Below are 57,671 nucleotides of genomic sequence, written 5' to 3' on the forward strand. Positions count from 1 at the left end.
GGAAGAAGACAGCGGCCTCTCTAAGAATCGGATAAGCATGCTGAGTTAAAAATCCTTGATCCAACGAAAATTCATAGTGTTCACGTAAATGGCTTGCGATCCACAGTCCTCCAGTTACGTGAAGCCCCCAGAACGTATTCCAACCCGGTGCTGTGAAGCCCCACGCATTCGTAAATACATGAGCGACCCAACCTTTACATCCATAAAAATTCTCTGCAGTTACTTTACCTGCAATAGATAAGCTTTCAATCAGGCGCATCAAGGGCAGGTGACATTCGGCCAGGTTGCAAACCTCAGTCGGATAATAATTCATCTGTGTATTAATATCCAGATGATAGTCGCAGCTCCATTCCATTCGACTTGCTTCATTATCATTCCAAATCCCTTGGAGATGAATGGGCAGTGGAGAATTGGCACGCGATCCAGCGATCATTAAATATCGGCCATATTGGAAAAACAGAGCAAATAATTGCGGATCATCCATACCATTCCTTAAACTGCGAATACGTTCATCCGTACTTTGTTCACCCGTGCTGCACTCGTCCTCCATCCCGCTCCCCAACTTAATATCCGTTCGATTAAACAACCCCTGGTAGTCTGTGATGTGGTTTTTCTTGAGCTGCTCATACCCGAGGTCAACTGCATGATCCAGTCGCTTATGGCATTCATGGATCCAAGATTGAACAGCTCCTACGGCTTCAGCTTCATAGTCAGTCGAAGCTGCAAAATAAACACACACATCATCTGCTTCCTCGACTACAATCTCTGAGCCTGCGCTATATATCCTGCCTCCTTGGGCAACAATGGTAGTCAAGCCATAAAAGAATACACCGCACCTGCCATCACTATGATTACTCTCAAGTGCTTGGCCTTTAAAACCAAGCGTGTCCTCTCCCACTGGATATGAGACAAACTCGCTTGACATCCCCTTCATTTGCAAGCGAAATGAAACGGCTCCTCTAGTCTCACAAGAAAAACGTGCGGCAAGCACCCCATCCGAATTGGAGGCAAATGTCTCGCGCGTATATATGATGTCTTTGACTTGATAGGTCACTCGTGCAATAGCTTCATTTAAATTCAGTTCACGGCAATATGCACCTGCATCCTGCTGATGATTAAAGTGAAACAGCAAATCACACACAGGCAAATTAGTACCATAATTCCCTTTGGGAGGCTGCAGATGTTGCTTGGCAGCTTCCTCCCCTTCCGCATAATCCCCTGCGAAGAAATGTTTTCTTATTTCTTTTAAATTTTCTTTCCCTCTCCCATTACCTTCTAGAACTTCCTTTTTACCTGACCATGCCGTTAACTCTGTAATATTCCATGTTTCGCTTTCAACACCACCGTATAGCATTGCACCTAATCTACCGTTACCCAAGGGCAACGCTTCATTCCAGGCTGCAGCCGGCTGTAAGTATTTAAGCTTCCATACATTCATGCTGCTCATCTCACCTCTAAAATATAAATTAACATACAATGAATTTACTTGAACCCATCCATAAAGTAAATGCACACTTTCTCACTATGTTCGCAATAACTCACCTTTAATATTAAATCTACCGGACGTATTCCTTCAGAGATAGATCTGATCTATTCGCAACCTAACCTTTTATAGCGCCTGCGACCATGCCTGTAACAATATATTTTTGAGCTAACAAAAATATAATAATTACTGGCAATAGCAAAAAGATCATGTCCGCAAAAACAAGACTATAATCATTAGTGTGTAATCCTTGAAAATCATAAATAGTCATAGGCATCGTCCATTTCTTAGAGTCCGGTAGAAAGTACAATACATTCTGAAAATCATTCCAAATGGATGTAAAGAGTAAGATGAAATTTGTGGCAATTGCTGGTTTGAGAAGGGGGAATATAATTTGGAAAAAGAGCCTTATCGGTTTCGCACCGTCAATAATGCCAGCTTCATCTAAATCTTTGGGAATCCCTTTAATAAAACCTGCAAATAATAGGGTGTTGAATGGTAATGCACAGGCTACATCTATGAGGATGAGACCTGTATATGTCCCCATCAAATGCATAACTTGCAAAAGCTTGATAGCAGGTATGATAGAAAAAGGGGCAATTAGCCCCGCTAATAAGTATTTATACATAAAGGTGCTGAACCCAGACTTTCTCCTCTGGATAACGAACGCTGTCACTGAACTTAATAACATAGTAATCCCTACTACAGTCAAAGAAATAAACGCTCCGTTAGCCAAAGGTCTAAGCAGGTTGCCTTCGACAAATACCTTTCGATAATTATCGAAAATCCACTCTTTGGGCAGACTCAAGGATAGCACCGATGCTTCGCTTGTCGATTTAAGAGAGGTTATCACAATAAAATAAATAGGCAATAAATAGATAACCAACAATAGAGCAATTGCCACATAAATAAATATCTTCCCTATCGATTTTAAAGTCATAACTCTATCTCCTTTTTACTTGTAACCCAGTTAACCGAAAAAGCAATAATGCTGATCACAAAAAATTGAACGAGGCCAATTGCGGACGCATAACCTAGCGAGCTAGACGATAATGCTTTTAGGATAAGTGTGCTGATAACCTCTGTCGCGTGTCCCGGTCCTCCCCCTGTCATCGCAATGATCGTATCAAAAGCTTTGAGACCGCCAATCAAATTAATTAAAAATGCAATATTCAGAGCATGAAATATAAAAGGAAGCTTTATACTAATAAATCTCCTCCATTGATTCGCTCCATCTATTTCAGAGCATTCCAATATTTCCCTTGGTATGGATTGAAGCCCTGCCAATATGATAACAGCATTAAAACCGATCCACATCCAAGTCTCCACACCTGCTACACTAAATAAAGCAAGATTGAAATCACCCAACCAATCCTTAGCTAATACATCAAGATGGATACTCCTCAGAAATGTGTTTAACAGACCATCATAGCGTAATATATAATTGAAAATATATCCTACAATAAGAGCACTATACATGGATGACATATACACGATCGTTCTTAACGTATTTCTGCCTCTGAATGTCATATTTAGCAGTAAAGCAACTAGCAGACCCAAGAATGTCTTTGAGGACGAGGTAACAATGGCAAACACAAATTGGTTTTTTAAGCTGGTCAATAATGAAGCATCGTTAAGCAACCACCTAAAATTCTCTAACCCTACAAAATGAGCTTCCCCGGTTCGTGAACTCCAATCTGTAAAGGCCAATACGAAGCCCAGAACCGAGGCAAATACATAAAACAAAGTAAATATAAAAAAAGCTGGCAACATAAAGGATATGGGATAGTATTTATTATGCATTTTACTCTTCATTTCAGTAGCTCCTTTAAGGCAATTCAGCAAATTTCCGGCCTTCTAAGTTTAGAAGCCAGGAAGCTTGGCTTGCTTAGCGCTTTTCATATAAGCATTATCGACCTGCTTTATAAAATCCGCTGCCCCAACTCTTTTAAGCAGTAATTCTGAATATGCTGCTACCAAATCTGCAAAAGGTTCAGGAATGATAAGCCTAAGACCAGGTGATGTCTGGCCCGCCTCGTACAGGGCATTAGCTTCAGCCATCGCAGGTGGAAGTTGATCTTTAACAGAAACATCTTTGAAGGGACTAATGCCTGGTGATTTCGAAAGATAATACAAAGCTTGTTCGGGCTCATCAAGAAATTTCAAAAAATCCAGTGCTGCCTCAACATGCTTACTATTCTTAGAGATAAATATACCCTGCACATCGGAAACTGCTTGAAAGCTCTTTCCATCTTCTGTTGGAGGAAGAAAATATCCAATATTGGCGCTTGGCGATTGTTTCATAACTTCAGGTAGAAACCAGCTTCCTTGGAATACCATAGCAGCTTGCCCCTTAGCCAAAGCCTTCTGAGACATTTCATAGGTGGCAGATGCTAGATCTTTATTGACGTAACCTTTTTCAATCCATTGCTCCAGTTGAAGAACTTGCCCGGTGAATTCTGGTATATCCACCCATTTAAGTTGATTTTTGTTAATCTCATCGGCAACGCCCGTATCTACTCCAGCCATAACTCCAGCTATGGTGTTTAAGTGTTGAAGCATAGTCCAGGAGTCCTTGCCTGCAAAGTAAACAGGTGTAATGCCCTGCGCTTTAATGGCTGAAGCCACTTTATCAAATTCATCGAATGTTTTGGGAATTGTTAAATTTAAGTCTGCGAAAACCTGTTTGTTATACCAGATACCAAAAACGGATAACCCCTCGGGTGATGGATACGAATAATACTTGTCATCACCCTTTGCAAACTTTTTAGCCGCATATATCAGATTTCCATTGTACTTCGGATCAATTCGCGTAAAGTCAAAAGATTCAGCAGGGATTTCAAGCAAATATTTCTGAGGATCAATGCCCACATAAGTCCCCTTGAATATATCCATGTCTATTTTTCCGGCTAATCGGGTTTTGACAATGTTATCATACTGATCATCCTGTATGGCTTGGAGATCAATCTTATTGCCAGTTTTTAGTTCCCACTTCGCAATAATGTCTTTAATCCCACCATAATTCACCTGACTATTAGGCAATAAAAAGGACACAGTCACAGGACCAGTTTGCGACTGTGGATTTGCAGTTGCATCTGACTCCGTTGAACCGGGTGCAATCGTCGAACTTGATGTTGTGCTGTTTGTACCACAAGCAACTGTTGTAATAAGCAATGACGCAATGAACACAGCATATACAATTTTCATAAAAAGACTTTTCATTCTTTCCCCGCCCTTTTTTTTAGGATAATTTATAAATTACAAGCACTTCTATATCAGCGCTGTATGTTCATCATAAAGCATTGGGACTGGTAATCGAATATACAAATCTGACAACTTCGTTTATACTTTTTTATTTGAAATGATACTATTATTATAATAAATACCTATGCTATACTGATTTGCATATTCGACTTTCGAAGATCAAAATGGAGAGCAGGGATATAAATGAGACGGGGAATGAGTTTCTCCAAGAAGATGTTCGTCAGCTTTGCTGTCATTTTGCTTGTTCTAATCACTACCTCTTCTATTTATTTGTATATGTATATGTCTAAAGTATTGATCGATACTGAAACTCATAATCTTCGTCCTGTCGCCCAAAAAATATCCGATCAAGTCGATATGTTATATAAACGTATGGATTTCGCCTCACTCAGTTATACGGGAAATAAGGAAGCGTTTGATGTTATAGCAGATCTGAACTACTCTTTAGAGAAGAACAAAGACGAAGTATTGCCCCGACTCTATGAGAATAAGCTTGGTACTTATTTAAACTCCATCTACAGCAGTTTTCCAGAAATATATAAAATAGCTATTTTCTCACCTGATAAAGGCTTCTTCTTCACCTTTGTCAGCACCAGCGATAATATTCCAGGCATACCAGCTAAATATACGAATAAAAGTCAATTTTTAAGTATGTTTGAACCAAACGAATTGTCAAGTTTTGCTCCACCCCATCTGGATGATTGGTCAACAGCTCCCAAAGAGGTCCTTTCCTTTTATCGAAAATTTAGCAATTCCTACTTTGACGACTATGGCATTCTTGAAATCCAAGCACCAGTACAATTCTTCAATGCCATTGTCTCCATCGATGCGCCCAGGACCGGGAAAGCAGTCTGGATCTATGATCGTAAAGGAACGCTGATTTATCCTGTACTTGCCAACAAAGATTTATCAGAACAAAAGAACAAGCTTACTCAAGCTGGTCATACCCTTCTGAAAAGTAAGAGGGACTCAGGCAAAATCGACCTGGGCGATAAAGCTTTTTACTATGCTTCCTCTATTTCTGACTATACGGGCTGGACCACTGTCATCACGGACGACCAAAAGTTCCTCCAATCCAAGCTCCATATTTATCGGTCTGTCATAACCGCTGTAAGCATTCAACTTCTATCCCTTGTACTGATCGTTGAATATATGCTCATTCAGAGACTGACCAAACCATTAAATCAATTAATAGCCAGGGTAAAGACCATTAACCTTAAAAACTTGGAATTAAAGCTGCCGCACAACGGGAACAATGAACTCAAGCTGCTTAACCACTCATTCGAGCATATGTTTCGCAGACTAAGAGATGCGCTTAACAAAGAATACACATCAAAAATTAGAGAAATGGAATCTCACTACTCAGCTCTGCAAGCGCAAATCAATCCCCACTTTATGTATAATACACTTCATGTGATCGCTGCCCGCTGCCAAGAAAATGACGCGGACACAGCAGCTGAGATGTGTTGGCGCCTTTCGGAATTAATGAGATATTCAGTTGCCAATGCTACACAGCCTACATCGCTGAGCGATGAGATGAAACACACCGAACACTATCTAGAGCTAATGAAACTGCATTATGATCATGATACATTAGGCTACACGATTCATATAGACGATCGTCTCAATAACATCACTCTGCCCAAGCTTACCATCCAGCCACTTGTAGAGAACTGCATTAAACATGGCTTCCACAAAGCACTTCCACCCTGGCGTATTATAATAACAGGAACCTTAAAGCTGAATGGAGACTGGGAACTGACTATCGAAGATAACGGGGCTGGCTTTGACCCTCTCATGCTGGCGAAAGTAAACCATGAAATCCAGGAATACAATCATGAAGGCGCTCTCGAGAGAAACTTCCAAATAGGAGGAATGGGTATTCTGAATACATTTGCAAGACTTTCTATACATTCGGGTCAGCACATTTATCTTGCTATTGAAAATATGGAACCCAGAGGTTCTTTAGTGAGAATAGGCCAGCATAGTTGGCAAAAGGAGGAGAGGCAAGAATGATAAAAGTGGTTGTGGTAGAAGACCAACATCCCATTCTGAGAAGCATCATTAAGCAAATTGCAAATTTTAGTTCTGAAGTGTCCGTTATAGGAGAAGCCACAGATGGACTTTCCGCTCTTGAGAGGATTCAAAAATTAAGACCAGATATTGTTTTTACAGATATAAGAATGCCTGGGATAGATGGGCTTGAGCTGATAGAAAACATCAAAAAAACCTTACCCGGCACTATCTTCGTAATTATAAGCGGACATGATGAATTCCAGTATGCCCGTCAGGCGATGAAGCTTGGAGTCACAGAATTTATGCTGAAGCCGATTCACCAAAAAACTATAAATGAAGTTTTGTCTAAGCTGGCGGAGACGATTCATTATGATAGACATGAGAGAAAAAAGCGGATTTTATATGATACTTTGCACGTAAAAACGATCTCTGAGTCATTAACACAAACCACCTTAGATTATGATGATGATTCAAATGCTTACTCTTATGTAGTCATGCTTATTTGCGCTGGATCCTATTCTAATTTCCCCGTTGATGTCTCGCATCCTTTATGTGATTTTTGGTCCCATATAGATTTGCCTGCTATGATCTCAACCCATTGGTCCGGCTATCAAGACATATGGATTCTGGACGGGCAAGCCATAAATGAACAGATTCTGATTTGGGGTTTTAAAGAAAAGAAGCAGGATAACGTAGACCCCAAGAGCTTGGCCGAGTCCGTCATGTGTATACTTTCATCTTTTCTTGTTCCGATTACGATTTCTGTAAGCACCAAAACCGGGTCGCGTCTTGCCGACTTAAAGATCGAATACCAATTCTCAAGAGCAATGCTGCGTAAAAACCTTATTTTTGGAGCATCCAGTATTATTCTCAGCGATAAGTCCAAGCTTGCTTTTTCAAGAGAAAATTTTACAATCGAATCGATAATTGAACCAAAGAAACTTTCCATTCTTCTGAGCAAAAAAAATAAAGCGTTGTTTCTGAAAGAAATTGAGCATATGCTTGAGCACATGCACAAGGAAGCATATAAGCAAAGTGCAATTGAAAAATGTTTAAAAGTAGTTGCAGCTCTTTGCGAAAATATGGAGATCAACCAGCACGATCGGGAGAGTGATATTGAGCTTGAGATTGAAGAATTATTATCATTTTCCCTGAATTACAAAGCCCTATTTCTTGCTTTGTCCTTTACTTTTAGTCGATTTTTTAGCAACAAGAGCAAGAAGGATGTTCCCGGATCTATTGAGATTATCTTAGACAGAGTAGATAAGTACTTGCTGGACCATTACTCCGAGAATATCTCTATTCATGATATTGCGGAGATGGTCAATCTCAATAGTTCCCACCTGAGCAGAGAGTTTAAGAAATACAAGGGCATGTCTCCTATGGATTTCTTGACTCACACAAGAATTCAAAAAGCCAAAGAACTCATTTTAACAAAATCGGACTTTAAGCTCATGGAAATCGCTGGAATGGTGGGCTACAGCAATCAATTTTATTTCAGCAAGATATTTAAAATTGTGACTGGACTCTCACCATCCGAATATAGGGTAACTTTCACTCCTTCCAACTCTTTACCAAGAGATTAAACTTGCAGTGAGGCGTATGACAAAAACTCCGCGGTATGCCGCGGAGTTTTTGTCGTTCATTTCCTCGCCTCTTCATCCTTATACTTCAACAGCGGCTCTCAAGCTCATGCTATCCACATAAACATCATTCCAGTTTTCATACAAGGCATCCAGACAGGCGAAATCGAATTTATGTTCAGACGCCTTCGCTATAAAAGATTGCACGGAATCAGCAAATTGAGAATTTACAATCGGATTATGCTGGTCATAAAATTGTCCATAGTGATCACACCCTGGTGCGCTAAGCAGCAGTCCCTTCATGCTTGCATAATGCTTCTCCCAAATCTCCTCAGGCTTCTCGCCCAAAGCGATACTATGAGCAATGTTATAGACAAATTTGAGATTAGGAATCTGTAGGCTGACCACAAAAGCAACCGTTTCATCCGTCGACTTCAGCAATCTGCCCTTCGTACCATTTTGCAAATAAATCGTAATACCGTGTTGTTCAGCATACGCACAAATCTTTCCAAGGGACCTGCCCATTATGGCCTCTGCCTCATCTGCAGTGATATGATTCTCAGCATTCCGATGCAAAATAAAGACAGCCTGCTTACATCCAAATAGAGCTGCTTTTTCAAAAACCTTGGCTATGCCTTTCATATTTTCCTCATACCTATCCTTAATATTGTCCAAAAGCGACAACTGGGGATAATGATTAAGCAAACTTGAGAAATCAACAATGACATCCACTTTACGCCGTTTCACGAATTCAGCTTCTTTACGCAGCCATTCCATATCCTTCTCCAAGAAATAGGAAGCATCCAGCTTCACACCTTGAAAATGATGCTTAAATGTCGGCGCCGTCAGTAACTCCGTTTTTAATGAAGCAACGTTTCTTAAAGCCAGGAACTTACAGGCCATCGCTTGTGCTTGGCTAGAGAATACAACTTCTTTCACATTAAATGTCCACGCCGCCGTTTTCAACCGGAATATCCGAATATCCGCAGGCTTAACCGACAAGCTGCCTGATCCTTCCTCGGCTTTCCCTTCATGCTGAAACTCCTTCGCATAATAACCCGCTAAATCCTCCGGTAAAGCTGGAATCTCCAATTCAGCATCCACAATAAACCCATACTGATTTTCAGCAAAATCAAACCTCTGGACGGAGGCACCATGGTTAACAACGGCGGCCAGAAAAGAACCATCCTCGCAGCGATTCACAATGCATTGAAGATTAGCGTTCGTAAGCTCAATTACTTTTTCTTCGTTCAGGCAATCCCCTATATACTGCTTAACTGCAGACAAATAATCATAAAACATAGGAATGTCTTTGCCATCCACATTATCTACGGCAGTTACCAGCTTTTCAGTCACGATATCCGGGCCTACAAGGTATTTGGTCTCTCTCTCCTCCAGCTCGCACGCAGCCAATTTGTCAGCGTTCAGCCCATAAGGTGATGTTATGAAGCTCACTTTTCCCATCCCCTGTGATTGATGCAGGATTAATGGCAGCCCGCTCTCTGTAGCTTGTGCGATAACCTCTACTCCCTCATCAACCTTAACGTGATAGATCTCAAAAGCCTGCTCTGTCACCCTGGTACCATGAAAAAGAACCTGTTCCCCGGCCTCATACCTCTTCAACTCACCGAGCTGAGATATTCCAAAAAGCTTCATAGCCTCCTCCCTATACACGCCTGAAAGCTTAGCAGAAACTAAAATATCTGCAGAGGTTATCAAATGTCCTCCCCCTTCTACAAAGGCTCGCAGCTTATCATAAAGCTCGACATCGAGAATCACCCGACCGGCCAGGATAACCGTGCTATAGTTATTTAATATGGCGTCGTCTACATCCGAGAAAATCACATCCGTCATATCTCCGTATGGGGTGGAAGTCAGGAAGCCTCTCTCATCCCGATAAAACCCTGAATTCTCATAACCCGGGAACAGCATACTGAACAAGGCATGTGTCTGGTAATCGCCATCTTCATAGGGAAGGCTGCCCCACACCTTATAATATTCATGCGTATACAGGTGTCTGGAAGGCGTCCATCCGTTGAAGAAATCCATCAGAATGGCTACCGGTGTATACATGACTCCTGGATATCCGTTGTTCTCTACGAATTCAACCGCCTTCGTCTGAATTTCTCCCAAAGGCGTGAGCTTCGTGCCCGTCACATCTTCTTGATCCGGCATGGTGAAGCCCCATTCCAAGCCCAAAATATCGCAATTGTACATATACTCCACATAAATCAGTCTACGAAGCAGGCTTAAGCTTGTTCCGCCATCCGGACCAAATTCATAGCCGTTTTCCACGCCTTCGCGTTCATAATCTTTATACCCGAAGCGGTTCCAAATGGAAGCATTTCCGAACCACAACAGCCCGTACTGCTTCCCCGCCCCCCTCAGATAAGAGTACCAGATGTTCGCATTTATGAGCGCCTGAGCGGTTTCAGCACCAATCATCATCACATTGCCTTCTTTGGCAAAATAATGACAAAAGTTCAGCGAGCAAACAGCAACCGTCTGGTTATCAAAATGGTCCCCAAGCTGCTCGAAATGTCTCTGAAATTGCAAATACTGGCTCTTTCTATCACTGTCGACCGGACAAATCATCGGCGTATAAGCGCCTATATACCGCCCATCCTGCTCACCATTATCGAAACCTAGGAAATGGTTCCCCAGTATTTCTCTTAGGTATTTGGCCGCTTCCGCCGGAACTTCATATTCCCCCCAGGACGACCGGTCAAGAAATGACCCCGGCACATATCCCCAAATATCAAAAATATATAAGCCCCTTGCTTTCACTTCATCCACAAATTCCTTGAGGTTGGGTGCATAAATGCACTTGTAGAACAGCCACAGGATTTCACCTAGCTTGTAATGCTTTGTATACAGATCAAGCTGCTTGTTGAAATCTTTGATGGCTCCATCGTCATCCAGCTCCATGGCCCGCATCGCAGAAAAATGTATTTTATTTCCCAGATCATTTCGTGTAATCGCTTTGGTGAACCTTCTATGAAACTCCACATGATTTTCCGGCTCAACCTTGTAAACATGTATGGTTGATTGCAAACTACCCTTCAGCTCTTTCATGGTGATCCCCCTCGTAAATTATGTTGATTATGTTTATTGATTATGTTAATCATCAGGTATATCAAAGATAGCTGCACAGCTAACATTGACCTCTTCTACAACACTAATCGATGCTCAGTATCCAAGTAAATGCACCTTTTCTCACTTTCTTTGCTTTATCGGAGAAAAATCAATTGCGGTGAAACAGTCAGCCGACAAATTGCTGCAATAGTGCAGGTTCTTTCCGAAAAAGTATGCGATTAAACATGGCCTCTCAATTACCTGTTAATAAGCACCCTGAATGAGATTTCCATCCAAGGTGCCCATTAATGCCGATTGATTATTCTTTCGAATCCAACAATCTGAGAATTACAGTTAAAGCCTCTGCACGCGTTGCCTGTCCGTTAGGGTTAAATTTATGATTTACCTGTCCTTGCACAATACCTTTTTGCTGGACTGCGGCCACTGCACCTTTTCCCCAGGTTGGGATCTCCTGATCATCTGCAAATTCAGTTACTGCTGCTGCATCAAGCGTAAGATTTAATGCCCTGGCCGCCATAGCTGCCATCTCCACGCGCGTAATTGCACCATTCGGACGGAAGGTATTATCCTCATAGCCTGAGATAATGCCCGCTTGAACCGCCTGCGCTACCGCTTGCTCAGCCCACTTGCCTATCTTCGCTGCATCAGTGAATGAAGTGAATGGTAACGTCGTTGTTTCCGTGTCCAGCTTCAAGCCCTTCATCAGCATAACTATAAATTCTGCCCGAGTTACCTGCTGGTTCGGCTTAAACGTGGCATCCGGGTACCCGCTAACCATCCCTTGGCTTACCGCTTGCTTGATGCTAGCTTCCGCCCAGTGTCCGGAAATATCTGTAAAAGCAGCTTCTTCTGTTTCCTTCGCTTCCTCAATGAATACTGCGAATTTCGTAAAATGATCCACCTCTACAGATATGTGATCCCCCGTCACCTTACCGCCGATCTTCACCCATACCTTCTGCAGCTCGTCATAGTAGAACACCGCCACAGTCTGGTTCTCTAATACGCTAGTCTTGTCGAACTTCAAGGTTAAGGTTACTGGCTTCTTAAAGCTGCCCGAAAAGTTTTTCAAAACCTCAAACACGGGACTAACCAGCATCGCTTGATTCTGAATGAGATGATCCGTATTCAACAAACGTTCTACCGTCAACTTTAACATTTCTTGCGTCGAACCTGCCGGAATGGTGATCGTGATCAAATCTTCCAAGCTTACTTTACCTTGGCCACCCGCCGGAACCTGCAGCTTGCCGCCCGTAGATATAACGGGTTCATTGGCCCCTGTTCCCGGTGAAGCTGTTGGGGATGATGGCCCCGGCTGTCCCGGATTTGGATTTGGATTTGTACTTGGATCAGGATCCGTGCCTGGGCCTGGATTTTGTGCCTGCTTGATATTATTAACGGTCAAATTTACGAGCTTAAAGCTCACGACTTCATTGCTTTCATTGACTTCATAGACACCCAGATACATGCCTGCACTGACTTCACTTATATCTGAACCAGATACATAGGGGTTCGTTATCCCTGTTTCTGCTTCTGCCCCTGTGGGAGCAAGATCCCCCACTAACGGTACTGCTATCGCGCTGGAAGACAGCTTGATCGCAAGGTGGTTGCCGCTTCCTGCGGCTGCCGTCACCTTACTCGTCCCCACTGCCCCTCCGGCTGATACCGATACCGCCAACTCTGACACAGGCTGTGGATCAGGATCCGGATCAAGTCCAGACGCTGGCTTAATGTCACTATCCGCCAAGTTGAACAGCTTAAAGCTTACAACTTTATTGTTGGCGTCTACTTCATGGACACCTACATACATACCCGCACTCACTCCACTGATATCCGCTCCAGATGTATAAGACATCGTCACGCCAGCTCCTGTTGGAGCCTCATCACCTATGTTAGGGACTTTCAGGCTTCGCGAGGACAGCTTAATGGCTAACTGATTCCCAGGTGTATAGTAGGTGGCATTCACTACAGTGGTTCCCGCTTCAGTCCCCATTAAAGTTGCAGCACTAAGCTCTGGCACTGGATGATGCTCAGGGTTGGGCAAGGAGATGGCAATTTCATCAAAAGCGGCATGTGCTGCTCCCCAGACCAAGAAACCAGATTTCCCGGCTACAATCGGCTGTTCACTACCTGGAGCTGTCAGCGGTCCATAATAAATATCCATTCCATTTACAATGACATACAGGTTCTCCCCTTTAAATTCAAGATCGACTGAATACCATTCATCGGAATTAAAAGCCTGCATCATAAAAGACCGCTCTACCCATGCCTCCAGGTCAGGATTGAAAACTCTCATTCTTACGACGCCATCTTTTTGGAATCCGATCCAGCTGTACGTATCTGTGGAAGCATACCGGATTATGACTCCTACGCCCCCGTCCCCTGCTCCTTCAAATTTCATCTTGAATGAATAATGTCCATCTTGCAGTACCGGTGCGTTGTTATCCACGACCAGGAACTCTCCGCCTGTCATTTTCACGGCCCCATCTGCTGCTGATAGCGATGCCAATTCACTGCCATTCACGATCTCAAGATGATCCACGTTATTGTCGTTATAATTTTGCGAATACTTATCGGCCGCATAAATCTCGAACTCGCTAATCTTAGGCGAATCCGACTCAGCACCTGTAAGTACCAATCTAATCTTATTTGTAATCACAGTATCCGTAAGGATCATATGAAGTGGAATCTCCGTCCCGCTGTATAATGGAAGAAACTTACCCCAAGGCGCCGAAAAGTATTCTATTTTAAAAGAAGTAACTTTATTGCCTGCCAAGCCTGCTTCCTTAATAACAAACTTGTTGACCACCTCGTTATGTCCCAAATCGTACTCCACCCATGCCTCGCCATCCGCCATATCAATCGCCCCTCTAAGAGGCTCCGAATTTGGCGTCCAGTAACTACTCTGTACACCATCGGCCGTAAAGGCCCCTAGTACTAGAGCTTCATATCTCAGTGTCCCTTGCCCATCTATCATGCTGGAAGTCATATCCTTGAGAACCGTAGTCCAATCCCCATTCGGAGCGTTGTCCTTTGGAATATATCGGAACTCCATTCCCGTATAGGTTTTGTTCGTATTATCGTAACCATCTTCTGTATGCGAGGAGGAAGTCACTTTTGCACGCAAGCTTAGATTCAGATCCTTCACAACCGTATGGTCCCCATTACTCCCACTTGGTGGCGTTAATACGTATCCTTCTAAGGCTTTCGTTGCAAGCGTAACACTATCGTTAACCACGTTAATCGTCTCTACGAAGCTTCTACCTTCGGAAGTAAGTTCATACAGATCGAGTGTGCTGTAAGCTCTCCAGCTTTCAGGAAGCTTCCATGTTTTTGCAGCGCTAGCATGAACCCCATATACGAAAATCCGCTCTGTGCCATCGATCGCAGGAATAAATCTGTCTTCTCCCTTGGCTATCGTGACATCCCCTTTGGTTACCTGAATCTCCTTGGTAGTTTTGTTAATCTCATAAATAACATCTTCTCCCCAACGTGTGTAAGACCTGTTCGTCTCATCCACATATTCCTGTAACCCGTATTGCGCTAAATAACCATTTAGCAGGCTGTGCAGGAAGGTCATTTTTGTCAGGGAAACAGCCCCTTGATTTTGTTCAAAGCCCAGATTCAAATTCCCTGATCTCTCATTATTGCTGTATATCGTCCCCCATAAATAATCCTGCGGCTGAGTTTGATACGTTCTTGTAGCATGAAACACCGTCACTCCAGCATTAATAAAGCTGTCAATGACTGCCGGTTTCGTATCCACCTTGAAAATATAACCGCCGTTCAGCCTTTTTTCAGCATCATAATATTCGGTAGCAGCATAAGTCCCAAGTGCAGCCCAGTGGTCGATCTCCCTTTTCTTCGCATACCGCTCCTCGGTTTTTCCATAGGGACCTTTTGGATAATCAATCATCACATCCTGATACAAAACAAGCGGTGCCCAGAAACGCTCTACAAAATCATTTTGCCGGTTAAAAGGATACCCGTTCTTCACATCTGTATAGTGACTGATTTGATAAGCATCCCAGCCAAATATAGTCGGGCCATACTGCAGGCCATCTGTACGAATATCCTCATTTCCGTAGGGGCTTGCTGTACTCCCTCTCAAATAGGCATTACTATTTGAAGTCATATCCGTCATATTGACATGAAAGGACAGGTCACCGCCGTATGGCTCCATGCCTGACTTTACAGCAGCAACCTTGTCATCCGTGCCTAATGCAGGATTGTAATAGATTTCATTAATGCTCGGCCAGCCATAATCATGTCCCCGGCCATTCCATCCCACATATTCGTAGGATTGCTTGCCTACACCATCGGTCATGTGAAAAATCTGTCTTTGCATCTCTGCCAATTGGTCCAGGGACGAATTCACCACTGTAAAACCTTTAAAGGTACTCGCCTGTCCTGCAGGACCAGGAAAAGCCCCATGAGTTTGATGCCAGTTGCCTCCGTTGAAAAACTCCCGCAGCTCAGCCGGCATTTGAGGAATTTGGCCTTTGATCCACAAGGCCCCGTCCTGCCAATCCACTTTATTGTTATTATTGCTGTCCTGGCTAATATGTACCCGGCTTTCATACCAGATCTCGCTTAATATATTTAGTGCCGTTTCGTCCTGCGGCCGGTTGCCGTCAGCAAGCCTGTGATGGTACACGCCATCGTAGATTTCGGCTATTTTGACAGCACCATCCTTGCTCAGCCTCATGGTATAAGGTCGATCAAACGAACTCGGTGTATAAACCGCACCCACAGCCTGCTTATTCCAGACAAATGCATAGCCAACCTGCTCCAAAAAATGCTTCCACAGAAATATATCGGAATTATAAACCATATAAGCATCATAAAGCTCCTGAAGGCTCCCATAAAAATCACTGGCTTGAGCATAGCTATAGCCTAAGGTTGGAGATTGAATTCCGCCTATATTGGATGCCGCAACGCCAGGCTCCTCCATATTCCCTTCATTTACGCTCAGAATCGGATATTTTAATTGCACTCGGAACGGTGCACTCGCATCATCTCCAGTAATTTCAGTTATTTTCTTGGTCAGCGTTGACCCTGCAATCGAGAATGAATATTTTAATGTAATCGCTCTCATTTGCAGCGGGCCTTCACCATCCAGATCGACACCACTTACCGTTACCACATATTCTGCCGTATTTCCTGATGTCTTCGTTAAAACAACTGAAGGGACATACTCTACGTCATTAATTACAATATAATAAGGTTCACTGTTTAATGGTTTGCTGCCTTCTATGAAGCTGTTATCGGCTTTTAAGGTGTACGTGATGGCCTGGGGATAATTAGGGTCCAACGCGACTGCCAGATCTCCGCTTTCAATACTTGTTGTACTGGGATCCGCAAAGGTAATCTTGGGGCTTATACCCAGGATCACCAACCATACAAAAGCGAATGCTAGCCAGCTTGCTGTACATTTTCCTAATCTCTTCAATTAGAATACCTCCTTATAATTTATAATTCGTGTTATCTTGAGAAAGATACCTGGCAGAATCCTTTGAGGAGCGCGTTCGTGACTTGGGTGCATGAACACCAAAGCTCAAACGGATAGCCGCTAGGCATTTTCCACTAAGGCAAGGATTTGTGATCCTTGCCGTACAAATGACGTTCTATACCTTATTCAGCGCCATACACTTCATCCGGCTTGGTAATAATCCGCTCACCCAGATCGTAGTTTTTACCGTTATTAATGATTTCCAGCGCTTCGTCGATATTTCCGAACTTCTTCATTTCTTCCAAATACTTATCCCAATCAGCGATCTTGGTTTTGCCTGTCAGGAACTTCAATTCGCTTTCCTTCACATACGTGCGGATTGGCGTCATAATCTTTGCGAATTGATCCGTTTGCTCGGTAGTTAATGAAGGAAGCGGATAGGCAAAGGTTGGCTGCATCTTGCCCTCATCCAGTGCCTTCAGGAAAAAGGAAGCTATCTTCTTCGTAATCGGCAATTGGGCCAGGCTCCAGTCGTTGCTGTACAACGGTGGACTAATGCCCACATAACGCGAAAGCATAAATCTTTGCGTGTTGAAATCGAATTTACCGCTGATTACATCGTCAGCAAACTTTTTCTTTCCATTTTCATTCGTATAGGTAACGCCTTCAATTCCCCAGTTGTAAAGATCCATCGTTTCGGGCTCATAAGCTTTGTCTAATATAGAAGCTAACACTTCAGGATTCTTCACCTTGGCACTTGCAAAATAACCCCAGTAAGGTGCACCATCGTGAATAACTGTAAGGAAATAGTTGGATTTCCCCTTGTAAGCCGGCGCAAGCATCGGTTCTACTTCAATAGGTACCTCTTTACCTTGTGTTACTGGCCAATAGGCTCCATCAATGACACTCACGTAGTTGTAAGTAAACGCCCAGTTCGCTTGCTGCAGCTTGGCTTTGGCCGCATCACTGCTCAGTGACACGATAGCCGGATCAAGCAGCTTGTCGTTATACATATTGCTTACAAACTCCAGGAAATCCTTGTAGCTGGGATCGGATACAGCGTCGAAAGTCCACTTGCCACTCGCTTTGTCAAACTTGAAATCTCCACCTGATGGAGTAAATCCGTTGTTGCTGCCCGTACCGAACATATTGGCAATAGCATACAGCGTATAATCCGCTCCTGGCGTCCCTCCTCCATCCGTAAGGAACGGAATTACGCTTGGATCCTTTTCCTTAATGGTTAACATCGCAGCATAAAATTCTTCCACCGTTGTTGGCACACTTACGCCCAGCTTGTCGAGCAAGGTTTTGTTATACATAAACCCTTCTCCGGCATAATCGGTTCCCATTACGTTAGGAAGCGCAAACCGTTGCCCCTTATCATTAAGCAAATAATTAATCGCGGGATACTTCGCAATAGCTGCTTGCAGATTTGGCATGTATGCCTTGTACTTTTCGAAATCCAGGAACATCCCGCTGTCGCCATAAGTTTGGCTGTTCTTGAGTGAATCCCTCATCCACATCAGATCTGGAACATCACCCGAGCTAAGAAATAGCTTTACTTTGTTGTCGTATTCACTAAATGGCAGCATATCCCACTGGATCTTGACGTTCCCGAGCATTTTCTGATATTCCTGAAAAATCGGCGATGCCGGGTCCTCCTTCATATTTAAGTCAGCACCAAAAGCTTTATACACAATCTCTTCCCCTGCATGCGGAAGCAATGCCGTCTTACCCGGAGTTTCTGAAGCCTGCTCGCTTGCCGGGCTTGTCGAAGATGGAGTCTCGCTGTTACTTGCGTTATCCTTCTCATTCCCGTTTTTGCTGCACGCTGCCAAAATGGCGGTCAACATGATTGCGCATACAATTAACACTAATGACTTTTTTACCTTTACCATAAATACAAACCCTCCCCATAATCGTGTATCTATACATAACCGTTAAACGGTATATGCCGGTTTTGATTAATTCGAATGTACTTGATATGCGTCTATAAAGTAAATACACACTTTCTCACTATGTTTGCAATGACTCACCTTTTAGCAAGTTGGCATTAAGCACCAAGCAATTTCCTTAAAAGTATGCGTTTCAGCCGACTCCTTAGCCTTCAAGCACATCAATGCGCTTAAAAGACCCGCATCCAGAGATGTCCCAGATTTCTCTTTGCCTTGCATAACCTTCAGAAAGTTACTAGCAAGTGCGGCATCTCCGCCACCATGCGACATTTGTGAGGAGTCCACCTGGTAGGTTTCAATTCTGGACGTATGATGCATATATACTTTGGCAATGTCGGTATTCCAATCAAACTCTACCGTGCCCTTGTAGCCCAGAAGCCTGGAACCCCGAACAGCTGCGGCTTTTCTCGCAAAGAAATTATGAGAGTAGCTTACATGCATGCCTGATTCATATTGAATCAAAGCGCTGCCTGAGTCCTCATTGCCCGTATCTTTGGCGAAGGAACACATATCTCCGTGGGATAGCTCAGCTTGAAAGAACTTTTGGACAAATGGGCTTTCCGGGCAGCTTTTAAATTCATCGCAATCTTTGCAGTACAGCCCTTCAGGTTTGTCGCCTTTGAATATCTGCTTCGATTTCATCGCGCATATCGTTACAGGCTTTAATCCTAAAAGGTAATTGATATAATCAAAATCATGTGTAGCCTTTTGGAGAAATAGCCCTCCGGTTTCCCTTTCGTCCCTGTACCAGTTGTGGAAATACACGCCGCCATACGGCACATTATTGATCGCTTGCACATGTTCTACCGTTCCTAATTTCCCCGAATCTACAATTCCCTTAACAAGCTTAAGTAAAGGTGTATTTCGGAGCGGAAAAGATACAACAACCTCACTCTCCGAGGCGGCAGCAGCTTCCTTAAGGGACAGCAAATCCTCCATCGTTGTAGCTACAGGCTTTTCCAGAAAAAGAGGCAGATTTCTCTTCAATACTTTCTTAGCCATCCTCGTATGCAAGGAGCATCTGGTACCAATCAGCACCCCATCCAGCTGCTCTTTGTCTAACATTTCATCGGCATCCGAATACATAGTTATCGCTGCTGTGTTTCTCCCTTTTTCTGCGAGCTGCTCGCTTACTTTATGGATGTTGATATCCGTAATGGCTGCAAGCTCTACGCCCAAATCAAATTGCAGCAGTTGATCGACAATCATTTCTATTCTAAGGCCAAAGCCGATTACACCTATTCTCATCGTGTTTCTCCTTCAATATTTCTTCAATATAAATCGTACAGCTTTGCGCATGCATAATTTCTATGATTTAACAGCTCCCAGTGTCATCCCTTTAGTAAAGTATTTCTGCAGGAACGGATACACACAAAGAATGGGCACCATCACAATAATAATAACAGCCGATTGTATCGTCCTTGTTGTAATGCTCTGAAAATCCTTGAGATAAATTAAGCTTTGCGCATCTTGAATCGTTGCATTCTGAATCAGTCTGGTCAGCTGCAAATTAATAGGCCATAAATTCTTGTTATCCAGAAATACATAGGGGATAAAATAATTATTCCATGACGCTATAGCTGAGAACAACACGAAAGTGGCGATAAGCGGCTTAGAGATCGGCATAATAATCTGGAAGAGCAGCGTCATATGACTCGCACCGTCTATATAGGCTGCCTCTCTAATCGCTGACGGTATTTGTTCAAAAAACGATTTAAAAATAATAACCGTAAAGAAACTCATCGTTCCAATAAGGATAATCGGAAAGATCGTATCATACATATGCAGCACTTTCCTCGTGATGAAATACAGGGGCACAATCCCACCGCTGAAATAGCCGGTAATCAGCATATAGATCGTCAGGATTTTCTTCCCTTTAAATTCACTAACGGTTAGCGGATAAGCCAGCATCGGCGTGAACACGATTACAACCAGTGTATAAGCAATTGCATAACCGATGGAGTTCAAATACATTCTTATAATGCTCGGATCCTTAAGCAAATACTGATAAGATTCCAGCGTAAAGCCATACGATTTAAACCATACAGCCCGCCCTCCCAATTCTGCAGCATCGCTGACGGAGAGTAAAAGCACCCTGAACAGCGGATATACGAATGTGAACGATAAAACAAAAAGCAGAATATACAAGAAAACATCGAAGCTGGTCAACTTCCTTTTCATTTTCAACCTTCCCCCTTTCCTGGAGCTTTAGAACAGTGATGCTTTGCCTAACCTTTTGGACACTTGATTTGCGAATAAGACTAGTAACGTTGAGACGACCGAGAAAACGAAATTTACAGCTGTTGAATAACTGGCGCTTACCCCTTCTATGCCTGCACGATATACATAAGTACCTACCGTGTCTGCGGTTTCATAGGTTAACGGGTTATACATCAAGAGATTTCGCTGAAAATCTGACCCTGTTGAATTAGCCGATGAGAGAAAAGCGCCAATCTGCATAATGAATAACAAGGTAACCGTGGGCATAATGGAGGGAACAGTAATGTACCACATTTGCTTAAAGCGTCCCGCACCGTCCATAACAGCCGACTCATACATCTCCTGATTGATCCCCGCTATGGCCGCCAAATACAGAATAGAAGAAAAACCAATCGTATTCCACAAACCGGATATGCCGAAAATGGATCTGTAAGCGCTGGGGTCCGCCAGCAAATCTGTCATTTCACTTCCTGTAAAATATGAAAGCAGCGTAACAACGCCTGTCGTCGGGTCCAGCAGATCACGGATCAGCCCTACAAGAATAACCATGGAAATAAAGAAGGGAAATACCGAAATGGACTGCACGATTTTCTTGTATCTGGTATTCTTAACCTCGTTTAATAGCAACGCGAATATCACCGGAAAAGGAAACAGAGCCAACCCCCAGACTCCGAAGGCAATGGTGTTTTTGGTTATACGTCCCAGATAGGGATCCTTGAAGAAATCAATAAAATGCTTAAGCCCCACCCACTCACTTCCAAAAAAGCCCCTCACCGGCGAATAGTTCTCAAATGCCATCAACAAACCAAAAATAGGCAAGTAACTGAACAGGAAAAAAATCAAAACACCTGGCAGTATCATCAGATATAAACTGTAATTTTTTTTCAAAAAATGCACAAAGCGATTACTTCGAATAGCTGTTTGATTCGTTTGACTAACAGTATGACTTTGCATCTGCATCCCCTTTTCCTTATGCGCTGAAAATATCTCCGTCTCGAGTTCTAATTTACCCGCCTTTCGGGCATGAAGTAAATGCACACTTTCTCACTTTGTTTGCAAAGACACACATTTGATTGAAAAACCGCCTTTGTGGCTTCCTTTGAGGTGCCTGTTCGAGACTTGGGAGCGTTACGGGAGGGAATGGCTGTGGGCTCCAGCCGCTGTTAAAGATTTGTTCCCTGAATGGAATCGATGAGGAGGTAGGAACAAATCTTTAAAGGCGGACGCTATCGCTCTTCCACCCACAGCCATTCCCTCTCTCAGTTACAATCGCACGAATCGCATGAACACCCAGCTCAAACGGACAGCCAGCAAGTGTTTTTCTCTTGGCTGGAGGGGATTTCCTAGCGGGTGAGGCGCTGGGGATGAAGACCTGCTACTTTAACGATGTTTTTGAGGCTGTCGATTAACTGTGGATTAAAAATACGAACCTCTAAAAATCAATTTTTTGTGAGAAAAACGTCGCTTTTCACCCCGAAAAATCGATTTAAACAGGTTTAAGTGGCAAGTTTTGATCGATTTCAGTAAACGTTTTGAGTTGCACACAGTTAATCGACAGCCTCTTTTTCATCGTTAAAAACATCAGGTTGGGCCAAAAAGTTATTTTAACAATGAAAAACATCGTTAAAATCCCTTTTTATCCTCCAGACGGGCCATCCGTCCTCTTTTAGCGATGATAATCATCGTTAAAGTGCTGGTTGCCCTGCAAACAATTACTTTAACGATGAAAAACATCGTTAAGTGAAGCTCGGGCCCAATCGATGCGGCAGAATCTGAAAAACCGCACACAATTTGCTTGCGCTGGGCCCCAGCAGCGGAATGTATGAAAAAAACTGCACATAGTGGTTGGCTTAACCTTGCAACATTAGGCTGCTACGTGGCTTAAGCTTTCTTATCTTCTCAAAAAGACGCCTTTCGGCGTCTCTTGATGTCTGTTTATGAGGTGTATAGATAAGGGACAAACTTTTAACCCGTTTGCTAGATCTTCTCTTCTCTTTCTTTCCCCACTATTGTCAGGTTAAGCCGGCCAAAGTGTGCGGTCTTCCGTCTACATTCGGCCACTTCGGCCCCCGCGTAAGTACATTGGGGTCGATTTTCCGCCTACATTGGCCGCTTCGACCCTGCGTAACCACATTGGGGTCGGTTTTTCGCCTACATTGGCCGCTTCAGCCGCGCGTAACCACATTGGGGTCGGTTTTTCACCTACATTTGCCGCTTCGAGCCTGCGTAACCACATTAGGGTCGGTTTTTCACCTACATTCGGCCGTTTCAGATTTGGGCATGCCTGCATGCCTTCCTTCCTTCACTCCCGTCCTTCCTTTCCGTCCATTCCCCGGACAGAGTCCCTTTCATGCAAATTCCAAGATGACTTGGACTTGCATGATGGAACCCGTTGTTTGGATATGAACGGTTTCTTTATCAGCATCATACCGTCCACCACTTACACTACGTGCACGTTTGCTGTGCGGATGAGGCAGCCGGATTTCAATCGTCTCCGGGATTCGATCGGAATGGAATTCGATATGGGCCGTAATTCGGCCATGGCCATGATTCACATCCGATTCGATCTCCATCGAGAAAGGGCCGAAGTAGCTGGCTGCACGGCGCAGTGAGATGCGCTTGCCTTGCTCCAGCCATGCTCTCGGGATACCAGGCAGCAGCCTCAAGGTCAGCTGCTCCTCCATATAGAGCATCCAGCGGCACTGCATGAGAAACCAGCCTTCCTCATGTGTCTTGTGCGGACTGGCATGCCAGTAGTGCTCCCAGAAGGAGTAGGTTTCCCGGTCTGCCAAGCCGGCAAGTCCGTTATAGAATGCTTTAAGGAATGCCTTCGTCTCTCCCCGCTTCAGATGAATCCAAGGATGAATGCTGTAATAAGGCTGGCTTAAGGCCACGTTATGCAGACACATCAGCTCGTTGTGATACTGAAGCAGGAAGGTCGTTTCTTCTTCATTCGGCTGCAGCACTTCTTGAATGACCAGATACAAGGGACCCAGCATCGAATCGCGGGCTACCATAGAGCCATGCGTGCCCCATTTGCCACCATCCGCGTACAAGGAAACTGGTCCCCGATAATCTGCCCACGGAGCACTGGTTGGCACCCAGCTTCCATCGCCAAGGGGTACAACCGGAGACTGCGACATTGTTTCTCTGAGCGAGTGAACGATATCTTGTTTAAGCCCGTTTGCTTCCATGTCTATTTTTTCGGATAACGATTTATCGCTAAGCAGCAGCATCTCTGCCAATCGCTTTAAACCCACATAAGCAAAGCCATTGAGCATATAGGAGCGGAATGGATCTTCGGGATCTGCCGTCTTCCCCTCCAGCATCCCATATCCTTTGCCTCTAAGCTCATCAAGCAAATTGCGATTGCGCCAAGCTGATAAATACTCATAAGCCTTGATTAACTGAGGCTTGATGCGGCTAATCCAGGCTTCGTCATGTACATAACGATAATGTTCGCCCATACTCCACAGCGCAGCACCCGTCTCCAGCATATAGCCGCCAAAATTCTGGATAAACCCGCTTTCATGCTGCTTATCAAGGAAAAATTGCAGAGAGCGCTCAGCCAGTTGATGCGCCCCAACAGAGTCGAGATATTGAATGATCGGAGAGCTTTCGGAACCAATCGCGGTATAGACACCTATCGTTGGCACCAACGTTGGATCAGACTCAAGTCCGTAGCTGATTAGATCCAAATGCATAAAGCCTGCCTGCATCATCTCAGCGATTCTTGGCTCCGGCAGCTCGACAGATGTTGTCTGCTGCAGCTTCGACTTCCAGAAATTCAAGCATTCTTGATGCCTGATATCAAAGTTTTGTTGGCGGAGCTGCTCAGCTCTAAGCCGGCTTATCGGACGATGCGGAATATAAAATTCGAAAGTAACACTTTCACCCGGCTTCAGCAGTACGGCCACTTCCTCCTGCGGCAGCGGCTCTCCGTTGAGCTTGGAAACTGCGAATACGCTGTCTGACGGGTACATTGCAAATCCGCTTAGTCCATCAAATTTACAAGGTAGCTTTCCTGGGAACGGGTTTTTGAACCAGGCATACCTTGGTACACGAGCATCGTTCGTGGCGACCGTTTTCGAATAGTAAACCGTCTCTTCTTGTGGATTCAGCTCCTGCTCGGCAATTTGCTCATATTCCGCTTGCTGCTGTGCAGTAAACATGAAACCAATCCCATATTGATCTGCAGCGAGGTAGTGGGTTCCCCGTATCGTTTGTGCATGCAATGGAGAAGCCTCGTAGGATGCAAAAGCCACATTGTCATACCGAATATCATCGTCCTGAATCGTGCAATGGGCAATGGGATAGATACGTTCCTCCAAGCTTCGGGAAACCTGATAGTCACATCCTAATCCTCTGCCTAACAAATAATAATACTGAACGGGAGATTCATTCGTTTCTGGAATGTGCACCCTCTGCCCGTGGAATCTTGGACGTATGCAGTCCCAAGGACGGTCATCATCACTATCGCCCACGCCACGGAAGTCAGCTTCAAATATCCGCACATCTCTCGATAAGCCGAGCCAGATTGGACACGTTAAAGCTCTCGTAGTCACGGCTGCCGCTTCGTAGGACTCCTCCGGCTCCGCTTCAATTTGCTGGAGCTTCGTGAGTATTCCCTTTTTAACAATTTCCGCAACCAGCTGTTCATAATCATGAGAATTTCCAGCATCGGTAACTATAACCCCGTATTCACGAATATAGATAGGGTAGTCCGAGGATACATCACGCAGAAAAAAACTAAAAGAATGCTGCTCCGTTTGAACCGCAATAATCGTGGAAAAGGCACCAAGTTTCGTATTTTCTTTGCTAATCGTCAAGATCAATTCCCCAGGTTTATTCACATAAAATTTTTGATTCGTAGGCTCGTAGCCCCCATGACCGCACAAAACTTCGCCATGCTCGATTTCAGCATGTTGAATGGCAATGGATCCGTCTTTTACGCCATCTTTCCAAACAATTGCTATTTTTTTCATACCAGCACCTCCAAAGGTTTCGTATTGCAGTTTCTACGACTTCAAGTTAAGATAGGAAAAAAGGACAAAACAATCATACTCACTCGCCTTCAACCTCCCGCATAAATCCTATTTTTCAATCGAATCATACATTCAGAGCCAACTCTTGTCAACAATCGACCGTTGATTTTACCTGGATTTTATTTTATACTACTCTATAAATTTACATAATTTATCCATCACAGCAGGTCTGCAAGCGTTCTCATATCAATCTATACATGGAATGGAGTGTACACGATGCTTTCTTACCTAAAAGACAGTACCCTCATCCTCAAGCTATTAAAGAAGTTCAGAACAAACAGCCTTTTTTACAAAATGATTGCCGTCACCACGACTACAGTCATCGTTCTGAGTATGATATGCTTTGCTGGCATTTATCTGATCAAGTCCAGTATGACCAAAAATGAAATGAACAACAATCAGGTGTATCTGGATTATTCGTATTCATATTTGGAGAATTTGATGAAAAATTTGAAGGATGTCTTTTATTCCATTGAGAATGATGTTGATCTGAATACCCTTCTGCGCGTCAGTCACAGCGATATCAATCAAGAGTATATCGAGACCAACAATGTGTACAAGAAGCTCGCGATTATTAAACCTACCATCGATGAAATCTCTACCATTTATGTGTATTTGAATAAGCAGAAGGTACTTTTAATGCCTAATGGAACCTATGATTCTCAAACTTTTTATAACCGCTTCTATGAAGGTGACGTGGATCAGTGGGAGGGCATGATCGCTAATGGCAAGCATCAAAACAATATTGAAATATGGGATTCTCCGCTAAATCGGGGCAATATGAATGAACCTGCAGATTTATCCAGACTAAATGTTGTTAAATCGATTTATGCCGACGGTGAACAGAAGGGCGCTATCGTCGCGAATCTGCGTAAGGACTTAATTAACAAGCTTTACGCAGGCAAAGAATTCGCTTCCAAGCGGAAAATATATATAACAGACCTGAATCTCAATGTGATCTTAAGCAATGATGCTTCAAGTGACGTTCAGCTTGCTCTGCACGATCCATCCACACAAAGGGGCAGCTATGAGGATCAGAGCGGGCATGTGGTTACCTATCAAAAGTCCGCGCAAAACAACATAATTTTCTTCGTTTCCGTTCCCAAGGCAGTGATTTTTGAAAATATCAAGAGTATGGAAATCATCTCAATTTCCCTGATCGTCTTCATCCTGCTCGTTGGTCTAACAGTGTCTGTATACTTGTCCCAAAGATTTTATTATCCAATCAGCCAGGTGCTCAACGATATCGAGAAGATCTCGCTCTATTCAAGGGACCATATGTCCAAACAGAATGAAATGAGCTATATCAAAAATAACTTCATGCGAATATACAATAGCAACAACGAGCTGGAGCAGACGGTTAAAGAAGGCGTACCTGTTCTCGTCGATATCATTTTCCTCAAGGTATTGCTCGGTGATCGCGAAGTCGATCATGCCATGGCCTTATGCGAGAAATTCAATATCGAATTTGCTCATGGATTTTATACGGTTACCGTCATTAAGCTCACCCGGACATACAGGGACCAGATTCTGGTCGAGCCCGCAGCCGTTACGGACATCATTAATCAAACGATCTCCCAATTTCCAATAAAAACATTCAGGCTGGCTGAGAATGAATACTCTTTAGTCACTTACTGCGAGGATGAGGGGCAAAACCGGGAACTTTTACTCAGGATGCAGGAGCTTGGGGACAGGCTTGATGAGTTATGTGCATATAATTCCACAGTTATCGGGTTGGGAAAAACCGTGCACAGCTTATTTGAGATCGAGCAATCACGCGAAACCGCCTTACTGGCTATACAACAGAGGAAAGTCATGGATGAGCGCAGTGTCGTGGATTTCTTTAACGCAGATCACCCGGAGAATGACAAGGCCGTTCTTCCCATAGATATGGAGCAAAGATTGACCAGCTATATCATGCAAGGCAGCATCGATGCCTCCGGGCAGTATACGCGCGAAATTCTGGACAGCAATTACAAAAGGAACATAACGTACGGCTCCTACTTCCATACTTGCAGCAGCATCCAGGATATCCTAATTCGGATCATGAATCAGCATTCCCGGGGAAATGCTCAAGACGCTGAACTGGATATTATGGACAGGATCGAGAAAATCGACTCCATCTACGATGTTACCCTGCTGTCTGAGCAGGTCATGTCCAATATCAAAACCGTCAGCAGCTATTTCTTTAATAAGAAAAAAGCCACCTCCACCTTCGATAAAATAATCGAATACGTCGATAGCAGCTATATGCTCGATATTAATCTGAATACAGTGGCTGACAAATTCGGGTACAACGCCAACTATTTATCCAAAATCCTGAGACAGCACAAAGGGATGAGCTTCTCCGAATACATCATCAAGAAGAGAATCGACCATTCCAAGGTACTGCTGGCCGAATCAACCCTGCCCATCAAGGATGTCGCGGAAAAATCAGGCTATAATAGCTCCAGTGTATTTATAAGAGCGTTCTCGAAAATCGTCGGAATGCCTCCCGGAGAATATCGCAGAGATTTTACGGCTTGAGGCTTCTTATGTGTTTATGTAGTAAACGTTAAAAACGTATTGCTAATTCCCCTACATGCTGATATATTACTAAGTATATTTTAAAATATTTGGTGAATATGCAAGGGGGACCATCGATGCGAATTGATGCTCATCAGCACTATTGGAAGCTGGACCGGGGCGACTACGGCTGGTTGACTTCTGAAAAGACTACACTATACAGGGATTTTCTTCCTGAACATCTGCAGCCTCATCTTGCTTCCCAATCCATTGATCGAACTGTGCTTGTACAAGCCGCCTCTACTGTCGCTGAAACAGAGTTTATGCTCTCTTTGTGCGAAAAAGAACCCTCCATTGCAGGCGTAGTCGGCTGGTTAGATATGGAATCGGATAATTTCAAAACTGATTTTCTCCGTTTAAGAGCTAATAAATACTTTGTAGGACTTCGTCCTATGCTGCATGACCTGGAGGATGACCACTGGATTCTGAAACCCAAAGTGATCGAATCGCTTCAATTATTAATGGAACACGACTTCCCTGTTGATTATCTCGTATATCCCAGACACCTGCCGGCGCTGATCCAACTGATGGATATATTGCCAAACTTAAAAGGAACCATTGACCATATCGGAAAACCCCAAATCAAACAAGGAATTATAGAGCCATGGAAGCAGCAAATCGCTAAGCTCGCTCACCATAAGAATATCTACTGCAAGCTTTCCGGAATGGTAACAGAGGCTGACTTGGAGCATTGGAATGTGCAGGATTTCAAGCCCTATATCGATCATATTGTTGCCATATTTGGAGCGGATAGGGTCATGTTTGGCAGTGATTGGCCAGTATGCTTATTAGCCGCTACCTATGAACAGGTGTATGAGATTTTGAATTCTTGTCTGCCTAATGATTTGAGTAAGGATAAAAGAGACGCTATATTTGGCGGGAACGCTATTGAATTTTATAATTTGCCTGATTTAAATACTTTTCATGGGAGGCTTTGAGATGAGACTGCAGGATAAAGTAGCGATCATCACTGGTTCAAGCAAAGGGATTGGGGAAGGGATTGCCAGAGTATTTTCTGCTGAAGGAGCCAAGGTAGTCATTGTCAGCCGAAACGAGCAGGAAGGATTAAAGCTGGCGCAAGAGCTTGGCAGCGAGGCTGGACAGGCTATCTATATAAAAGCAGATGTGACAAGTAAAGAATCTATCACGGGGCTTATCGATGCAGCGCTTAATGCGTTTGGCAGATTGGATGTTCTGGTGAATAATGCAGGCTACCATATATCCAAGAACGTCGAGGAAACCTCAGAGGATGAGTGGGATTTCATCATGAATACGAACCTTCGCAGCACCTTTTTGTGCTCCAAATATGCGATTCCTCATTTACGTAAAACGAAGGGTAACATCATTAATATCAGCAGTATGGTCGGGTTGGTGGGGCAACCAAATGCTGGTGCATACGCTGCGACAAAAGGTGGCCAAATCGCGATGAGTAAGGGGATGGCCATCGATTTTGCTAAAGACGGCATCCGCGTGAATGTCATCTGTCCTGGCTGGATTCAAACTCCGCTTGTTGAGGAATGGTTTGACCAGCAAGAAGATTCAGCTGCTTCCCGCCAATATATTTATGCCCAGCACCCATTAGGCCGCATAGGCACCATTGAAGAATGTGGAAAAGCGGCATTGTATCTGGCAAGCGATGATTCAGCATTTGTCACTGGCATCACATTGAATATTGATGGTGGCGTTACTTTAGGTTATTGAATTTTATAGCCCATTGTAAAAGAAAGTGACGTTTATCGGACAAGCTTTATCGTAACATTTGTCTGTTTGTTCGTTCGCTTGAACAAGGAATAGGCTAAAACACTTTGAACACATCGATCATTCTGATCAGGCTATTTAGTGTTTGATTCAAATGCTCCTTCAGCATCCGACTAGCCAAATCCTTATCATTATGTACAATGGCATGGAGGATCGCTTTGTGTTCAGCTTGCGAGGCATCAATCCGTTCCCTGTCTTGCAAATAATAGCCCCGGGCTGTCTGTACGTGACAGTTGAGGGACTCATACGATTTCACGATACGCGGGTTTCCGGCGGATTGTACGATCAGTTTGTGGATCTGCACATCACTTTCCATGATAATCGATCCTTCGTACTCCTTTTTTTGTATTTCCCTATCCCAGTTGTCAATTATTTGCTCGAAAGCGGGAACAGCTTGTACGAGATTGGAAAAACCGGAATCCAGGCAAAACAATTCGATCATTTCACGGTATTGAAAAATTTGAACCAGGTCATCCCGGTAAATGCCGGCAACGAAGGTTCCTTTTCTCGGCATAGTTTTAATAAATCCTTCGCCATCCAGCATATTGAGAGCATCCCGAACGGGGGTCCGGCTCACTCCCAGCTTGTTGGCGATTTCGTATGCGTCAAGCCGTTCGTTTGGAGTAAATTCTCGCTTCATAATCATTCTCTTAAGAACGTGATAAATCTTTTCCTTCGTGTCTCCCACATTGCCCAGCTCGTTAGAGCTGATCGTATCTACAGCATTTTCCCTCATTACATGCACACTCCCATTAAAACCCTTAGTATATCGGTATCTCTATAATATATCACATAGAATATCATGAAACAAGAACACCTTAGCCTTCAAGCTTCTAATATGACAAGTGATATGAAAACTGACAGCTAAAAGGGTAGCAATAAGCCTTACGATTAGGGGTTTGGACAGATCATCCGCCCTCCTAATCACAAAAATATCTTAAACAGCCATTTCCTTAAACACAGCGTAGGGAAGGGCCACACTGACCATATATACACCGTTTTGTCTGTATTCTCCTTCTGGATGCAGGCATTCCCAAGGGGCTCCTTCTCCATGCAGATCCCGGTAGTCCTCCCCCTGTATACCAGCGATATACACCTCAACCAGCTCGGTCGCAAGCTCAGGCTCGATTTCGCTTAACGCATAGGCGTACCAGCCTACCGGAGCAGCCCAGTAGGCCCCGTTCTGATAAACATTCTTTGGGTAATCAGTAGCTGTCTTTTCCCATGCCGATGTCTGGGAATAATCATTTGTTGTCGGGATATGGCGCACATTACCTTGATAACAGGTTGTTCCATTCAAATAGCCCTCTCGGATAGCCTGTAGTGCTTGATCCAGATAGCTTCCTTCCAGCAATCCCAAGTAAACGGCATAGACAGTTCCCCATACATCTTGCTGTTTGCCACATTCTGTAGAGGCAATCAGCCAACCAGACTTATCTCCGAAAATGGTAGGAAGGTTTTGTTTGATTTTCTCTGCAATTTCCCGGTAATCAGCATTTTGACTCCCTGCGGCACCCGAGGCCGGCAATAAATCAGCCAGCATAAGCGCAGCGCGGTATTTGAGAAGGGTAGCAAATAATAAATACCCGCTTTGAACAATGCTGTCGTTAAAACCGAAATTTACAGCTCTACGCTCCAGTGACGTTTTGACAATGCCGCTGGACGGCTCATATTCTGGCACAAGAAAGGCCTGCTCCAGCCGTTCAATCAAGGTCACGCCTTGTATTGTTTCGTTCAAAAAGCCGCTGTCTCCACTTTTACGAACATAATAATCTACCATTTCAATAAAATAGAAATAATCGCAATAAGGCGGAATTCGGCCCCATATGCCTCCTCCCTGATCCGTGCCGGAGCTGTAAGTGCCAGGGAAATAGACAGGGCTGCCATCCAGATTGATATGGTCGGGCACAGCAAAGGCCGGGACGAAAGCATCGTCCATTCTGAGCGCTTCAGGCCCATTTTGCGAGCTTGCCGTCAGCCGGATCATCGCCTTCAGCTCATCGAGGCCTACCGCGTCGCTGTCTAATGACATGGCCAGATCCCGAATCCAGAAAGCGGGGTAACAAGCCCAGCCGCCAGGGCGGATCAGTGTTATGCCAGTTTGGTTGACGCAAGGCATAGTCGTAACTTGTTCCTGCAGTTGAATCCCGCCCTGAAGATCGAACAAGCTTACACCAGGACGGATTCGTGAGTCATCGACAACACTTAAGGTTAACTTTTGTAGATAATCAAGTTTTCCTAAATCTAATTTGATGCTTTTAGCCCCATCCATCTTGTAGCCCCATTCATTTTTCGTTATTTTTTTGAAACTGAAATTACAGGCCCCCTTATTTTATCAGCATAAATTAATGAAAACAACGAAAATAAGAAATGAGAAAACGCCTTGCGGCGTCCTTTGATGTACGTGTTCGTGATGATGGTGCATGGAGGGAGGGAATGGCTGTGGGCTCCAGCCGCTGTTAAAGATTTGTTCCCTTGAATGGAATGGATGAGGAGGTAGGAACAAATCTTTAAAGGCGGACGCTACCGCTCTTCCACCCACAGCCATTCCCTCTCTTTAGCTACAATCGCAGGAACACCAAGCTCAAACGGACAGCCAGCAAGGGTTTTTCTCTTGGCTGGAGGAGATTTCCTAGCGGGCGCAAGCGCTGGGATGAAGAGTGCGCGCAGCTGAGAAGGATCTGAAAGGAGCTGCTACTTTACCGATGTTTTTCATCGCTAAAAGCACCAGGTCGGGCCAAAAAGTTACTTTAACAATGAAAATGTATTAGTAATATCGTTTTCTTATTCATACACCAAAAAAAGCCCCCCAGATGAAACTGCATCTGAAGAGCTCATATAGTAAAATCAAAAATGTAAAATCCTATAATAAAGAAATGCTCACTTCCGTCCGGGCTCTCCGGGCTGCAGACAAAGCTGCCGCATTGCTGTCCACATAACCCAAATCAAGTACGGCTGCGATACGCTCCTTCTCCTGAATCCCAAATGACCCGCAGCTTTGTCGATCATATATCCACTCATTCATAGTTATCCTGACACCCAGCATTTTCTCCCAGGCTAGCAATTGGAAATTCTGCATGAGACAGCATGTAGCCGCGAAATCCTCATCCCGCTTGTGCGCATCGGACTCTTCCTTCACCACCACAATAAGATGGGCTGGAGCGCGATCGTGAACTTCCGGCATTTTATTTCCAGACTCATTATCGACAAAAATAAACCGCCATGGCTCTCTGAGCCCATGATTGGGCGCCCATACGGCATGATTCAGCAATTCCAAAACGAGCTGCTGCGAAACCGGACGGCTATGAAAAGTCAAATCATTCTTGCTACCCCTGACTATATCGAACAATTTCATTCTGCTTCCTCCCCTCACCCTTTTACCGTCCACTTTTTTTCTGCAGGTGTTCGCCCTCTGCCCCTGGGCACCTTATCGAAGTAACCTAAATGAAGGATGCCAACAAATCTTTCACCTTCCCGAACGCCGATACGCTGATAAAAAAGCTCATTTTGAATGGTCCGCTCCGTGTCCCAGAGCATACCTAGTCCGCGTTCCCACCCAAGCAGTTGAAAAATTTGCATAATGCTGCACACTGCCGCATAATTCTCATCGGATTTCCTGCGATCCGGATCGGTTTCTGCGATTACAATTAAATTGGCTGGAATTTCTGTAAATCTCTTTTTTATAATGCCCATCATTTTATCGGGAACAAGCTTTACCAATTTGTTTTCTTTCATTTTTTCCAGCATGTAATCAGACAGCCGTTCTCGCGCTTCCGGTGTGCCAGCATATACGTAACGCCATCGGGCTGCTTCCTCAAGATGATACAGCTGTGTCGCTTTTTCCAGCAGCTCGACCACTAATTCCTGAGAAACGGGCAAATGATTAAACTTGCGAATACTTCTTCGCTCCCGCACCAATTCTGTCAGCCCCATACATTTTCCCTCCTCATAACCTTATTGTTCTTCCAGTCTGTGCTCCAATTTGGTACCCAGATCTTGCAGAAAATTCCGAACTACCACCAAATCACTCTCCGCATATTTACTCAGAAAACGGTAAAAACGGTCAGCCTCAATCTGATGCATCTTTTGGTGCAAATCAAAAATCTTCTTGCCCTTTGGGGTCAAACGAAAATATATTTCTTTCTTGTTCTCCTTCAGCTGAGAACGTTTCACCAGACCGTCCTCCAGCAGCTTACTGCCAATCTTAGTTATGCTGGCTTTGGATAATTCCATCTTTTCCGCAATCGCTGTGCTATTGATAGGTTCGTGATTGCCTATACAATCAATAACATGCACCGTAGTTATATTCCGCGGGAAATTCTCAATAGGCTCCTCTAAAGCCGCTGCACTAAAAAAATATAAATTTCTGAATCTGCAAATCGTTCATGCAAATGCACAAGCTTTAAATACCGATCATACAGCAGCTGCTTGATGATTTGATTTGACTCCATATTGCACCCCCTCTTTTGTAGGATTTTTCATTTAGAGCAATGAATGATCTCACATTAGTTGTTTAATATTCTTTTAATAAATGTTATTACTTGGTTTATTGTTTACTTATTAAGTATTTTATTGTTTACTTTTTAATTTTTTTTATTAAATACTAAAGTAGATATAAGTTTTCAATCGTTTTAAGAGGTATTAACCAAAATATATCGTTTACCTATAAACAATATATCATAATTGATAATGATAATCAATGAGATTCCAGGATCTACAAACTTTCATCTTCACCTATCAAAAAGCGACATAATCGACAACTCCCAAATTTTGTACTGCAAACGGTGTTTCAATGACTTCAAAAGTGTTTAAAAAAGTAGATATTTTAAAAAATGAATATTCCTAACAGTAAAGGAGCTGCCCAATTGAGTAAAAAACAATGGTTTTTCACCTTCTTCACCATTCTCGTTATCATTATGACAAGCGGCTGCGGCAATTCTGCTTCCACAGGCACGGATACAAGCCCTACTTCCGAAGAAACACCGAGTCAAACGCCAGTAACTACCGACAGCGGTACAAAGCCTAAAAATGAGGAAGTGCCGCAAACCACAGAAGCGACCAGTCCGGCTCCAACAGCCTCCGACAGCGGCAAAGTGCCCGATGAACTTCCAAGTGATTTCCCGCTGCCTAAAGACGCAGAAATTACAACCGCTCAATCACAGGAGAATGATGGCAAGAAATCGGTCCTGCTTATCTATTCGACTCATGAAGACATGAGTACAGTCACTAAAATGTATAAGGACTATTTCAAGTCCCAGAATCTGGAAGATACCGGTCAAGTGATCGATGATAAAAATTTGATCATTCAAGGTAAAAATAAAGAAGCTGGTCAGTCTTGGTCTATGATTGGAGGCCCGTTGGCATCTCAGGAGGGCGTCATCGAACTGACAGTAACGTGGAACGAAATATAAGGAAAACGCTTTGCGGCGTTCTTTGATGTGCATGTTCGTGAGGTGGGAGCGTTGCGTAGGGAATGGCTGTGGGCTCCAGCCGCTGTTAAAGATTTGTTCCTTTGAATGGAAATGGATGAGGAGGTAGGAACAAATCTTTAAAGGCGGACGCTACCGCTCTTCCGCCCACAGCCATTCCCTCTCTTTAGCTACAATCGCACGAATCATACGAACACCAAGCTCAAACGAACAGCCAGCTAAGGTTTTTCTCTGGATTGTTTTTTGGTCCAAAAGAAAACCGCCCAATAAGAAGGCGGTCAATTCACATTAGTTCAAGTCAATGAGGTATAAATATTTTCAGTATACTTAGTAATGGCTTCATCGTAATCTGGATACTTATATTCGAGACTTTCAGCCACAGCCTTTGAGTATTTTCTAAATAACTCATAACTAGTTAATAGAGACTGCCACATTTCCTGATACCCATTCTCAGTATAGGTTGATAGTAATGATTCCCAATCTTCATTTGGAAGGTAACGATTTATAAATTTATAATTTTTCCCCACACTAAAGGTATATCCCTGCTCTGATCCAATTTGCCAAGCCATCATTCTCAATAAATTAGGTCTTGCAATCTCGTTTAAATGGTCAATAGCAAAAAGTATTTCTTTTCTCGCTAATCCTTTTACTACGTAAGTTGAAACCATCCAGAACTCATTGCAACAATCATCAAATTCTCTTGCAGTTGGCTTTTTAATCCAATATTGACGATCATCTGCGATCACTTCATTTTTGATTAGAGTATCCTTATCGAGCAAGACCTCAACTAAACCATCGCTCTTGGTAAAATAATCCTCCACCTCGTTAATTGGAATAAGTGTTAGATCTACTTTATTACCATCCTCAAAAAGAATTAAATATGAAAACCAATTACCTGATTCTGACGGAAAAAGCTCCATATCCTCGGGTTTTTGCATCATAACACGATTCCCCCAAATTTTAAGCCATTGATCATTTTCCTTGAAAGAATCAATATCTGTTACAAAGTAAGAAATGTCATAATCTTGGAATGTATCAGGGGGAATATTTTTATTTGTACGTGACCCTTCCAAAGTTACCAATCGGATTCTATCATCATTCATAGCAAAATCTACAAGGATATTCATCATTTCTTGTTCACTTCTCAATACAGCAGTCCTCCGTTCCAACCATTTTCTTTTGTACCATTAAAATTAGAGCTTCAATATTGCCTCATTACTTTGACGAAGACTGACATTAGTCACATTTATCGTGAAAAGATATGAAGTAACGAGCATACTTTTCTTATTCGACGTTGTGTTTTCGTACTCCTTGCTGTCTAAGTAACGGAACCAAACTAAATAATGTTGAAAATACTTGGTTGCAACACCATTAAAACGGTCAATCCAACGTTTCAGACGGCTGTGGTAGTTGTTGACATTCTGAATGTGATATACACCTTTAACACGCTGTTTCCCGTCGGACTTGAAGCGATAATGGTCTAACCCCTTTATTCTTGCATATGAGCTGAAAGCCCGCCACGAATCTGTACATAGCACGTTAGATTCAGACAAATGACTTCCGATAACCGGATCCCTTCCCTCTCTAAAAAGTGCCGAACCTGCCACGATCAGATGGATAACGGACTGCCAGTAGAATTTACTTTCCTGAGCGAGAGGGATAGTGGCAATAATGAATGATCAAACATTGTAACCTCACCATCCATTACTGCTTTAAAGCTTTGCTACGTAGATTAAACAAATTCACTTGAGGCTTCCACCAAAAATTTATACGTTATGATTACTTCAAACCGTATACCCGCATGGCATTCTTTTTATAAATAGAGACACGCTCCTCTTCCGTCAAATCCGTTAGCAACCGCACAAGTAAAGCTGCTGTATCCCCATATTCACCTGATAACCTGCATACAGGCCAGTCGCTCCCAAATAGAAGCCGTTCGGATCCGAAGCATTGGCGGACATGGCGGACATAGGGGTAGAGAACTTCATTGGCCTGCATTCCTTCCGGCACCCGCGTAATCATACATGAAAGTTTGCAATAGGACCCAGGATGTTCGGCAATCGCAGCTATTGCATCTGCCCATGCCTCCCAATCGTCAAGCTGTAACGTCGGGTTACCTATGTGATTGAGAACGACCCGCAGCGTGGGAGCCCGGGTTACAAGCTTAATTACGTCATGAAGCTGATGGGCAGATAGAAGCAGATCGACCGGAACGTCATGGTCAGCTAACACTTGAAGAGAACGGTCCAGCCGTTCCGTGAAAAGCAGGCTGCCATCTTCGCCGCGCGGAAACGTAGGGCGTATGCCTACGAACAAGGGATCAGCCTTCAAGCGAGATAAATCCTCCTCGAATGTCCCGCTAAGGAGGTTCATCCAGCCTACCACTCCGGCAATGCATGGCTCCTTTCTGGCAAGCCCCAGCAAGAATTCCGTTTCAGCCAGCGTTGGAGCGGACTGGACGACGATAGTTCGGGCTACACCATGGTTGGATAGCTGTGGCTTCAGGTGATTCGGCATGTAATCAGTGAAGAGCTTCCCAGCCTCAGACGTCAGCCAATCGTAATCTCCCCGGCTCAAAAGCCAATAATGTTGATGGGCATCAATAATCACAAGTTTCGAGCCTCCAATATAAAGTTAGTATTAATTTCCAAATTATTCTTCATATATTTCCTTTACGAGTCGGTTAAGAGAATAAAGACTTGCTGTCAGCAAATAAAGCCATCACACGCCGTTGATCCTCTGCATCCAATCCCTTCCCGTCGCAATAAGATGCGTTCGCTTTAAGTGAAGTGAGTGAGGCGGTGCCGGTCAGTGTCACTTGAATATCCGGTTGACCGAGGCTGAAACGCATCGCCGGCTCGACAAGCCCATTCGGTTCAGCACGGCGCAAAAAGGCAAGCTTCTCCATGCGCAAGGCGGCTTCCTGTCGCACATCATCCCTAAGGAATTTTGCCGGTGTGTCTGCGAGCAGGCCCATGCCGAGAACGCTTCCGTTAATGAGCGCGATATTTTTCTTCTTGGCCAAGGGGATGACAGCGATAGCCGCCGAATAATCAAGCAGCATATAACGGGCATAAAATTGCGCGGAATCGAAAACATCCGTTTCCATATAACGCATCAGCAGAGGCAAGTCATACGTCGTGACACCAAGGTAGCGGATCTTTCCGTCCGCCTGCAGCCTCTGGAGGGCCGGGATTGTCTCGCCCAGGACGAGCTCGTAGGATTGCCGTTCTATGTCATGAAGCTGGAGCAGGTCGATCCGATCCGTACGCAAGCGCAGCAAACTCTGCTCGACCGATCGGATCGTATTAGCGTAGTCATAGGTTTGATCCGATCGTACCGCTTTGGTGGCGAGTACGACTTGGTCGCGTTTACCGCCAGTCAGCGCTTTACCGATTCGCTCCTCAGACTTGCCTGATCCATATAAAGGTGCTGTGTCTATAAAGTTAATGCCCAGGTCGATCGCCTCGTGAATGACCCTTTCGATCTCGGCTTCATCAGTCGGCCCGAAGTCACCGCCGATCGGGGCACCTCCAAGTCCAAGCCTGGATACCTTCAGTCCGGTTCGACCGAATGTGGTGTATTCCATGGTATACCCTCACCTTCCATATACGTCATTTTTGCGATGCCACTTCTCACAAGTTTAATATATAATGGAATTATAACTTAATACATATCAGATTCTTGCCAATGATATCAATATTTTGCGATTGGGGGAATTATCCGTGTTTGAATACCATTTTATTGCCCGTCCCGATCTGAACCCCTCTTTGGGCTATCCAATTGCGATCGGCCGTATTTTCGAAGAGCCGGCTCATCTCACTCAAGGAACTCGTTATCCGCAGCATCAGTATAATATTCACTTCGTCGTTAAGGGCAGCGGCTGGCTCAAGACGCCTACCGAAACTATTGCGCTGGAGCCTGGCTCGGGATTTCTGTATTCGGGAGACCAGGCTCAGCATTTCGGTTCCGACACTCATTGTCCATGGGAGGTATGGTGGATTATGTTCAGCGGGGAAGGCTTACGGGATTTACTCGGCGACCGCTGCCTGGATGATGCTTGGGTGTTCTCTCTCGCAGACAACAAACGGATTTTACCACTCGTTACAGACATCTGGGAGCTGGCTGAGCAGCAAAGCCTTCCCCTCGTTCCCAGGATGGCCTCACTTTTGTACGAAATCATACTGGAGCTGCTGCTCCACTGCTCAAGCTTCCGTGCTCCAAAGAAACGAAGCTTGGAAGACTCCATTCGCCACGCCGCAGAATATATGAGATTCCATAGCGGCAAAAAACTGACCTTACAGCATCTTGCCGATTTTTGCGGTATCAGTCCTTACTACTTCAGTCGAACGTTTCACCAAGTAATGGGTGTTCCTCCACTGGAATATTTGAATGTTCAGCGGATTCAACTGGCCAAGCAAATGCTTCTGGCTACCACAAAACTGGTAAAGCAAGTCGCATTGGAAGTAGGCTTCAAAAATTCGAGCTACTTTATCGAACGATTTCGCAAGCAGGAAGGAATAACGCCGGCAGAGTTCCGGGAGAGGCTTGTAGTGTCGGAAAAATAAAGCAGAAATAACCCTTCTCTTAGTTAGTGCCGCTGAGACGCTCGCCTTTTAATCAAGATACCGATGTGGAAATTAGTGTACTAAACTATATCCTGCTCCCACTCCCTGATGATTTTTGCCCTTTCGTCCCTTATAATAGAAGAGAAAACGACTTCCTACGAAATGGTGTGAGAGTCATCGATCAAGTATTTACGCTCAGGTCCAGCCAATTCTTTTCTGAACAAATTCCGTTCTTCATTCATCAATATGCTTACGACAACTATGACGAGCTGAAGCTGCATGTTCACGATTTTATTGAAATCGTCTATGTGTGTAAAGGCAAAGGGCTGCATAAAGTCGGAAACCGCCTTATCCCTGTATCCGAGGGGGATTTATTTATTATCAATAATGATACTCCCCATTGCTTCTATCCCTATGACCGGACCAATACGGATGGGCTTGAAGTGTATAATTGCATGTTTCTCCCAGCCTTCATCGAGCATCTGCAGATCGAGCTCCCCATCATGCGCGGCATTACCAGCCTATTCCTACTCAATGGACTGTATCCAGAGGAAACGGCACACACACCAGACTTGATGCTGGGCACAGGCCCACGCAAGGAGTTTGATCAATTGTTTGGAAACATGCTCCATGAATATCAGACCAAACAAGAAGGCTACTTGAACATTCTCAAGCTGCAGCTCTGTGAGCTCCTGATCAAAACATACCGAACTTACAAGAGCCTTTACCAAGATGCCCCTCATCCCGATACGTACAAGCTAGAGCTTATACAGAAATCGATTCAATACATGCGCAGCAATTTATCAAGCCCGATCCAGCTCAACGACTTGTCCCAGCAAGCCTTGCTGAGCAAAAGCTATTTCTCCGGCATCTTCAAAAATGTGACGGGAATCAGCGTACTGGACTATTTGCAGAAGCTGAGGATCGAGGAAGCCTGTCGTCTGCTCGTAGAGGACACAAAAACGGTAACCGACATATCCGAGTCCGTCGGATACAACGATTACCGTTTCTTCAATAAGACGTTTCGCAAGATTACCGGAATGACCGCCTCAGCCTACCGTAAGCAGTTCGGCGCTGCCGGGGGCAATCACCGTGATACCTGAGGGCGCTTTGATTTCTGAATGCACGGAGCCGTCCTCTGCCTTGCTATGCCTCACATGGATCACCCCAAGTGGCGTCGGATATTCGCCCTCCGCCCAAGCAAGATCTCCTAAGTTCGGTTCGACCCGCATTACCTTGCAGCCGGCCTCTACAATTTCTACCCCGAGCACGTGGCGTGTCAGCCAGGCGGTTGGGCCGGATGCCCATCCGTGGCATAGGCTGTGCCTGTAGCCTTTATAGCAATAATTGCCGTAGGTGCCGTGGACATCAATTTTCCCTTCGGGGGTCAATTCGTCTATTCGGGCGGCATCCTTCGTCCAGGATAGATCGAAATCCTCCCAGAAGGTAGTCGCGCCAAGCTCCAGCATAGCTCCCCAGAATTCGCGGATGCAGTCAAGGCTTCCCTGGATATCACCAGCCTTGGCGCGGGCTTCCAGCATATAATAGCCGAAGAAGGTCGACACTCCTTGAGAGCCTCCAACAGCGATTACCTGCTCGTTCGCCTCCTCCGCGCTCCATAGACCGGCCAACGCCAAAAGCGCTGCCGCCTGCTTGCTTCCAGCATGATGAGGCATATGACGCCTAAGCTTGTTCTCGGTTCGCCGGCATCTGTCTGCGGCGATCTCGTCACCAAGCAAACTGCACAGCTCAGCCCCGCGCTGCATGGCTAGCGTGAACAAAGCGTGAATGCCTGCCTGCACGCCTTCCGGATTGTCGCTCGACGGCCAATCCAGGAACGGGCTCGGCGCCTCGTTCGTACCGTCTTCTTTAATCTGCTCAGCAATCAGATTCAGCAGGCCTGTGAGATAGTCCCGCTGCTCCTCCAGGTAAGCCAAGTCCCCATTTTGCATATACCAATCATAATGGATAATCAGCCACCACACCGAATAGCTGGGGAACGACATCCAGCCGGGAAGAGGCGTCCGGTCCCGGATAAAATCAAGGCTGGCTGGCACGATCTCGTGGCCGCCGAACACGGCCTGCAGCGTGGAGGTCTCCGGATGCATATCCCCGATCCAGACCAGGCGGTCTCTTTTGATACCGTCCCAGAGGTAATCCTGCATATTCAGGTGCACCGTATAAGCGCCAGTGTCCCAGATCTGATCCAGCAGCGGATCGCTGCTGCGGAAGCTTCCCTTATAGGCCAAGTCGCGGTATAGAAAAACGGCTCGCACGCTCTTCAATTCAATAAAGCTATTCTCCTCCATCAGATCTATGCGGACAAAACGGAAGCCTGTATTGCCGATTTCCGTAGCCCCGAGGAAGGACACATCGATAATCTGATCCCTGATGGCATGATCATTGGTCGCATTCCGCTCCCCACCGATGTCGCTCATCGCCTCCATGGCCGACTCACCGAAGCGCACCCTGAGCTTGGCCGTCCGCTCATTCCCACCCATAAACCAGGTGGCAATCTGAACTCCGCCATGCAGCTCCTTGCCGAAGTCCAGCAGGATGCTCGCGGGACTGCCCATATGTCTGAGCACGCAGGGATTTTCGGATTGAAGCGTTGACTGTCCGTCCCGCTCCTCCAGTAAGCCCGCAGCATTCTCAACGGCTGACTTCCCATCATTATCGGACGTCCATACAATTCTGCTCGGAATGACGAATTCCCGAACTCTTGGATCCCTTGTTCTACCTGTAGTGTTAGACATTCAACATACCTCCACGCTTTCGTTTGACTCATTATAGAAGTCAGGAGGGCTTCGTGGCTATACCTGCGGCGCAGATGTTAGTGGGGCTATTCTACTTTTTTTCTCGCGTTATGCTATCTCATCCTCATTTTAAATAATGTGCGTATTCGTTACATTGCAAAAATATGCCTATTTGATGTAAAATAACACTATCTACCATCTTTCCCCAAGGAAACTATTTTTCGTTATGGAAACTTAATCAGAAGGGAATTCTACTCACGATGAGCGACCTTATGCAAGCTGATTCCTACTATCCCGTTTTCCAGCCTCTTGTGCAGTTGATGACAGGGCATGTCTTCGGCTACGAAGCTTTGCTTCGATCAATAACGAATCAATCTCCTGAGACTTTATTTCGAGCGGCTAGAGCGGCAGACTGCCTAAATGATTTGGACATATTATCAATCAAAAAAGCCATATCCGCCTATTTTACCGAAACAACCTTTACAAGCAGCGCTCCGCTATTGTTTATCAATGTTTTTCCATCTACCTTGCTGCATCCAGCCTTTGACGAATTTCTACATGAGGGACTGTCTCATTACCCACCGTTAGATAAGCGAATCGTGTTGGAGATTAACGAGGCCAACGAAGAAGACAAGATGTGGGAGATACGGCTTTTGGGGCAAAAAATTCGTGGACTGCGTCAATCCGGCTTTCTAATTGCACTTGATGATGTCGGTTCAGGCGCGGCTTCTTTAAAAAAAATCATTGAATATGAACCCGACATCGTTAAATTAGACCGCTATTTCGGGCATCATTTATCTGCAAGCCGCAACAAGCAGAAGCTGATATCCCTTTTTATCAATTACTGTGCCGGGCAAACCCAGCTTGTTCTCGAAGGCATAGAGGAGCCAGAAGATTTGGAGACTGCAAAAACCTTAGGCGTTCCCGTTGGGCAAGGATTTTTACTAGGGCGTCCCGACTCGCTAAAGCTAAGCTAAATCACAATTCCACTTAGTTAACTTAGTTAAACATTAAGATATTTAAAAAAGGATCTACCTGTTTTGAGAAAATCTCACCTAGAATGCTTCTAAGCCTAAAAAGGTGCAAAAGTGCAGGAATTTCAGCTCAAAATCGGATGAAAAGCAAAAAATCCTGCGATTGCACAGGAATTTAGAGACTTATACTTCCTAAACGTGCTAGGAGATGGATAATTCCTGCATATTCGCATTAATTCCTCTTATCTGGTTAAAAAGGCCCTAAAATGATGTATATTTGCAACATTTTTGGGTCGTGCATATCATGTTTGGCTTGGATCCTCGATTTGTTGAAGCTATTGAGGTCAGTCAGCACGCCTAACTGTTGGGCCGAGGTTAAACAAGCACTGATTTAGGTGTTGCGCTCCAATGAGGCTGAAAAAAAAGCCCTGTATCTCAACGAATGTTGAAATCCAAGGCTTCCTCCGCGCTACTGAATCATTAATGAGCTTACGAACTTACGAGCCTACGAGCTTACGCTTCACTTCCGTTTGCGGGATTACAGCGAATTTGCCGCCCGCCAAGCTGTACAGCTACCTCCTCCCAGCGCTGCTCATGATCCGACGCAGCAAGCTGAGGCACGAAGCCCAGCTTCAAATAGGTTGCAACCGCAGGCAGACGCCCATCATCCGTATGGAGGACGGCTCGTGTCCGGCCTTCTTCTTTCATCTGATAAAGGGCAGCCAGGCTCACGATGTATCCCAACCCTTTGCCGCCATGACCCGGCAGCGCACCGACCATGTGCACATAGCCCGTTGCATCACCATAGACTTCCCGGAACCAGGCTGAAGCGGTCGCAACCGGCCTCCCTTCGTGACACACAAACAACACCCGCTCTGCAAGGTACTCCTTATCCGCCCTCATATGCGCAGCAAAAGAAAACTCCGACAAAAAAGACTCTTTCATAATAAGCTCCCAAGCCTGCTCATCCCCCGGCAGGAAGCCTCGCAGCGTATAACCTTCTGGTAGCTGCAGTGGTGGCAGCAGAGACAGACTATCGCGCACCATAAATAACTGCGTCCCATACTTGGGTTGTTCCGGCGCCTGACTCATTTATTTCATTGCCTCCTCATTTGAACTAATCTCTTGAACTAATCTCCCTTGTAACTACTTTTTATCTTAGCATAATACTGTTGTGGGAAGGACTTTAAAAGGTTAGGTCACTGAAAATCCTGTATCCTTATGGTCATTAGACATGGATCGATTAGCAATTCTTTATCCTACTGCTTTGTCAGGATTAAATAGTCTGTAAAAAGCTTGTAACCCGTGCTAGCTGCATGTTTACCGCTCATTTTAAAACGGAAAAGCTTGTTCCCTGCCGAAGTTACCGCCACATTGCCTAAATCATATTCCGCATAAGCTTCCACAGGCGAATAAGTATCCACCAGAGCTCCCCTGTCCGTCCCATCCACTGAAAGCTGGAATGTGCCGCTATCCGTACTTTTATTCACTCTTATTTTCAAATTATAAATCCCCGGTTCATTAAAAGGCACTGAATACTCCATATAATCGTTTACCGTGTAAGCATTGAGCTTATCTCCGTATCCTCCGCTCATATGGCTATCGCTAGTAACTGTGTGGGAAACACCAGGAGTAATTGCAGTAACCGTCAGACTTTCAGCCTCGAGCTTTTGACTGGATTTCACAAGAATGATTCGATCTATATATACTGCATCTGGATCCGAGGAGCTGCCCCCATAGGATGAACCTTCAAACTTCATGGAGATATAAACATCATAATTTTGTGCTGGTCTTCCTTGAAGCAAGCTGCTGAAATGAACCTTAACGCTCCAAGATCTGAACAAGTACAGATAATCACCTGGCTTAATTAACGCATTGTCAATCTTATACACTTGATACTGATTAGGCACAATATCAGACACATTTAACTGGCGCAGCAGCCTGGTACCATCGGTAGAATTATAAAGCCCGATGTCTATCAACGGTTTATGTTGATTGCGAAAGGTCGTATCCGACATACTGGCAAGCTCGATTTTGGCAGCATGCCCAAGCAGTGAAGTTCTTGCTGTGTCCTTAGTCAGTCCGCCGTCATCATTTGCCAGATTAAAGTTTTCAGTTGGAATTTCAACAGTTATGTTGTCTGTATTGCCTACGAGATAAAACCGGTTTATATATACCGAATCCGGATCTGATGAACTTCCTCCGAAAGAGGGTCCTTTAAAGTTCATGGACACGTAAACATCATAAGTCTGTGCAGGCTTCCCTTGAAGAAAGCTACCGAAGTTCACTTTGACACTCCATGAACGGAACAGATACAAATAATCATTCTGCTTAACCGGTGCATCGTCGAGCTTATATAATTGATATTCATCAGGTGTTATGTCAGCGATCCCCAGACTCTTGAGCAATCTCGTGCCATCAACAGGATTATACAGCCCTATATCGATAGGCAGCTTGTGCAAATTACGGGACACCGTATTCGTGATATCTGGCAGCAGGACCCTGATTCCGGGCAAATAACCGTCTTCCGCAGTATGGCTGACTCCTCCATAGGCGTTATATAGATCAAACTGATCGGAAGTGATATCGACCATCCTGTTGTATGGAATCGTTCTCAAGCTTTCCGGAATCAGCAGCTTTGTAATTTCTTCGTCTGTAACCTTCGAATTGTAATCCTGCTCTATTCCACCCGCAACGAGGCGTCTCAACTCTTTCTGCTTCGTCAGTGTATCGAGCAATCTTGCCGATGAGATTTGCCTCTGGAAGTTCATGGGAACGCCGCTCTCCAGTGATTCGGCATACAAGTCATTCCATCTGAATAGAATCAGCCGGTCTAAGGAGGCACGAGCCGTGTTCACACGCTGCAACTTTACAGGATCACCTGCAACTGCCGCTGCTGCACTGTTCAAAATTAATTCCTGGCTATTAACATGAGCAAGGCTGAAGTAATTATAGACATTATTTTCCGCAGCAAATGTGACTTTATTAGCAGTTGTATCAGCAAGTATTTTACTCGCCGCCAAGTATTGCCTGATATAAGTCCCCGCAGCACCATAATATTTATCAGTGAAATCAGTCATTAAACTAGATAAATCTAGATCCGGATTTTCCATAAGCTTTGCTTCGATCCACACCTTCATATCCCACATATCAGAGTGATTAGAGCCTTCCTGCTCTTCAAAAATACCCGTAACCCCTTTTGTGCGGAGGTATTGATAATCCTGCTTTTTGTTGTACATGGTGGGAAGCGGAGGATTTGGCGCATAATTCACGGCGTAGTTCCAGAAAATCAGGTCGCCACTCGTTATACTCTTCCATGCCTCAAGCTTGCTGCGGACATCTGCATTATTGGCATGTGACAAGGGATGAAGCAGATCCAAGCCAACATTCGCATACCGGATTTGCACATTGCTTGCCGGAGTCATTCCGCCGAGCGGCGGATCCACATAGTACCAATAAGCCAGCGTATCTATTTTAACTTCCGGGTAGGTTAAAGCAATATCCGCCGCTATATCATTTACGAAATTTAGCAGATAACCAGAATCGCCATAGGCGCTTCTTTGCGCCAAGTCCGCCGGATACTCACAGAATCCCTCCGTATCATTGGGCGTTACAGAGAACATCGTCGGCCTAGGCAGCCCTTTCAGGTCAGCATCGACATAAGAAGCCGCTATGTAGCCCTTAATCTTTTGCTTGAATATTGTTCTCACATCAGGGTTAGCCAGGCACAGCTGCCCGTCTCTTTTGTTCTCACCGTCAATGAATGCGTAATATTCAGGATGATCATCGAAATATTCCTCCGGCGGCATAATTCGATTGAAGGTATGCACGTGGGAGGGAGGTCCGTAAGAAACAATCCCGCCATAGGCAGCAGGTGTGTTTCTATCGTTGGTAGAATGACCATTCAAACGGTTGCGAAAAGGAAATAACGAATACGGCTGAATTTCGCCAGTAAAATCGGTCGCATCAAAAATTTCGCGATATTTAAACGCCGGTTCTCCGCTGAAGTCAACAGGGAGCTCCAGTGTAAGCGTCGGCTTGCTCGGCACGTATTCCTCCCAATGATTCCACCATCTCACACCAATTTCATCCTCCAGCAGATGATAAACTGCATATAAGGTGCCTCTTGTGCTGCCTCCGGTAAGTATGATTTTATTGCCCACACTATGAATCGCCCATGCCTCTTCACCACTCGGATTAATCCCGTTTGCGATAGCAAACGCTGTGGGCCCGACCATGAAGGATTTATCCTGCGCACTACTTTCGCCAACAATCGGCAGCGTGACCCCGGTCACTTTCTGAATGTACAGCTGCAGTTCATTAGCCGCCGTTTCTTCGACAAGGTTAGCCGTGTCGGCCAGTACAATATTATAATGCCCCACCCCTCCAGAAGTGATCGTTACAGGAGTACTTGCCGACACTGAAGTAGATAAACTCGCAACCAATACCCCTACCAAAAATAAAATCAAGCTTAAAAGCCGCACAACTCTTAACACGGATGGATTCATCGTTAACATCCTTAATTACCCTCCCTTTTTCAATTTGATGGATGACCGCTTACATGCTATAGCATTCAAATGGGTAAAATAATATTAATATAGCGCTTTCATAAATAATCATAACAACAACCATTCATAAAAAAAATAGAGTAAAATAGGTTTTTAGTACTCGACAAATCCAAGATGCGTCCATAAAATCTTTGTTGTGACCATCCTGAATTTCGAACACTCTCTCCGGTTTCAGGAATAAATGGCAGCGACAGTAAGTTTTCCAGGTATTAATTGCTCACCAAAGCCTTTTTATCATCATGTTCAAATATAAGACTAATCTTGATATCGAACTGCCATTTATCCATGAGAAAGTGCCTTGCGGCATCCTTTGATGAGCATGTTCGTGATGTGCGAGCTGTTCTAATAAACCATAACAAAAAGGCTATCCCTTAGTCATCATCGATGACCTTTGGGAAGCCCTTTTATACCTTTATGCATAATGCCCCCTCTTCCTTGGGAAGGGGCTCTAGCTCTAGTTTCTAGTCTGATGCCTGCTGCTTAATTGCCTGATTTACTTGTCAGCGCTTTGACGACATCGTCAACATCGTCAATCTTCATGCTGTCCGCGATTGGAAACCATGCCATCACACCATCCGATTAAGTCATCCCTATAAATTCATAGTAAATGATAATCCCTCTCAACGTCAACCTAAGTCCACTTATTAGAACGCACTCGACCTTCCTGCTTTATTCAGAACCTATTTAAGCTAGAATCCATAAAATAATAAACATACCTAATAAATAATGTGAGATGAGGTAATCCCATGATCATAATCGCTGGTAAAAGCGATCCCCCCTTAGACGATAGTACGCTTTCCGAGCTGGAACGAAACATTTACCAGAAAAAGAAAAGCAGTTCCTTCGAATACCGCTATGAATCCGTCGAGGCCCTTTTATTTGAACTGCGAGTACGCACCCATATTGTAGAATCTGCACGGTTGTTGAGCGAGAGTGGTGCTGAGTTTGCCGATTTTGATAAATCCCGATGCAACGAGGCGTTCTGGAATCGCAATGAGAATGGGGGATTTCAATTAAAAAAAGGAGTTTCCTCCCAGAATGGGATCAGGGATATTTTCACGAATGGACACTTGTACGCTTTTGAATGTGCAACGGCGGTGGTCATCGTATTGTATAAAGCCGTGCTGGAATCCATTGATCCCAAGCAATTCGATGTTTTGTATGCTGACCTCTTGTTATATGGTTGGCATTTTAATAGGAACTTGCGTCTGGAACAAAGGATTCATCCGGGGGAAGCGGTGGCAGGGGATCTGCTCTATTTTGAAAACCCTGATTTTGATCCTTCAACGCCCTGGTGGAGAGGGGAAAACGTTGTCAAGCTGGAGGAAAACCTCTACTATGGGCATGGCATCGGAATTAGTACCGCCGAAGATATAATTACTGATTTAAACAAATCCAGAAAGCCTGACAGTACGCAATCAGCCTCGCTTTCAGACATATTCGATCAAGTTGACTTCTTCTTCTTGTGGAAGCTTACATCCAGCAATCGGGAGAGGCTTATTATTGCCAAAATAGGGGCTAGAACTTATTTACATTGAAAAAGATTTGCATCTTTGTTGAGAAAAAAGGCTCTTAAATGGGCTTAGCTTGTTTTAGCCTATTTTATGTGAATGAGTCAAGATCAACGTCCCTACTCTTCATACTCTCAAGGAGATCAAGACCCAATGCCATGGCAAGCCCATCAAGCCCATCCATACCATCAGCACCCTATGCATCATCAGATGCATCACCCCATGTACCATCAGATGTATCATCATGGCTTTCACCAAGGGTATCAACATGGATACCAACACGGCTATCAGCATGCACAAGGACAAGGGCATGGCCAAGGACGACAACCCGAAAATTAACACTGGACAAAGGGCCTTGAGAGCTTGATGACTCCTACTAGGAAAACCCCGCTAACCTGGCGGGGACACTTGAAAGATAGACTGGCCGCCGGTAAAGAAACAGTTTGTTCTTACCATTCCTCCGTTTTCTACATCTCGGGAGAAGGCGACCTGTATTCGGTGACAAAGAAGTTGAGCAGTGTGGTGGCCAAACCGCGATATGGTTCATCTCCAACAAGCGAAACATGCGCCCCCTCATGCTTTTGCAAAGATGATTTCAATGACACGCGGCGGAGTAGTGATTTCTGGCAGAGCAAATCTTGCTTAAAAAAGAATCGTCACTGTATACAAAGAATAGCTAGCTTTAAGAGCTGCCTCCAACGCTAATGATTCTTCTTGTAATAGTGCATAACAAATTCGGTAACAATTCACTTCACATTTTTTCAACAATAAGACCCGCTCAAGGAAATCAATAATGTATCCTCTTCCTTCCGACTCCTTAATAATGATTTCGGACGTAGTCAATTACATGCCTTAAACGGCGGCACGATGATTGTCAAAAGGTCTGGGAAAAGTCCCCTTGCCTATTGAACCGCCTGACCGGATGCCTTCCGTAGTTCATTCGCCAGTCTATGAAACTCAGCCTGTGCATCTTTACTTGCAGTCGCTCCATAAGCAGCGCTTAAAAATAAAATGATCTTGTCGGCATCTTTTTTATCCATATTTATTTTCGCCCCCTCAACCTTCCCAAGTTCCTTAACATTCGGCATGAATCGCTCCAGATAGACTCCAGGATTTGTGTCCGTACCATATCCATAACTAGGAGTTGATTTTAACCGCACCTCAAAATGCAGATGCGAACCTGTACTGCGCCCCGTAGTACCTTGTCTGCCTATCATTTGGCCTGCCATTATCTGCTGCCCTACTTTGACTGCAGTACTATCCAGATGCGCATAAAATTGTATCGCTCCACAGCTGTCTTTGATAGCAACAACATTGCCAAAGCCACCAAACCCGGTGCCGACCAAGCCTTCTCTCGCATGCACAACCATTCCAGGCATAAATGCATAAATCGGAGCCTGATGGAATTTGACCAGATCGATGCCGGTATGGTGCACTGGCTGGCCAGTGAACGGGTCTTTTCGAGGACCGTATGGGCTGCTAATTCGGTAACCATCAAATGGATTCATTATCTGCCCTCTCATTCGGCTGCCGTAAAGCTTTGTAATCCAGAACTGCCTTTTCAATTGCTGCTCGAATTTCCATGGCTGTAAATTGAATACCCGCAGCATTGAGCCTTCTAATTACATAGTCCTGAGCAGAACTGAGTTTCTGTTCCCCTCCAAGCTGCTTGAACGTCTGTTCAGCAAGTGCAAACCCCTCAGAAGCAATCTTGTGCAATAGCTCTCTTTGTTCTTTCGACGTACGGCTTTCTACCCATGCTTCAAGATTTTTCTTGACTGCGAATAAGCCTGCTATAAGAAAAGTTGCCAACAGTCCAATAACGGCCTGTACAATACCTGTGATATAGGGCTGTATAAGTTCCATCAGTTTTTATCCACCTTTCGAAAATAGTTGATATACTACTGCAATAATCGTCCCGCCAAGCACATATTTTACAAATGTCATCCATTCTTTTTGGCTGTTCGTTCTTTCGGATGCACTGTCTGTTTGCATTTGCCTCAACAAGTCAAACACCTTGCTTTCGAATGAATCAAAACGGCTAAGTATTTGAGCAACGGAAGATTTCATTACTTCTTGATTGGCACTGAGTCTACTCATTTCTTCTTGATGCCGATATCTGCTTTCTTCCAATATTTTAAGCTGCTGTTCGTGCTTCAGCGTCTCTGTGTTTAGCAGCAACATTTCGCCAGATAATGCGGCTATTTGTTTCTCTACATTTTCAAGCCTTCCTAATACTTCTCCGCTTACTAGTTCTGTCATGATTTGCCCCCCTCCCTATGAAAATATATTAAGCCCCGCTGTTAACGGGGCTGTGTTACTATGCTGCTGGTTGTGGTGGCTTACAGTCTGTACCAAGTTCCATAACAGTGAGTTCAGCTTCTACAGCTGGCTTTGAGTTACAGGCAACTTAGCAAATATTTTATAGCTCCTTACGATTAAAGCTACGTATACAGTAACCACGGTATCATCTCTTCTCAACAACCAAAAAAGAAGCCTTATCAGGGCTTTGCTAAGCATTGCTATTATCAAGAAGCGTTTGTACATCTGCCCGTAAATTCTCCGGCACTTCTTGGATTGTCTTCCTGCCGGCTACTATAAGTTTGAAGTAGATTTGTGCCATGGTCAATTACCACCAATCATAAGTTCATAAAGTTCTGTTATTGCCAGCATGAGATTTATGTTTTCTTCTTCAAGGACGGCTATCTTATCCTCCAGAGTAGGTCCCGGATCAGGCGGAGGTGGTAACGGGGTTACGGTCTTCGTTTCCTCATCCCATGTTACCTTTCCTACGTTACCCTCTAACCCTTCAGGTAAGCTTCCCAGGGTAACATATTCCATAGGGGAGTAAGGGGTTAAATCTTCGGGGGTGGCATTCTTTTTTACAGCCACTACTACATCTCCGCGTAAAAATAATGTATACATGATACCGCTCCTCTACATAAGGTCGTATTTTAAGGTTAAATTTCTGATGTAAAAAGTACCTGCCACCGATGCTGACCATCCTATAATGTATATAGGTTCCTTGGAATTTACCGAGATAAACTGAGTATTCGCTAAGTAGGAGGTACTACCATTAGATCCCCCTATAAGTACTGAAGGAATATTAGTAGAAATATTAGATCCTACGGGAAGCCTCCAGTCAAGGTTCCACCTGGATGGGGCTCCCTCGAACCTAGGGAACCATCTTATAAAATTTCCGCCAAAGTTATAGTCAGAATATGTGTTAGCAATCGCCATTTGAAACGATCCCCCTGGATTAACCTTACATTCATAAGAAAGTATAACCTCTCCAGTTCCTTCTGGAACGATTTTCGCCACCAGGTAATACCCCCCGGTCTGTACTGGAAATGAAACCTCCGCAGGCTGAGACACCCTAACGTTATTACTTGCTACCATCGTAGGCATTCCCACTGATCTCCACGCTCCTTCGGGGGTGCTGAAATATTCGAACATCCCATTAGTTAATCTAGTATTAACGGTATTATTAGTGGTTAGTATCTTAGCCCATGGAGTCCATCCATCTGCCGCATTATACCTTCTAGTCCATAGATCCACGCTTAGGTTCCATACGTTAGCGATCTGAACGACTCGGGTGGTATCTCCAGCATTAAGTACCTCTAGAGTACACCAGTCACCATTAGGAGTACCTGTAGATCCGGCTCCGAAATAATAGACTCCAGACTTAGTGCATGTATTAGCATTGTTTCCAGGCCAGTACATGTTATTGGACTTTACCGCAGTAGTATCCACGGCATCCACATACTGTTTTGTCGCAGCATGAAGGTTGGCTGTTGGATTCGCTGGCAAAGTCAGAGCCCCTGTCATGGTATCCCCGGCCTTATTTACCTTTGGGGAAACAGCGTCTTGGACAGCTGCCATGGACGCTATCTGATTAGTATTAGTACCAAAGGCAGCCTTTGGAGCGAATGGAGTACCTGAGAATACCGGGCTAACCAGTGAAGCTCTAGACGTATCTGTAGGATGCACGTGGTCTTCCCGGGCGAGCTTGGTTGAAGTTCCGACAGCTCCCACGCCATCCATTAGTGGTGTCACCGTGGCTAAATCAGCTGATATTTCCTGTTGCACAAAAGCTGTTGTCGCAATCTGGGTATTGTTTACTCCTAATGCAGGTGTAGGAGCTGTAGATACGCCCGTAAATGCTGGTGATTCCAGCGGAGCCTTCGCATTCCAAGTCGTCTTCTCAGCATCCGTCACAAAACGGTTGCTGGCATCTTGGGCAATAATACCAGGTGGATGTGTTGCGGGATGTACATAGTTGGTTGCCCCAGCTGATATGCCATCTAATTTCGCTTTGTCTGCTGCTGATTGAAACCCTGCCGCTGCTGTTGTAGCTACCGGATGTGCCGTTCCTCCAGCTCCAATGTGAGCATCGATCTGAGCATGTGTGTTTGTTCCTTTATTGAGCAGATTGACGTGATCTATCTTCGCCCCCTCTCCAGCTGCCCCAGAATGCTTATGCCCCGCTGTTCCATCGAATTTCGTGTTGAGCACGTCGGCATTCGCATTGAAATTTTCAACCGTCGCATTGTCATTTGCTTCAATTTTTTTGATGCCATTTGGAAGTGTGATCATCTAGACACGTCCTTTCTTATTTTTGCAAACAAAAAGAACGGAGTGAATGATTCTCACCCCGACCCCGTTCATGTTTCTTTAGATTAATCTAAATATCTCGTATATACGCTATCGGGCTGTTTCTGGAGCTTTATTTTGGTTACCTCTCATAAGACACATACTAGCTTCACCTGCAAAATAACTTGTAAACTTTACTTGTAAACTTTCCTACTGGATGACGATAACCTTCCCGATGAAGCCAAGCATGAGTTAAAGAGCCGGTTAATGTCAAGTTATTTACATTTGTATTATCTAAAGCCTTCGGGTTAATGGTAACACTTAAGGAATTTCTTTCTGGATCAGAGGCGTTTGTTGCTTTTACTACAAATAAATCTTTTCCATTTGCTACTTTATTCATTACATACGCTTTTGACGCCCTGCCAAAACCATTAGCAGCAATCATGGTAGTAAGTCCATCCATTTGAACGGCCGCTGCTACTGCTCCATTAGCAAGCTTCTCATCAAACCAACAGGTGCCAAGTTGAATCGAGCATATCTGTTGACACAACCTTGATAATTAGAATAACCACTCTCTTCTAATTGCTCGAAGTGAGTTCTCCATTGTCCTAGTGCCTGTACGATAAGACTTCTAATTCTGTTTGTTTGAATCGTTGTAAACCGGGTATCCACATAAAATATCATCGATGTCGGCAACACCTCACTCACAGGCGCATCTGGTACCGTAATGGTCATTTTCTTATAAGTAGCAGTTTCTCTAATTCTCTTTAACGGAACTACCGGTAATTTTCGCTTCAAATCGTTCACCTCTCCAATTAACTTTATTGGATTAGTGTATGCTTATCAGACCCTATTCGCTTTCCGCTTGTACACCGTCACATCTGTATCAAAATCCATCTTATACGTTGTATCGGCATCCACGGATAGTGGCGCGTTGGCTTGGTAAGCTGCTAGAATCTCCGCGTCAGTTCGGGCGCGTGATGATATGCGAATGTCATCAAAAATCGTATTAAGGTAGGAAATGCCGCTCGTATAACTGCTTCCAATGCTCAGTGTCGGAACGAACGCACTGGGCAATTTCGGATCAACTGCAAAAGCTCGACGTATCCCGTCTATTAACAGTACGGCTTCCGCACTTGACCACTTAACTGAAAATAAGTGCCAGCCATCTGGAGTGAGTGAGTCGCTGGCTGTCGACATAAGGGTGCTGCTCCCATCGTCTCCACGTGTTTGTATCTGCCAAGTAGCATTATCGGGCCTATGCAGCAATGTTATACCTGTTGCTCCGGTTGAACTATTTACAGAGAAAATACGATTGTAGTTCCCCTCAAACCTTCGTGCCATGGCGTTAACACACACCCAAACGTCAATTTGCCCTTCTGCTGGATTTAGTACACCCGCCGTCTGTATAGTTAGGGACTCGTTAATGCGAGTATCAGGCGTAAAGGACGTTGCGTACGTCTTAGCTTCTTTTTGAGTACGCGCTAGTCTAACAACAGCGTTATTACTTGAAATCCATATATATGAGGGGCCGTAAGAGACTGACGCACTGGCAGTTGTAAACACTATTTTGTACCAACCATCAGATTCGGCAGTAAGCTGCACTGTGCCCATAGCCTTTGTCACGCTAAGAGTAGTCAAATCTACATCAAACCCTGATCCAAAATAATTAGATCCGTCAACTAACCTATAATCACTATACATCGTTAATCTAGCTCCAGCAGAGGCGCTGATTACTTTAAAGTATAGAGTATCTGTTAGAGTAGCCCCTACCGAAGACCACGTCGAGGACTGGCTTAATCCGAATCTCCCGGCGTTTGCCGTACTGCCATCCAATTTCGATAATTCCATGGCACGCGTGTAATTCAGGTCATCAACAACTTGCCGTGTTCCACTTCCCCCAGCCGCGCTGTAAGATGTCCAACCTGTTAGTGATCCGTCCATCCATCCGCCGTTATTCCATGAATTCGTCGTCCCCTCTTCGATCATTATCCCGTTCCCAAACTTCCCAGTTTCCAAGCGTGGCACATTCGGCAATACGAGTTGCCCATCTTGCCATGCCAGCGACGAACGGGAAAAGTTACCTTTCGTGAGATACCGCCCCTTACCATGTGGACACCACGAGCCGTTAAAATCCTGCTTGTACGTTGTGTTCGCATCCGCAGGTGCTGGAGTGTTCGATTGATACAAGGAAAGGACTTCCGCGGCTGTCCGGGCTTTGTTGGATATGCGTAAGTCGTCGAATAAACCATTGAACTGGTAGGTAGTTCCCGTGAGCGATAAAGAACCTATATGAATTCCCGCACTATTAAACATTCTCGGTAAGGCTGTGGGTGTTGTTACCCTAGCTACACCGTCCACGTATACAATAGCGTTTAATCCGTCATGCACGAGCGCCCAGTGGTGCCAATCTGTTGGGTTAGCTATAGCCGTTCCCGACGCTGACTTCTGTACATTGTCGCTATCCGTCCAGGACAGTACGGGCGAGTTTCCGAACATGGCAAGGTAGAACTTAGTCCATGATCCTAGAAGCATGTGGTACGTGCTAGTTTGTGTCTTATCTATCTTAGCCCATAGTTCTATAGAAAATGGCTTCCCCTCCTCCAGTCCAGCAGATTGAGATATACGTAACGTTTCTGTATTCCTGGTATCTGTTGTAAATGAGGTACTGTAAGCCTTTAGCTCCGCTTGCGGTTGGTAAGCTATGAAATCTAGAGAGTCCTCGACGTCCATAGTTCTAAACTGTATCTGCATAAACGTAGATCCATTACCCACACAGTTTTCTAGCGTAACGTAAGCAACTTCCCCTGGCTGTATCACAACATTTCTAGACCCTAA

The 57,671-nt window shown here is 44.6% G+C and carries 42 protein-coding genes and 1 pseudogene (2 of these 43 running past the window's edge); 10 read left to right on the plus strand and 33 right to left on the minus strand.

The features are described 5' to 3' along the window. The 4 genes from J2Z66_RS08430 to J2Z66_RS08445 form a co-directional block, all read right to left on the minus strand. Positions 1-1,438: the 5' portion of a glycoside hydrolase family 95 protein gene (locus tag J2Z66_RS08430; protein WP_209970950.1), read on the minus strand. Its footprint begins 899 nt before the window's first position; only the first 1,438 of its 2,337 coding nucleotides appear in the window; it begins with the start codon at positions 1,436-1,438; its stop codon lies off the left edge, out of view. A 163-nt stretch (positions 1,439-1,601) separates the two neighbouring features. Further along, on the minus strand, positions 1,602-2,423 hold the full coding sequence (locus J2Z66_RS08435; RefSeq protein WP_209970951.1) for a carbohydrate ABC transporter permease: 822 nt from the start codon (positions 2,421-2,423) through the stop codon (positions 1,602-1,604). Continuing rightward, positions 2,420-3,298, minus strand: a complete 879-nt coding sequence (locus J2Z66_RS08440; protein ID WP_209970952.1) for a carbohydrate ABC transporter permease — start codon at positions 3,296-3,298, stop codon at positions 2,420-2,422. The genes J2Z66_RS08435 and J2Z66_RS08440 overlap by 4 nt, the downstream gene beginning before the upstream one ends. Positions 3,299-3,346: 48 nt before the next feature. Beyond that, entirely contained in the window at positions 3,347-4,705 is a 1,359-nt protein-coding gene (locus J2Z66_RS08445) for an ABC transporter substrate-binding protein (RefSeq protein WP_209970953.1), read from the minus strand. Between the two features lie 225 nt (positions 4,706-4,930). On the opposite strand from J2Z66_RS08445, the gene J2Z66_RS08450 reads away from it, so the two are divergent. Then, the gene (locus J2Z66_RS08450) at positions 4,931-6,763 is read left to right on the plus strand and encodes a sensor histidine kinase (RefSeq protein WP_209970954.1); all 1,833 of its coding nucleotides are present in this window, start codon (positions 4,931-4,933) and stop codon (positions 6,761-6,763) included. Beyond that, the gene (locus J2Z66_RS08455) at positions 6,760-8,349 is read left to right on the plus strand and encodes a response regulator (RefSeq protein ID WP_209970955.1); all 1,590 of its coding nucleotides are present in this window, start codon (positions 6,760-6,762) and stop codon (positions 8,347-8,349) included. Before J2Z66_RS08450 ends, J2Z66_RS08455 begins: the two co-directional genes overlap by 4 nt. Before the next feature lie 78 nt (positions 8,350-8,427). Here J2Z66_RS08455 and J2Z66_RS08460 read toward each other — a convergent pair whose 3' ends face one another. The 8 genes from J2Z66_RS08460 to J2Z66_RS08495 form a co-directional block, all read right to left on the minus strand. Next, on the minus strand, positions 8,428-11,421 hold the full coding sequence (locus J2Z66_RS08460; protein WP_209970956.1) for a TIM barrel protein: 2,994 nt from the start codon (positions 11,419-11,421) through the stop codon (positions 8,428-8,430). 319 nt (positions 11,422-11,740) lie between these two features. Further along, on the minus strand, positions 11,741-16,891 hold the full coding sequence (locus J2Z66_RS08465) for an S-layer homology domain-containing protein (RefSeq protein ID WP_209970957.1): 5,151 nt from the start codon (positions 16,889-16,891) through the stop codon (positions 11,741-11,743). A 182-nt stretch (positions 16,892-17,073) separates the two neighbouring features. Then, complete coding sequence (locus J2Z66_RS08470) at positions 17,074-18,789, minus strand: extracellular solute-binding protein (protein ID WP_209970958.1); 1,716 nt, start codon at positions 18,787-18,789, stop codon at positions 17,074-17,076. A 141-nt stretch (positions 18,790-18,930) separates the two neighbouring features. Beyond that, the gene (locus tag J2Z66_RS08475) at positions 18,931-20,094 is read right to left on the minus strand and encodes a Gfo/Idh/MocA family protein (RefSeq protein ID WP_209970959.1); all 1,164 of its coding nucleotides are present in this window, start codon (positions 20,092-20,094) and stop codon (positions 18,931-18,933) included. Between the two features lie 60 nt (positions 20,095-20,154). Next, entirely contained in the window at positions 20,155-21,027 is an 873-nt protein-coding gene (locus tag J2Z66_RS08480) for a carbohydrate ABC transporter permease (RefSeq protein WP_209970960.1), read from the minus strand. 27 nt (positions 21,028-21,054) lie between these two features. Further along, positions 21,055-22,020: an ABC transporter permease gene (locus J2Z66_RS08485; RefSeq protein ID WP_209970961.1), complete on the minus strand. Its 966-nt coding sequence runs from the start codon at positions 22,018-22,020 to the stop codon at positions 21,055-21,057. Positions 22,021-23,113: 1,093 nt separating this feature from the next. After that, entirely contained in the window at positions 23,114-23,356 is a 243-nt protein-coding gene (locus J2Z66_RS08490; protein ID WP_209970962.1) for a hypothetical protein, read from the minus strand. Positions 23,357-23,414: 58 nt separating this feature from the next. Then, positions 23,415-26,051 carry a hypothetical protein gene (locus J2Z66_RS08495; RefSeq protein WP_209970963.1) on the minus strand — a complete coding sequence of 879 codons (2,637 nt, stop codon included), beginning with the start codon at positions 26,049-26,051 and terminating at the stop codon, positions 23,415-23,417. Between the two features lie 276 nt (positions 26,052-26,327). Between J2Z66_RS08495 and J2Z66_RS08500 the strand changes: the two genes are divergently transcribed. The 3 genes from J2Z66_RS08500 to J2Z66_RS08510 all read left to right on the plus strand — a co-directional run bounded on the left by J2Z66_RS08500 (position 26,328) and on the right by J2Z66_RS08510 (position 30,377). Next, complete coding sequence (locus J2Z66_RS08500) at positions 26,328-28,637, plus strand: helix-turn-helix transcriptional regulator (RefSeq protein WP_209970964.1); 2,310 nt, start codon at positions 26,328-26,330, stop codon at positions 28,635-28,637. A 116-nt stretch (positions 28,638-28,753) separates the two neighbouring features. Next, positions 28,754-29,614, plus strand: coding sequence for an amidohydrolase family protein (locus J2Z66_RS08505; RefSeq protein ID WP_209970965.1), 861 nt, complete (start codon positions 28,754-28,756; stop codon positions 29,612-29,614). A gap of 1 nt (position 29,615) precedes the next feature. Beyond that, positions 29,616-30,377 carry an SDR family NAD(P)-dependent oxidoreductase gene (locus tag J2Z66_RS08510; protein WP_209970966.1) on the plus strand — a complete coding sequence of 254 codons (762 nt, stop codon included), beginning with the start codon at positions 29,616-29,618 and terminating at the stop codon, positions 30,375-30,377. A gap of 94 nt (positions 30,378-30,471) precedes the next feature. Here J2Z66_RS08510 and J2Z66_RS08515 read toward each other — a convergent pair whose 3' ends face one another. The 5 genes from J2Z66_RS08515 to J2Z66_RS42495 all read right to left on the minus strand — a co-directional run bounded on the left by J2Z66_RS08515 (position 30,472) and on the right by J2Z66_RS42495 (position 34,730). Next, complete coding sequence (locus tag J2Z66_RS08515) at positions 30,472-31,170, minus strand: GntR family transcriptional regulator (protein WP_209970967.1); 699 nt, start codon at positions 31,168-31,170, stop codon at positions 30,472-30,474. 201 nt (positions 31,171-31,371) lie between these two features. Next, positions 31,372-32,706, minus strand: coding sequence for a hypothetical protein (locus tag J2Z66_RS08520; protein WP_209970968.1), 1,335 nt, complete (start codon positions 32,704-32,706; stop codon positions 31,372-31,374). 591 nt (positions 32,707-33,297) lie between these two features. After that, positions 33,298-33,789: a nitroreductase family protein gene (locus tag J2Z66_RS08525; RefSeq protein WP_209970969.1), complete on the minus strand. Its 492-nt coding sequence runs from the start codon at positions 33,787-33,789 to the stop codon at positions 33,298-33,300. Positions 33,790-33,803: 14 nt separating this feature from the next. Then, on the minus strand, positions 33,804-34,367 hold the full coding sequence (locus J2Z66_RS08530; RefSeq protein ID WP_209970970.1) for a nitroreductase family protein: 564 nt from the start codon (positions 34,365-34,367) through the stop codon (positions 33,804-33,806). Between the two features lie 21 nt (positions 34,368-34,388). Next, on the minus strand, positions 34,389-34,730 hold the full coding sequence (locus tag J2Z66_RS42495; RefSeq protein ID WP_312894454.1) for a MarR family transcriptional regulator: 342 nt from the start codon (positions 34,728-34,730) through the stop codon (positions 34,389-34,391). A 569-nt stretch (positions 34,731-35,299) separates the two neighbouring features. Here J2Z66_RS42495 and J2Z66_RS08540 point away from each other — a divergent pair. Then, a complete protein-coding gene (locus tag J2Z66_RS08540; RefSeq protein ID WP_209970971.1) occupies positions 35,300-35,845 on the plus strand; it encodes a hypothetical protein in 546 nt (181 codons plus the stop codon). A 311-nt stretch (positions 35,846-36,156) separates the two neighbouring features. On the opposite strand, the gene ant(6) is transcribed toward J2Z66_RS08540, so the two are convergent. The 4 genes and pseudogenes from ant(6) to J2Z66_RS08560 all read right to left on the minus strand — a co-directional run bounded on the left by ant(6) (position 36,157) and on the right by J2Z66_RS08560 (position 39,452). Further along, entirely contained in the window at positions 36,157-37,011 is an 855-nt protein-coding gene (gene ant(6), locus J2Z66_RS08545) for an aminoglycoside 6-adenylyltransferase (protein ID WP_209970972.1), read from the minus strand. Positions 37,012-37,056: 45 nt separating this feature from the next. Continuing rightward, a pseudogene (locus J2Z66_RS08550) lies at positions 37,057-37,437 on the minus strand (IS1595 family transposase); the annotation flags it as partial. 205 nt (positions 37,438-37,642) lie between these two features. Then, complete coding sequence (locus J2Z66_RS08555) at positions 37,643-38,473, minus strand: amidohydrolase family protein (RefSeq protein WP_209970973.1); 831 nt, start codon at positions 38,471-38,473, stop codon at positions 37,643-37,645. 73 nt (positions 38,474-38,546) lie between these two features. Continuing rightward, complete coding sequence (locus J2Z66_RS08560) at positions 38,547-39,452, minus strand: aldo/keto reductase (protein ID WP_209970974.1); 906 nt, start codon at positions 39,450-39,452, stop codon at positions 38,547-38,549. A 136-nt stretch (positions 39,453-39,588) separates the two neighbouring features. Here J2Z66_RS08560 and J2Z66_RS08565 point away from each other — a divergent pair, with 136 nt between their 5' ends. After that, a complete protein-coding gene (locus J2Z66_RS08565; RefSeq protein ID WP_209970975.1) occupies positions 39,589-40,431 on the plus strand; it encodes a helix-turn-helix transcriptional regulator in 843 nt (280 codons plus the stop codon). Positions 40,432-40,598: 167 nt separating this feature from the next. Continuing rightward, the gene (locus tag J2Z66_RS08570; RefSeq protein WP_209970976.1) at positions 40,599-41,534 is read left to right on the plus strand and encodes an AraC family transcriptional regulator; all 936 of its coding nucleotides are present in this window, start codon (positions 40,599-40,601) and stop codon (positions 41,532-41,534) included. On the opposite strand, the gene J2Z66_RS08575 is transcribed toward J2Z66_RS08570, so the two are convergent. Further along, complete coding sequence (locus J2Z66_RS08575; protein WP_209970977.1) at positions 41,481-43,187, minus strand: alpha-L-rhamnosidase-related protein; 1,707 nt, start codon at positions 43,185-43,187, stop codon at positions 41,481-41,483. The genes J2Z66_RS08570 and J2Z66_RS08575 overlap by 54 nt on opposite strands. A gap of 260 nt (positions 43,188-43,447) precedes the next feature. Here J2Z66_RS08575 and J2Z66_RS08580 point away from each other — a divergent pair, with 260 nt between their 5' ends. Next, positions 43,448-44,164, plus strand: coding sequence for an EAL domain-containing protein (locus J2Z66_RS08580; RefSeq protein ID WP_209970978.1), 717 nt, complete (start codon positions 43,448-43,450; stop codon positions 44,162-44,164). Between the two features lie 510 nt (positions 44,165-44,674). On the opposite strand, the gene J2Z66_RS08585 is transcribed toward J2Z66_RS08580, so the two are convergent. After that, complete coding sequence (locus J2Z66_RS08585; RefSeq protein WP_209970979.1) at positions 44,675-45,253, minus strand: GNAT family N-acetyltransferase; 579 nt, start codon at positions 45,251-45,253, stop codon at positions 44,675-44,677. Between the two features lie 167 nt (positions 45,254-45,420). After that, complete coding sequence (locus tag J2Z66_RS08590; protein ID WP_209970980.1) at positions 45,421-48,678, minus strand: DUF4838 domain-containing protein; 3,258 nt, start codon at positions 48,676-48,678, stop codon at positions 45,421-45,423. A 797-nt stretch (positions 48,679-49,475) separates the two neighbouring features. On the opposite strand from J2Z66_RS08590, the gene J2Z66_RS08595 reads away from it, so the two are divergent. Further along, positions 49,476-50,267, plus strand: a complete 792-nt coding sequence (locus tag J2Z66_RS08595; protein WP_209970981.1) for a protein-glutamine gamma-glutamyltransferase — start codon at positions 49,476-49,478, stop codon at positions 50,265-50,267. A gap of 875 nt (positions 50,268-51,142) precedes the next feature. Here the strand turns inward: J2Z66_RS08595 and J2Z66_RS43375 are convergent. The 9 genes from J2Z66_RS43375 to J2Z66_RS08635 form a co-directional block, all read right to left on the minus strand. Continuing rightward, complete coding sequence (locus J2Z66_RS43375) at positions 51,143-51,748, minus strand: M23 family metallopeptidase (RefSeq protein WP_281068811.1); 606 nt, start codon at positions 51,746-51,748, stop codon at positions 51,143-51,145. Further along, positions 51,735-52,106: a phage holin, LLH family gene (locus J2Z66_RS08605; protein ID WP_209970983.1), complete on the minus strand. Its 372-nt coding sequence runs from the start codon at positions 52,104-52,106 to the stop codon at positions 51,735-51,737. The genes J2Z66_RS43375 and J2Z66_RS08605 overlap by 14 nt, the downstream gene beginning before the upstream one ends. 6 nt (positions 52,107-52,112) lie before the next feature. Next, positions 52,113-52,502 (minus strand): hypothetical protein, encoded by a 390-nt coding sequence (locus J2Z66_RS08610; protein ID WP_209970984.1) that lies wholly within the window; start codon positions 52,500-52,502, stop codon positions 52,113-52,115. Positions 52,503-52,752: 250 nt separating this feature from the next. Beyond that, positions 52,753-52,863 carry a CD1375 family protein gene (locus J2Z66_RS43380; RefSeq protein WP_281068812.1) on the minus strand — a complete coding sequence of 37 codons (111 nt, stop codon included), beginning with the start codon at positions 52,861-52,863 and terminating at the stop codon, positions 52,753-52,755. Between the two features lie 2 nt (positions 52,864-52,865). Then, positions 52,866-53,165: a hypothetical protein gene (locus J2Z66_RS08615; protein ID WP_209970985.1), complete on the minus strand. Its 300-nt coding sequence runs from the start codon at positions 53,163-53,165 to the stop codon at positions 52,866-52,868. 12 nt (positions 53,166-53,177) lie between these two features. Beyond that, positions 53,178-54,836 carry a pyocin knob domain-containing protein gene (locus J2Z66_RS08620; RefSeq protein WP_209970986.1) on the minus strand — a complete coding sequence of 553 codons (1,659 nt, stop codon included), beginning with the start codon at positions 54,834-54,836 and terminating at the stop codon, positions 53,178-53,180. Positions 54,837-55,002: 166 nt separating this feature from the next. Continuing rightward, a complete protein-coding gene (locus J2Z66_RS08625; RefSeq protein WP_209970987.1) occupies positions 55,003-55,296 on the minus strand; it encodes a hypothetical protein in 294 nt (97 codons plus the stop codon). A gap of 14 nt (positions 55,297-55,310) precedes the next feature. Beyond that, the gene (locus J2Z66_RS08630; RefSeq protein WP_209970988.1) at positions 55,311-55,631 is read right to left on the minus strand and encodes a hypothetical protein; all 321 of its coding nucleotides are present in this window, start codon (positions 55,629-55,631) and stop codon (positions 55,311-55,313) included. A 45-nt stretch (positions 55,632-55,676) separates the two neighbouring features. After that, positions 55,677-57,671 carry the 3' portion of a LamG domain-containing protein gene (locus tag J2Z66_RS08635; protein ID WP_209970989.1) on the minus strand. 423 nt of this gene lie beyond the right edge of the window, so the window shows 1,995 of its 2,418 coding nt (coding positions 424-2,418); its start codon lies beyond the right edge, outside the window — the gene reads right to left on this strand; the stop codon is at positions 55,677-55,679.

This window comes from Paenibacillus eucommiae (genome assembly GCF_017874215.1).
Taxonomy (GTDB): domain Bacteria; phylum Bacillota; class Bacilli; order Paenibacillales; family NBRC-103111; genus Paenibacillus_AI; species Paenibacillus_AI eucommiae.

Bases quoted from the DNA above. Each gene is read 5' to 3' on its own strand.
- J2Z66_RS08435 (WP_209970951.1), bottom strand. From the start codon at position 2,423: ATGACTTTAAAATCGATAGGGAAGATATTTATTTATGTGGCAATTGCT.
- J2Z66_RS08440 (WP_209970952.1), bottom strand. From the start codon at position 3,298: ATGAAGAGTAAAATGCATAATAAATACTATCCCATATCCTTTATGTTG.
- J2Z66_RS08445 (WP_209970953.1), bottom strand. From the start codon at position 4,705: ATGAAAAGTCTTTTTATGAAAATTGTATATGCTGTGTTCATTGCGTCA.
- J2Z66_RS08450 (WP_209970954.1), top strand. From the start codon at position 4,931: ATGAGACGGGGAATGAGTTTCTCCAAGAAGATGTTCGTCAGCTTTGCT.
- J2Z66_RS08455 (WP_209970955.1), top strand. From the start codon at position 6,760: ATGATAAAAGTGGTTGTGGTAGAAGACCAACATCCCATTCTGAGAAGC.
- J2Z66_RS08460 (WP_209970956.1), bottom strand. From the start codon at position 11,421: ATGAAAGAGCTGAAGGGTAGTTTGCAATCAACCATACATGTTTACAAG.
- J2Z66_RS08470 (WP_209970958.1), bottom strand. From the start codon at position 18,789: ATGGTAAAGGTAAAAAAGTCATTAGTGTTAATTGTATGCGCAATCATG.
- J2Z66_RS08475 (WP_209970959.1), bottom strand. From the start codon at position 20,094: ATGAGAATAGGTGTAATCGGCTTTGGCCTTAGAATAGAAATGATTGTC.
- J2Z66_RS08480 (WP_209970960.1), bottom strand. From the start codon at position 21,027: ATGAAAAGGAAGTTGACCAGCTTCGATGTTTTCTTGTATATTCTGCTT.
- J2Z66_RS08485 (WP_209970961.1), bottom strand. From the start codon at position 22,020: ATGCAAAGTCATACTGTTAGTCAAACGAATCAAACAGCTATTCGAAGT.
- J2Z66_RS08490 (WP_209970962.1), bottom strand. From the start codon at position 23,356: ATGCAGGCATGCCCAAATCTGAAACGGCCGAATGTAGGTGAAAAACCG.
- J2Z66_RS08495 (WP_209970963.1), bottom strand. From the start codon at position 26,051: ATGAAAAAAATAGCAATTGTTTGGAAAGATGGCGTAAAAGACGGATCC.
- J2Z66_RS08500 (WP_209970964.1), top strand. From the start codon at position 26,328: ATGCTTTCTTACCTAAAAGACAGTACCCTCATCCTCAAGCTATTAAAG.
- J2Z66_RS08505 (WP_209970965.1), top strand. From the start codon at position 28,754: ATGCGAATTGATGCTCATCAGCACTATTGGAAGCTGGACCGGGGCGAC.
- J2Z66_RS08510 (WP_209970966.1), top strand. From the start codon at position 29,616: ATGAGACTGCAGGATAAAGTAGCGATCATCACTGGTTCAAGCAAAGGG.
- J2Z66_RS08515 (WP_209970967.1), bottom strand. From the start codon at position 31,170: ATGAGGGAAAATGCTGTAGATACGATCAGCTCTAACGAGCTGGGCAAT.
- J2Z66_RS08520 (WP_209970968.1), bottom strand. From the start codon at position 32,706: ATGGATGGGGCTAAAAGCATCAAATTAGATTTAGGAAAACTTGATTAT.
- J2Z66_RS08525 (WP_209970969.1), bottom strand. From the start codon at position 33,789: ATGAAATTGTTCGATATAGTCAGGGGTAGCAAGAATGATTTGACTTTT.
- J2Z66_RS08530 (WP_209970970.1), bottom strand. From the start codon at position 34,367: ATGGGGCTGACAGAATTGGTGCGGGAGCGAAGAAGTATTCGCAAGTTT.
- J2Z66_RS08560 (WP_209970974.1), bottom strand. From the start codon at position 39,452: ATGGAATACACCACATTCGGTCGAACCGGACTGAAGGTATCCAGGCTT.
- J2Z66_RS08575 (WP_209970977.1), bottom strand. From the start codon at position 43,187: ATGTCTAACACTACAGGTAGAACAAGGGATCCAAGAGTTCGGGAATTC.
- J2Z66_RS08580 (WP_209970978.1), top strand. From the start codon at position 43,448: ATGAGCGACCTTATGCAAGCTGATTCCTACTATCCCGTTTTCCAGCCT.
- J2Z66_RS08585 (WP_209970979.1), bottom strand. From the start codon at position 45,253: ATGAGTCAGGCGCCGGAACAACCCAAGTATGGGACGCAGTTATTTATG.
- J2Z66_RS08590 (WP_209970980.1), bottom strand. From the start codon at position 48,678: ATGTTAACGATGAATCCATCCGTGTTAAGAGTTGTGCGGCTTTTAAGC.
- J2Z66_RS08595 (WP_209970981.1), top strand. From the start codon at position 49,476: ATGATCATAATCGCTGGTAAAAGCGATCCCCCCTTAGACGATAGTACG.
- J2Z66_RS43375 (WP_281068811.1), bottom strand. From the start codon at position 51,748: ATGAATCCATTTGATGGTTACCGAATTAGCAGCCCATACGGTCCTCGA.
- J2Z66_RS08605 (WP_209970983.1), bottom strand. From the start codon at position 52,106: ATGGAACTTATACAGCCCTATATCACAGGTATTGTACAGGCCGTTATT.
- J2Z66_RS08610 (WP_209970984.1), bottom strand. From the start codon at position 52,502: ATGACAGAACTAGTAAGCGGAGAAGTATTAGGAAGGCTTGAAAATGTA.
- J2Z66_RS43380 (WP_281068812.1), bottom strand. From the start codon at position 52,863: ATGGCACAAATCTACTTCAAACTTATAGTAGCCGGCAGGAAGACAATC.
- J2Z66_RS08615 (WP_209970985.1), bottom strand. From the start codon at position 53,165: ATGTATACATTATTTTTACGCGGAGATGTAGTAGTGGCTGTAAAAAAG.
- J2Z66_RS08620 (WP_209970986.1), bottom strand. From the start codon at position 54,836: ATGATCACACTTCCAAATGGCATCAAAAAAATTGAAGCAAATGACAAT.
- J2Z66_RS08625 (WP_209970987.1), bottom strand. From the start codon at position 55,296: ATGGATGGACTTACTACCATGATTGCTGCTAATGGTTTTGGCAGGGCG.